This window comes from Campylobacter troglodytis (genome assembly GCF_006864425.1).
GTDB lineage: Bacteria > Campylobacterota > Campylobacteria > Campylobacterales > Campylobacteraceae > Campylobacter_D > Campylobacter_D troglodytis.
Genome location: NZ_QHLI01000023.1, coordinates 1 through 42612, shown reverse-complemented (window position 1 = coordinate 42612; position 42612 = coordinate 1). Strand labels below are relative to the sequence as shown.

The 42612-nt window shown below is 35.7% G+C and carries 33 protein-coding genes and 7 pseudogenes; 15 read left to right on the top strand and 25 right to left on the bottom strand.

Going from position 1 to position 42612, the window contains the following annotated elements; genetic code table 11:
* Window positions 1–121: 121 nt before the first annotated feature.
* From DMC01_RS06355 to DMC01_RS06325, 7 genes and pseudogenes are all read right to left on the bottom strand, one after another.
* Entirely contained in the window at window positions 122–853 is a 732-nt protein-coding gene (locus tag DMC01_RS06355) for a winged helix-turn-helix domain-containing protein (RefSeq protein WP_142693432.1), read from the bottom strand.
* Between the two features lie 40 nt (window positions 854–893).
* On the bottom strand, window positions 894–1196 hold the full coding sequence (locus DMC01_RS06350; protein WP_142693431.1) for a hypothetical protein: 303 nt from the start codon (window positions 1194–1196) through the stop codon (window positions 894–896).
* A 44-nt stretch (window positions 1197–1240) separates the two neighbouring features.
* Window positions 1241–1489, bottom strand: a pseudogene (locus tag DMC01_RS06345) (HpyAIV family type II restriction enzyme); the annotation flags it as partial.
* A 3-nt stretch (window positions 1490–1492) separates the two neighbouring features.
* Entirely contained in the window at window positions 1493–2911 is a 1419-nt protein-coding gene (gene gatB, locus DMC01_RS06340) for an Asp-tRNA(Asn)/Glu-tRNA(Gln) amidotransferase subunit GatB (protein WP_142693430.1), read from the bottom strand.
* Between the two features lie 677 nt (window positions 2912–3588).
* On the bottom strand, window positions 3589–4560 hold the full coding sequence (locus DMC01_RS06335) for an iron-sulfur cluster assembly scaffold protein (RefSeq protein ID WP_142693429.1): 972 nt from the start codon (window positions 4558–4560) through the stop codon (window positions 3589–3591).
* 12 nt (window positions 4561–4572) lie between these two features.
* Window positions 4573–5751 (bottom strand): NifS family cysteine desulfurase, encoded by a 1179-nt coding sequence (locus tag DMC01_RS06330; RefSeq protein ID WP_142693428.1) that lies wholly within the window; start codon window positions 5749–5751, stop codon window positions 4573–4575.
* Window positions 5752–6860: 1109 nt separating this feature from the next.
* Window positions 6861–8003, bottom strand: a complete 1143-nt coding sequence (locus tag DMC01_RS06325; protein WP_142693427.1) for a hypothetical protein — start codon at window positions 8001–8003, stop codon at window positions 6861–6863.
* Between the two features lie 286 nt (window positions 8004–8289).
* On the opposite strand from DMC01_RS06325, the gene DMC01_RS06320 reads away from it, so the two are divergent.
* From DMC01_RS06320 to DMC01_RS06290, 7 genes are all read left to right on the top strand, one after another.
* Complete coding sequence (locus DMC01_RS06320) at window positions 8290–9579, top strand: O-acetylhomoserine aminocarboxypropyltransferase/cysteine synthase family protein (RefSeq protein ID WP_142693426.1); 1290 nt, start codon at window positions 8290–8292, stop codon at window positions 9577–9579.
* 11 nt (window positions 9580–9590) lie between these two features.
* On the top strand, window positions 9591–10487 hold the full coding sequence (locus tag DMC01_RS06315) for a homoserine O-succinyltransferase (protein WP_142693425.1): 897 nt from the start codon (window positions 9591–9593) through the stop codon (window positions 10485–10487).
* Window positions 10488–11340: 853 nt separating this feature from the next.
* The gene (locus DMC01_RS06310) at window positions 11341–11532 is read left to right on the top strand and encodes a hypothetical protein (RefSeq protein WP_142693424.1); all 192 of its coding nucleotides are present in this window, start codon (window positions 11341–11343) and stop codon (window positions 11530–11532) included.
* Between the two features lie 327 nt (window positions 11533–11859).
* Window positions 11860–12936 carry an LptF/LptG family permease gene (locus tag DMC01_RS06305; RefSeq protein ID WP_142693423.1) on the top strand — a complete coding sequence of 359 codons (1077 nt, stop codon included), beginning with the start codon at window positions 11860–11862 and terminating at the stop codon, window positions 12934–12936.
* A gap of 182 nt (window positions 12937–13118) precedes the next feature.
* The gene (locus DMC01_RS06300; protein ID WP_142693422.1) at window positions 13119–14093 is read left to right on the top strand and encodes an extracellular solute-binding protein; all 975 of its coding nucleotides are present in this window, start codon (window positions 13119–13121) and stop codon (window positions 14091–14093) included.
* A gap of 588 nt (window positions 14094–14681) precedes the next feature.
* Window positions 14682–14954, top strand: a complete 273-nt coding sequence (locus tag DMC01_RS06295) for a hypothetical protein (protein ID WP_142693421.1) — start codon at window positions 14682–14684, stop codon at window positions 14952–14954.
* Entirely contained in the window at window positions 14896–15672 is a 777-nt protein-coding gene (locus DMC01_RS06290; RefSeq protein ID WP_142693420.1) for a hypothetical protein, read from the top strand. The genes DMC01_RS06295 and DMC01_RS06290 overlap by 59 nt, the downstream gene beginning before the upstream one ends.
* 417 nt (window positions 15673–16089) lie before the next feature.
* Here DMC01_RS06290 and DMC01_RS06285 read toward each other — a convergent pair whose 3' ends face one another.
* The 7 genes from DMC01_RS06285 to DMC01_RS06255 all read right to left on the bottom strand — a co-directional run bounded on the left by DMC01_RS06285 (window position 16090) and on the right by DMC01_RS06255 (window position 25107).
* Window positions 16090–19107 (bottom strand): efflux RND transporter permease subunit, encoded by a 3018-nt coding sequence (locus tag DMC01_RS06285; RefSeq protein WP_142693419.1) that lies wholly within the window; start codon window positions 19105–19107, stop codon window positions 16090–16092.
* Between the two features lie 234 nt (window positions 19108–19341).
* Entirely contained in the window at window positions 19342–19557 is a 216-nt protein-coding gene (locus tag DMC01_RS06280) for a hypothetical protein (RefSeq protein WP_142693418.1), read from the bottom strand.
* A gap of 346 nt (window positions 19558–19903) precedes the next feature.
* Window positions 19904–20527: a DNA methyltransferase gene (locus DMC01_RS06275; RefSeq protein WP_142693417.1), complete on the bottom strand. Its 624-nt coding sequence runs from the start codon at window positions 20525–20527 to the stop codon at window positions 19904–19906.
* Window positions 20524–21963 carry a restriction endonuclease gene (locus tag DMC01_RS06270; RefSeq protein WP_142693416.1) on the bottom strand — a complete coding sequence of 480 codons (1440 nt, stop codon included), beginning with the start codon at window positions 21961–21963 and terminating at the stop codon, window positions 20524–20526. Before DMC01_RS06270 ends, DMC01_RS06275 begins: the two co-directional genes overlap by 4 nt.
* Window positions 21963–23015, bottom strand: coding sequence for a DNA cytosine methyltransferase (locus DMC01_RS06265; protein WP_142693415.1), 1053 nt, complete (start codon window positions 23013–23015; stop codon window positions 21963–21965). Before DMC01_RS06265 ends, DMC01_RS06270 begins: the two co-directional genes overlap by 1 nt.
* An 89-nt stretch (window positions 23016–23104) precedes the next feature.
* Window positions 23105–23836, bottom strand: a complete 732-nt coding sequence (locus tag DMC01_RS06260; RefSeq protein ID WP_142693414.1) for an efflux RND transporter periplasmic adaptor subunit — start codon at window positions 23834–23836, stop codon at window positions 23105–23107.
* Window positions 23833–25107 (bottom strand): TolC family protein, encoded by a 1275-nt coding sequence (locus DMC01_RS06255; RefSeq protein ID WP_142693413.1) that lies wholly within the window; start codon window positions 25105–25107, stop codon window positions 23833–23835. Before DMC01_RS06255 ends, DMC01_RS06260 begins: the two co-directional genes overlap by 4 nt.
* 276 nt (window positions 25108–25383) lie before the next feature.
* Between DMC01_RS06255 and lepA the strand changes: the two genes are divergently transcribed.
* Complete coding sequence (lepA, locus tag DMC01_RS06250) at window positions 25384–27174, top strand: translation elongation factor 4 (RefSeq protein WP_142693412.1); 1791 nt, start codon at window positions 25384–25386, stop codon at window positions 27172–27174.
* 154 nt (window positions 27175–27328) lie between these two features.
* Here lepA and DMC01_RS16580 read toward each other — a convergent pair.
* Both DMC01_RS16580 and DMC01_RS06245 read right to left on the bottom strand, forming a co-directional pair.
* Window positions 27329–27477: pseudogene (locus DMC01_RS16580) on the bottom strand (IS1595 family transposase); the annotation flags it as partial.
* A 214-nt stretch (window positions 27478–27691) separates the two neighbouring features.
* Window positions 27692–27895: a hypothetical protein gene (locus DMC01_RS06245; protein WP_142693411.1), complete on the bottom strand. Its 204-nt coding sequence runs from the start codon at window positions 27893–27895 to the stop codon at window positions 27692–27694.
* A gap of 1144 nt (window positions 27896–29039) precedes the next feature.
* Between DMC01_RS06245 and DMC01_RS06240 the strand changes: the two genes are divergently transcribed.
* The 4 genes and pseudogenes from DMC01_RS06240 (at window position 29040) to DMC01_RS06230 (ending at window position 31070) form a co-directional block, all read left to right on the top strand.
* Window positions 29040–29636 carry a peroxiredoxin gene (locus DMC01_RS06240; RefSeq protein ID WP_142693410.1) on the top strand — a complete coding sequence of 199 codons (597 nt, stop codon included), beginning with the start codon at window positions 29040–29042 and terminating at the stop codon, window positions 29634–29636.
* Between the two features lie 409 nt (window positions 29637–30045).
* A pseudogene (locus DMC01_RS06235) lies at window positions 30046–30240 on the top strand (hypothetical protein); the annotation flags it as partial.
* A gap of 366 nt (window positions 30241–30606) precedes the next feature.
* Window positions 30607–30690: pseudogene (locus DMC01_RS16575) on the top strand (IS1595 family transposase); the annotation flags it as partial.
* A gap of 38 nt (window positions 30691–30728) precedes the next feature.
* Entirely contained in the window at window positions 30729–31070 is a 342-nt protein-coding gene (locus tag DMC01_RS06230; protein WP_142693409.1) for a transposase, read from the top strand.
* Between the two features lie 192 nt (window positions 31071–31262).
* On the opposite strand, the gene DMC01_RS06225 is transcribed toward DMC01_RS06230, so the two are convergent.
* Together DMC01_RS06225 and DMC01_RS06220 are read right to left on the bottom strand one after the other, a co-directional pair.
* Window positions 31263–32054, bottom strand: a complete 792-nt coding sequence (locus tag DMC01_RS06225; RefSeq protein ID WP_142693408.1) for an ATPase — start codon at window positions 32052–32054, stop codon at window positions 31263–31265.
* A 463-nt stretch (window positions 32055–32517) separates the two neighbouring features.
* The gene (locus DMC01_RS06220; protein ID WP_427846100.1) at window positions 32518–33300 is read right to left on the bottom strand and encodes a TSUP family transporter; all 783 of its coding nucleotides are present in this window, start codon (window positions 33298–33300) and stop codon (window positions 32518–32520) included.
* 634 nt (window positions 33301–33934) lie between these two features.
* Between DMC01_RS06220 and DMC01_RS06215 the strand changes: the two genes are divergently transcribed.
* The 3 genes and pseudogenes from DMC01_RS06215 (at window position 33935) to DMC01_RS16565 (ending at window position 36287) form a co-directional block, all read left to right on the top strand.
* A complete protein-coding gene (locus DMC01_RS06215; protein WP_142693407.1) occupies window positions 33935–34492 on the top strand; it encodes a PAS domain-containing protein in 558 nt (185 codons plus the stop codon).
* A 1105-nt stretch (window positions 34493–35597) separates the two neighbouring features.
* A pseudogene (locus tag DMC01_RS16570) lies at window positions 35598–35894 on the top strand (methyl-accepting chemotaxis protein); the annotation flags it as partial.
* Window positions 35892–36287, top strand: a complete 396-nt coding sequence (locus tag DMC01_RS16565; protein WP_427846101.1) for a CZB domain-containing protein — start codon at window positions 35892–35894, stop codon at window positions 36285–36287. The pseudogene DMC01_RS16570 and the gene DMC01_RS16565, both read left to right, overlap by 3 nt.
* A 593-nt stretch (window positions 36288–36880) precedes the next feature.
* Here the strand turns inward: DMC01_RS16565 and DMC01_RS06205 are convergent.
* The 7 genes and pseudogenes from DMC01_RS06205 to DMC01_RS06185 form a co-directional block, all read right to left on the bottom strand.
* Entirely contained in the window at window positions 36881–38191 is a 1311-nt protein-coding gene (locus tag DMC01_RS06205) for an MATE family efflux transporter (RefSeq protein WP_142693405.1), read from the bottom strand.
* An 819-nt stretch (window positions 38192–39010) separates the two neighbouring features.
* Window positions 39011–39844, bottom strand: coding sequence for a zinc transporter ZupT (gene zupT, locus DMC01_RS06200; RefSeq protein ID WP_142693404.1), 834 nt, complete (start codon window positions 39842–39844; stop codon window positions 39011–39013).
* A 383-nt stretch (window positions 39845–40227) separates the two neighbouring features.
* Window positions 40228–40387, bottom strand: a pseudogene (locus tag DMC01_RS16560) (IS1595 family transposase); the annotation flags it as partial.
* 6 nt (window positions 40388–40393) lie between these two features.
* Window positions 40394–40519: a hypothetical protein gene (locus tag DMC01_RS16555; protein ID WP_427846099.1), complete on the bottom strand. Its 126-nt coding sequence runs from the start codon at window positions 40517–40519 to the stop codon at window positions 40394–40396.
* Window positions 40509–40741: pseudogene (locus tag DMC01_RS16550) on the bottom strand (IS1595 family transposase); the annotation flags it as partial. The pseudogene DMC01_RS16550 and the gene DMC01_RS16555, both read right to left, overlap by 11 nt.
* Window positions 40742–40920: 179 nt before the next feature.
* Window positions 40921–42192: an MFS transporter gene (locus DMC01_RS06190; RefSeq protein ID WP_142693403.1), complete on the bottom strand. Its 1272-nt coding sequence runs from the start codon at window positions 42190–42192 to the stop codon at window positions 40921–40923.
* 64 nt (window positions 42193–42256) lie between these two features.
* Window positions 42257–42505: a DUF2726 domain-containing protein gene (locus DMC01_RS06185; RefSeq protein ID WP_142693402.1), complete on the bottom strand. Its 249-nt coding sequence runs from the start codon at window positions 42503–42505 to the stop codon at window positions 42257–42259.
* Window positions 42506–42612: the final 107 nt, after the last annotated feature.

Sequence of the window (42612 nt, the reverse complement as noted above, 5' to 3'; positions counted from 1 at the left end):
GCCATCAAGCCCTTTAAGCCTTTCATTTCCTATGCAAATGCCTATATTCCAAACACTTCGCTCTTGCTTGTCATTGTTTAAATGCTTCATTGTTTTGTAAGCTGTATTAAACTTTTGCAATTCACACCCCAAAAAGCCATTGATTATCTTTTAAACCGCTTGCAACAAAGTTTTCATAGCTTTTAAGCATTTCATCATAAGCTAGAAATTCAAAAAAATTCTTTTTATCCCTATAAATTTCAAGCTCCAAATTCTGCTCGAATTTTTTGTGATGAATTTGCGGGGCGACAATGTAAAATTTGGTCGCAAAGGCTTTAAGCTGCAAGCAGCGATTAAAGGCATTATTAAGCGTAGAAACACTATCGACAATCTCAAAAGCACACTGCGGAAAGGCACATTTTGCGTCATTAAACCACAAAACATCTATGTGTCTTGCCTCGCTAATGATTTCTTTGTAGGTAAAATTTGGCACAATTTTTAAATTTGCAAGATCTTTCAAATACACATTATCTCGGTAAAGTTTTGATGGGTCAGCTGTATATGTTAAATAATTTCTAGCATTGCCAAGTTCAAGGCAAATTCCTTGCATAAATGAGTGCATTTTAACCTTCTCACTCGCCTTTGGCAAGGGATTTTCTTTGTAATCTTTTAGGGCATAAATGCTAAGTCCTATCTTTTTAAAGCGTTTATTTTCTTTAATATCTCTATAAAGAACGCCACGAATGCCTGCTTCCCATTCTTTGCTGTCCTTTGCTTTTGGGTAAAATTTTTGAATTTTATCGTAAATTACGCTTAAATTCGCACTTCCGCCGTTTTCTTTTAGCGCATATTCAATCGCTTCAACCTTTGTCATTTTTACCCTTTAAACCTTGAATTTTCGCACACTTTTTTAATCAACCTTGCTTGTCATAAGGATTTTCACCCTCGCAAAAGGCATTGCACGCATAGTTTGCCTCAGCTACAATATCCTCTCTAAACGCCGAAATATCGTTGTTTTCATACAAAGCAAAAAGTCTTTCAATTACCTTGTCCTTTTGCGTTTGGCTTATATCATCATCTCGCACAAGATGATTATAAAGCATAGCCTTTATAGCAAATTTGCCGTCCTTTAAGTCGATTGCATTTAAAACTTCTGCAAGGATTTTATAGTCCTTAGTTTGCAAAAGTTCTTTTGTTGTTTTTACCATTTTACTCATTTTTATTTTTGCCTTTTTATTTTAAATCTCTTTTTTAAATTCTTTATATTTTTATCCAAATTTTCATAGTCCATTTGCGATATATAAGCCGTTAAAACCTCTTCTATAAAACCTTTAAATTTAATCTCACAGCTTTGAGTAAGATTTTGAATGAGCTTTGTTTTGGCATTTGTAATCCTAAAAAGTCCTATGTAAGGCTCGGGGTTTTTAAGCACGGTAAGCAAAATTTCATAGTTTAAATCCTGCCCGAAAATTCGAGCATTTAATCTGTGCTTAAATTCATCATAGCTCATTTACTATCCTAGCTTTGCTTTCAAAATCTCATTAACCTTTGCTGGATTAAAAGCACCCTTGCCCTCTTTCATTATTTGCCCCACAAAAAAGCCAAAGAGCTTGTCTTTTCCTGCTTTATACTCAGCTACCTTGTCAGCGTTTGCTTTTAAAACTTCCTCTGCGATTTTTTCAATTGCCCCGTCATCGCTAACTTGCTTTAAATTTAGCTTCTCAATGGCACTATCAATGCTAAAATCCACATTTTCAAAGACAAAGGCAAGCACTTCCTTTGCAGCCTTGCCAGAAATAGTGCCATCCTCAATGCGCGCGATTAAATCGCCTAGTTTTAAAGCACTCACAGGGGAGTTTTCAATGCTTAAATCCCCCTTTAAAAGCCCTGAAAGCTCTGTATTTAGCCAAGAGACGCAAAGTTTAGGATTTAAACCCCTTTCTACAAGGCTTTCAAAAAATCGGCTCATTTCAAGGCTTGATATAAGCACCTCTGCATCGCCTTGCTTAACGCCAAAGTCCTTAATGTAGCGAGCCTTTTTCTCATCAGGAAGCTCGGGGATTTGAATTTCAAGCATTTTTTCATCTAAAACCACAGGTAGTAAATCAGGCTCAGGAAAATAGCGATACTCGGCACTATCCTCTTTGTTTCGCATTGAGCGGGTGGTGAGATTTGTGGTGTTAAAAAGCCTCGTTTCTTGCACCACCTCGCTCTCGTAAGTGCCTTCCTCCCACGCTGTGCTTTGCCTTTGCACCTCGTAATCAATAGCCTTTTGTATGAAGCGAAATGAGTTAAGATTTTTAATCTCCACCCGCGTGTAAAGCCTGCTCTCACCCTTGGGACGAATGCTGACATTGGCATCGCAGCGAAAGCTACCCTCTTGCATATTTGCATCCGAAATGTCTAAAAAGCGGATGATGGAGTGAAGTTTTTTAAGGTAAGCTACCGCCTCATCGCTACTTCGCAGGTCTGGCTCGCTTACGATTTCAAGCAAAGGCGTTCCTGCGCGGTTTAAATCCACCTTTGAATGCGAGCTTTCGTGTATGTTTTTACCTGCATCCTCTTCTAAATGAGCCCTTGTTATGCCTATGCGTTTATCCTCGCCGCCTACATTTATAAAAAGTTCGCCGCCCTCAACTATGGGGACATCAAACTGCGAAATTTGATATGCCTTTGGTAAGTCTGGGTAAAAATAGTTTTTGCGGTTAAAGATGCTTGTTTTGTTTATGGTGGCGTTGATAGCCTTGCCAAAGGACACAGCTTTTCTCAGTGCGTTTTCATTGAGAACAGGTAAAGCACCTGGGAGTGCTAAACAAGTGGGGCAGACATTGACATTTGGTGCTTCGCCAAAAGAGGTGGCACAAGAGCAAAAAATCTTGCTTTTGGTGTTAAGCTGGGTATGAACCTCAAGTCCTATGATAACTTCAAACATTGTGTTTTCCTTTTTGCAAATTTAATTGTAGGGGCCGGCTACTTTCTAAGAAGGCTTTTTTGTCTTTGTTAACAAAAGCCTTCACTATAATCCTTAAATCTTCCTTAATATCTAGCTAGAATAATGCTCTAAGCCTTCAATAAGCTTACTTGATAAATCTTCTAAAAAATTTAGCAAAAATTCACAAAATATTGAATTTGCTTAGAGTTTTTGTACGGCTTATACTTTTGAATTTTAGCATATTTTATGAAACAAATGAAGTATGTGTCAAGTTTATAGCATTTAGCAATTAGGCTTTGATCTAAACTGTGAATTTAAAAATGGCTTAGTGTAAACTGTGAATTTTTAATAGATCTAAAATAATCTTTGCTAGTTTGTCTAAATTTAAAATCAAATAAAATTTAGCCCTTAAAACTAAGATAAATTCAGTCAAATATGAGATCTTTGTCAAACTGTGAAGCTAAGAGGAAAAAATTTTATCGACTGTGTTTTAAAAATTAGCTTAATTAGAAAAAGCTGTATTGAAGTAAATTTAGTTAAAAATTTACGGTCTTTTTTTGAAATTTTATCAAGCCTATAAAATAAACTTATGAATTTAAAGTTGGGATTTATGAATGTATGAATCTAAAAAATTTAGAAGTAAATTCAGGGCTCTAACCCTGAATTTAAATAAGCTTTCAAACAGGAAAGACTCTAATGCTTGGGCTAAGCTCTTCTTGCAATATAGTCTCTATAGCATAAAGGGTTGCCCCACTGCTTGTAGAACAACCACTACAAGCACCAAGATAGCGGATATACACATCTACAAAGCCGTTTTCGCCCTTTTGTATGTCTATGACCTCCAAGTCTCCACCATCGCTATGAAGCATAGCACGAATTTCTCTATCTAGCACACTTTCTACTACTTTAAGCTGTCCTACCATAGTCATTTCATCGAAGGGCACATCACTTCTTGAGGCATTGGCAAGTCTTTCTTTGTCCATTTCAGCCCTTGTTTGGGCTAAGATATCAACTAGATAATACTCCCTTTGCTCATGCCCTCCTGGCTTGACACAGGACTTACAAAAGGCACCTGCCTTGGTGTACTGAGTAATTTCCTCTATGGTATGCAGATCATTGAGCTTTATAACCTCTTTGATGGTTCCAAGAGATACCCTCGCACACTCACAAACTATGATCTGATCCTCAAAGCTTGAGGCATCTACTCCTTTGTACTGTGCTGCTGCTTGTTTGATAACATCATAAGCCATTACAGAACAGTGCATCTTTTGTGGGGGTACGGCTGGGGTTTGCGGATCATCACGCATTGCAAATTCCACATCCAAATTTGTGATTTTCACAGCTTCATCGACCTTTTTGCCTATGCAAAGTCCTGCCATCGTGTCGCTGCTTGCTATAGCCGTACCACAGCCAAAGCTTTTAAATTTAGCATCCTTGATGATGTCTGTTTTTTCATCAACAAGCCAATAAAGCCTCACTGCATCCCCACAGCTTTCAGCCCCATAATCAGCAACTATAAGCTTTGTGCCTGTTCTTTCGGCATCCTCTTCCTTTAACTCGCCCATATATTTTGGGTGATTCATCGCATTTTGAACCTTTTGTGAATACTCATCCCAAATAGAGCCACCTATTAGACTATTCTTACTCATAATTTCTCCTTTCTAAATTGCTTGAGGTGTGTAAGCATAGGTGCTTGAAATGCTCCTAAGCCTTTCTACCGCGTTTTGAATTTGAACTATGGTGTAATCTATCTCCTTTTCTGTATTAAAGCGAGATAGGGATAATCTTAAAGCAGTATGTGCTAGATCATCGCCAGCTCCTATAGCCTCCATAACAGGATTACTTTCTAAATCCTCACTTGCACAAGCTGAGCCTGTGCTTGCAGCTATGCCGTTTTGGTTAAGATCCCAAAGCATAGCCTCACCTTCTACGCCCTTTACACTTGCTAGGATGGTGTTTGGCACACGGTTTGCCCTACTAGCCACCACGCTTGTATCTGGCAAAGCTAAAATGGCATCTTCAAGCTTGTTGCGAAGTTGTCTGATGTGATTATCCTCGTAATCAAGCATTAAATTTGCTATCCTTAAAGCCTCTCCCATTCCAACTATGCCAGCCACATTGAGAGTGCCACTTCTTCGTCCGTTCATTTGAGCTCCTCCGTGTAAAAGGGGAGTAAGCTTGATGCCTTTTTTGATAAAAAGCCCACCAACTCCCTTTGCTCCGTGGAATTTATGTGCTGAAAAGCTAGCAAGATCTACATTTACCTTTTGCAAATCAACCTTGATCTTACCCACAGCCTGAGTGGCATCTGTGTGAAAAAGGGCTCCAAATTCGTGTGCTATATCTGCCATCTCAGCCACAGGAAAGATGGCACCTGTTTCGTTATTAGCCCACATTACACTTACAAGGGCTGTTTTGTCTGAAATGACCTTTCTTAAATCCTCAGCACTACAAAGCCCCTCGCCATTTATGGGTAAATCTATAACATTAACCCCGAGTTTCTTTAAAAAATAAGCCGCAGCACTAATTGCTGGGTGTTCTACACCTGAGATAATAACCTCGTTTCGATCATTATCCTTAATGTAGTCAAAATACACGCTTTTAAGCACCCAATTAATGCTCTCTGTGGCACAGGAGGTGATGATGATGTCATCGTTTTCATTTGCATGAAGTCCTGCATAAAGCTTATCCATAGCCTCTCTTAATGCTGGATGAGTAGCACTTCCCCACTGATGAAGGCTGTTTGGGTTACCGTAATGTTCTGTCAAAAAGGGCTTCATAAGCTCAAAAGCTCCTTCATCAAGCTTTGTTGTAGCGTTATTGTCTAGATATACTTTCATTTATCAAATCCTTAATCAATAAATTTAAGATAAAAATTCTTAGCTAAAAATTGATATTTATTTTTAAATAAGATTTTTTTTATCTTTATTTTCCTTGTAATGATAACAAAAAAATTTAAAAATAAACTTAAAAGTATCTTAAAAGTTTAAATTTTTGACATTTTAGGCACTTTTTTGATAGGGTCTTGAATTTTTTCTCCTTAGAGCTTGAAGCTGTAAGCTAGGCACTGTAAATTCTAAGCTAATTTAATGTAGCAAAAAAGCCAAAGTTAAACTCATTTAAAAAGATTAAACATGCAAGGCAAATTCACAAGAAAGGCTTTAAATGTTAGCTTAAAAGATACATAGCCCTTAAATATAGTTTCTTGCAAATTTATAAAAAACGCATTTCATAAAAGTTTTTAAGCTGTGAATTTTAGTTTTTTTCAAAAATGTTTAAATTTGAAAACACGCTCACAATAGCAAATAAAATTCAAACAAGGCTTGAATTTTCTTGCCAAAAAAGTACAAACCAAGCTGCAAAATTCACACAAGGATTTAAATTTTAAGAGCTTGAATTTCAAGGATTTGAATTTTTATCTTTTTATCTTTTTATCTTTTTATCTTTTTATCTTTTTATCTTTTTATCTTTTTATCTTTTTATCTTTTTATCTTTTTATCTTTTTATCTTTTTATCTTTTTATCTTTTTATCTTTTTATCTTTTTATCTTAAAAGCCAGATCGAAAAAGGATTAAAATCCAAGATCAAGGGCTTTTAAAAAAGATCTTTTTGTTTTAATAAACTGTGATTTTGCAAAAAGCAGATTTTAAAAAATATAGCTTTTAAATTCAAAGAGTTTAAAAAATACTTCACACAAGCGATAAAAACTGTGTGATGCTATTTTCTTAAAACTTTGTTAAATGCATTGAAAAGATAGGCTTAAAACACTTGAATTTGACACAAGATTATTTTGAGGTTTTTAAGTTAATGTCTATGGAAAACAAATACATAAGTCCGCTTCCAAATTTCTCAAAAGAAATTTAAAGAAATGTTGAAGTATTTTTGCTTAAAATATATTAAGCCAAAAACCAAACAAGCAAAAATATAATTTTTTAAGCTCTTTAAAGCCCTACGACATCACGCTTAGATAAGACTGCTTTATCCTATCTAAATTTGCTCTGATCTTTCTTTGACGATAAAAATTATCAAAAGCCTCCCTTCTTGTTTCATTTATCTTGCTTAAATCATCGTTTTCTAAGCTAAACTCGTTTTGAATGCTCTCAAATTCCTTTGTTAAATCTTGAGTATATAAGCGGTAGATCGAGCTTGAATTTGTAAATTCTTTTATGTCCATATCCTTTTGATAGCTTAGATACTGCTGATAAAAGAGCATTAATTTATCATCAGGGCTATTTTGTTTGCTTACTCCATTTATGTAAAGATAAAGATCAAAGCTCATTCTTTCTTCATTTTCCCTTCTTAAAAAATCCTCAAAGGAATCCTCATTTCTAAGCATATTATAAAAGCTTTGATGAGCTGAGCTTCCCCTTTGTATATAATCTACAAAAAAGCTTTTAGAGGCTTGATTTTTAGTATCCTCATAAATAAAGCTCATTAAAAGGCCTGATTTTGAAACAGATCCGTCTTTTGCAATATAAGGCTTTATAAAATCATTGCTTGCTGTGTTGATCATTGCCTTATCAAAGGAAAAATTTATAAGTTTGTTATCAAGTCCTAGGGTATTGAAATTTTTATTTTGAGAAAGTGTTTTGTTTAGCTGGGCACTGCCCTTGTAAATTCTTATGATCTCATCATCAAAGCTGCCATCATTAGTAGAAAAGGCTTGATTTAGACTAAGAAGCTCGTTTCTGCTTAAATACGCATTATCTTCTGTGCTAAACTCAGCTTCAATAGCACTTAAAGTGGAATAATATTTATTTAAAAGAGCTGGTAGATCTATGCTACTAGGATGTGAGTATTGATCCTGTCTTATTAGCTCCTTTGCTATATCTTGTACGCTTTTTATCTTAATATCATAAGAAAGTGGGATATTTGAAGCCCTATTTAGCTCCTTTTCAAAGCTTCCTTCTTCATTAAACCTAAATCCAAAATCACTGGCATAGCTTATAAGCTCACTTGAATTTGCAAGCTCATTACTTCTTAAACTCACTTCTTGTAAGGCTTCTTTGACAGTGATACTTCTTTGAGGGCTGTTTTGAGCTTGATTTAAGCCTAAATTCAAGGAGGCATTTGTTGAGGTGTTGATATTCATTTAACTTCTTTTCATTGATCTTGCCTAAATAAAGCAAAAAACATTCCAAAGCCCACTTGACATTTAAAGACAAAAGAAGTATAATGTGTGCTTAAATTCACAAAAAGGAGAGATTATGGCTTTAAAAATTAGCACTTTAACAGTTTCTATCCTTTTTCTTATGAAAATGCACACGCTTGTGTGCTAGTATCTATTTCCTCCTCGCATAAAGCGTTAAATTCACAAATCTTTAAGTTTTAAAAGTTTACTTTTATAAATCAAGCTATTTACATAAAAAGGAATCAAAATGGCAAATTTAACACATAATAATTTCACACCAAATACCCTGTCTTTGCATGCTGGCTATAATTATGACACACAAAGAACGGTCAGCGTGCCTATATATCAGAGCTCTGGCTTTAATTTTCAAAGCCTAGAACAAGCAGCAGCTAGGTTTTCTTTAAAAGAACTTGGCAATATATATTCAAGGCTTACAAATCCCACAGTAGATGTCCTTGCTGCAAGGCTTGCTGCGGTTGAGGGAGGTGTTTTTGGCACGGTTACTACAAGCGGAACGGCTGCTATTTTTTACGCTGTGCTTAATCTTGCAGAAAGTGGAGATAATATACTTTATGCAAATAAAATTTACGGAGGCACTCAAACCCTCTTCGTGCATACCCTAAAAAGATTAGGAATTCAAGCAAGAGTCTTTGATATAGATGATCTATCAAGCATAGAGCCTCTAATCGATGATAAAACGAAAGTAATCTTCTTTGAAAGCCTTTCAAATCCTCAAATTTCAATAGCCGACACAGAAGTAATTACAAGCATAGCCAAAAAACACGGCATTGTAAGTTTATGCGATAATACAGTTGGCACTGCTATCTTGCACCGTCCCTTTGACTTTGGAGTAGATCTAAGCACTCACAGCGTTACTAAGTATATAAACGGACATGGAAGTGCCTTAGGAGGTGCCTTGATAGAAAGAAAGGGATTAAATGAATTTATTAGAGGAAATAAAAGATACCCAGCCTTTAACACCCCTGATGCAAGTTATCACGGCTTAGTTTATGCTGAGCTTGATCTGCCCTTTTTTAGTATTCGCATCATCACAGAATGGCTAAGAAATGTAGGAGCAAGTCTAAGCCCTCAAAATGCTTGGCTACATTTGCAAGGGCTTGAAACCCTTGAACTTCGCATTCACAAGCACTCAGACACAGCCCTTGAAGTGGCTAGCTTCTTAGAAGAGCACCCTCTAATCAAAGAAGTAAGCTACCCAGGACTTAAATCTAATCCCTACCACAAGCTCTTGCAAAAATACTTCATCAAAGGCAGAGCAAGTGGGCTTTTAAGCTTTGAGGCAAAAAGCTATGAACATGCCAAGCAAATTTGCAACAACTTAGAGCTTTTTTCTTTAACTGCAAACATAGGAGATTCTAAGTCCTTAATCATACATCCTGTATCTACTACTCACTCTCAGCTAAGTGAAGATGAGCTTAAAGGCTCAGGCATCACCCCTAGCACAGTTAGACTAAGCATAGGGCTTGAAAGCTCTGCTGATTTAATAGCAGATCTTAAAAAAGCCATTGAGATTTAAAGGAGGATGCTATGCCTTTGATCTTACCAGAAAAAATACCAGCCTTTGAGCTTTTAAAAGACTTCGTCTTTGTTATGGGTGAAAAAAGAGCCACCCATCAAGACATTCGTCCCTTAAAGGTGCTAATTTTCAATCTAATGCCAACAAAGATAGAAACAGAAAATCAGCTTTTATCCTTGCTAGGCAACTCCCCCTTGCAAATTGAGGTAAGCTTTTTAAAGACAAAGAGCTATGAGAGTAAAAACACGCCCAAAAGCCATTTAGATAGCTTTTATCTAAGCTTTGATGATATTAAAAACACGGGCTTTGATGCAGCCATTATCACAGGAGCTCCTGTTGAGCATATGGACTTTGAAAAGGTTGATTACTGGGCTGAGCTTTGTGAGGTGATGAACTATCTTAAAAAGAATGCCACAAGCACTATGTATATTTGCTGGGGTGCTATGGCAGGGCTTTATCATTTTTACAGGATCAAAAAATTGCCCTTTAAAAACAAGCTTTTTGGGATCTTTAAGCATAAGATCATAAATAATGACCTACTTTTAAGTGGGCTTGATGAGCTTGTGAATTTACCCCACTCAAGACATACAGGGCTTGATGATAAAGCAATTTATAAAAATTCAAATTTAAAGGTTTTGCTTGAGGGAAAAAAAAGCGGAGTGTCTGTTTTAAAGGATGAGAAGGATCTTTTCATACTTGCTCATCCTGAGTACTCAAAGCTAACCCTTGATAGCGAGTATAAGAGGGATCTAAACAAGGGTTTAAAGATTAAAAGTCCAAAAAATTACTACAACAAAAGGGGCGAGGTTGTAGTGAGCTGGCGCTCATCTGCTTCTGTGATCTTTAGCAATTGGCTAAATTTCGTGTATCAAGAAACACCTTTTATCTTAGGCAAGACAGAGCGTTAATTTTACTGTTTTAAAGCCTTTAAGGCTTTAAAACCAAGAGTTTTAAGCTTGTAATAGAATTAAAAAGCATTAAATTTAGTTTGCTTTCATCTAGCCAAGTAGCTTTTTATCATTTTGAGCCTACGGACGAAGAGGCCATAAATTCAAGGCATTTTGCCATAAATTCGCACATTCTTATTACACGCTTAAAATAACAAGAATTTAATTTTGTGAATTTTCTTTTATATTATCATTTTGAGCCACATTGTTATATCGAGCTTTTGCAGAAATTGAAATATCTCTTTTTTGAGATTTTTTGGCTTCTAAGCATAGCGAAATATATCAAGCCTTTGTTGGAATTTTATTAAAAAAGTTTATAAATTAAAGGTAAGCTATAAATTCACTACTTTGTGTGAATTTTTAAGCTTCTTTGCTAGGCTCACACTTACAAGGTCATACCTTTTAGTTCTTAAATTCTAAGACACAGTTTAAGAGGATTTTTTTAAAAAGTGTTGAATTTTATGGATCAAGATGCTTGAATTTAATACAATATCATTTTAAACTGTGAAAATAAAATGAAAGGCTCAATTAAACTTAAACCAAAGGGTTTTTAAGTTATGATTGCACCTATGAAAAACAAATACATAGTCCATTTTGAATTTCTAAAAAAATTTTAAGGAATTTTAAAGTATTTTTTACTCCGTGCCACGCGTCTTATAATTTTGCGAGAAAGAATACTAAAACTCTAGGCTAATGATTATATCTAGGTTGTCAAACACTGCTTAATCAAAGAATTGCTACCTATAATAAAGGACTTTGCAGAGCTTAAAGAAGGTGAAATTTACATAAAAGCTTCAAATCCTACTGTGCCTTGGTGGATTTTTTGCTTCGCTTCACTCGCAGTTGCGTAATGGAAGGAGCAAAAGCACATTACAGGATAAAACACGCAAAATTCGAGTTTGCAAAGAAACACAAGCACATCAATGACATAGAAAATGTTTTTGCTTCGTACTCTTGCAACTGTGCAGTAAAAGGGGATATGCGAAATTCCGACTTGCTAAATTAGGGAGCTTAAAAGAAAAAATTTTGTCCTTCATTTAAAAGAAACAAAATTTAAATATAATGCCAAAACTTTAGGACAAAATTCTCATCAAAATTTATTAAAGTTGATAATAGAAAATCTTATTAGAGTATCTTGAGCCTAAAAATTTATTAAATATTGATAAGCCAAAATTCTATTAAGTTTAATTGAGACAAAAATATTATGCTAAAATCAACTCTTTTTAGAAAAGAATTTTTGAGGAAATAAAGTAAAATTTAAAACAAGAAAATTACTTATAAATTTAAAAGCTTGAATTTCTTGTGAATTTTATCAACAAAAAGGCTACAAAATATGGGCATTAATTCTGTTTTTTTTCGTTTTATCTCAGGTATTTATTTAAAGAGCTTTTTTATCATCTTTCTTTCTCTTGCTGGCTTTTTTGTGGTTGTTGATTTACTTGTAAATTACAAGGAGCTACCAAATTCAGCAAATTTAATCTTGCTTTATGTGCTTTTTGTCTTTTGCGTAGCTACTAGCTATGTTTTGCCCCTTTCTCTTGTCTTTGCCCTCATACTTTCTCTAAGCTCACTTGTTAGAAGTAACGAGCTAGTAAGCTTTTACGCACTTGGACTTAGCAAAAAGCAAGTTATAGCTTATCCTTTTTTTTGGGCCTTGTTTTTTTCTGCTGTGTTTGTGGGGCTTAATTTCACTCCCTTTGCTTATGCTGAGGATTATCAATATAGCATACTAAGAAATTCTAAAATCTCAGCACAAAGTGAGGATATCTTCTTAAAATATGATGATAAATTCATCTACATTCAAAGGCTTGAAAGCCTTGATGAGAGGGTGCAGATGATGAAAATTTTTAGCATTGAGGACTTTGCATTAAAAAGACTTAGCACTGTTAAAAGTGCTGTTTTTAAGGACAATGCTTGGCTCTTAGAAGAAGGAGAATTCATAGCAATGCCTAAGAATTTAGAGCTTTTTGGAGAAGGTTTAAGTGTGCAAAAGATTGAAAACATAGAGGCTTTAAGTGGCTTTAAGCCTAGGATCATTGAAAGCGTGGTAAATCAAAGCCAGTATTCTATCTTAGACGGCGCTTTAAGCTTTCTTGCCTTTTACAAACAAAATGTTAATACTAATTTAATAAGAACAGAGCTTTACAGGCTTCTTTTTACACCATTTTTTGCTCCATTTTTGCTTTTGATTTTGTATGTATTTTTCCCAAGCATAGCAAGGTTTTATAATCTAGCCTTTTTAGGCTTTATCTTTTTTCTTTGCACCCTCTTACTTTGGGGCTTACTTTATCTATTAAACAAATTCACGCAAAACGGTCTTTTTAGCCCTGAACTTGGCCTCATAGTGCCTATACTTGTCCTCATCTTAGCAAGTGGCTTTGTATTTTATAAAAAGACAAGGCAAATTTAATTCTTTTAAGATTACAAAACTACATTTTCAAACTCAACAAAAACTACATAAATTCTTTAATAACTCTATGTATCATTTGTGAATTTATATCAAAATTGCTTAATATAATTAAGCTTTAAGTGTATTTTAAAGAAAAATTAAATATGATTTTGTTTATTATAAATTTAGTGAAAGGAAGACAAATGAAGAAAATTTATTTCTTATTTTTCTTAGGAACATTTTTGTTGGCAAATGAGCTTCATATTCTAAGTCCAAGAGCCTTAAATGCTGAGCTTGTAGCCCTTTTTGAAAGCCAAAACAATGCTAAGATCATTCAAAGCAATGGCAAGCTTGACGAGCTTATAGAAAAGGCAAAGAAGGAAGGCGATGTTTTTATCATATCAGATCTTTCAAATGTAGCCAAGGTCAAAGAAGCCAAGGTTCTTAGCTCTATAAAATCAAAGAGCTTAGAGGAGCTTGTCCCAGCACATTTAAGGGACAAAGAGGTCTTTGCCTTTGGGAAAAGAGCAAGGATAGTTGCCTTTGATAAAAAGGCTAAGATAAATAAAAATTTAATCAAAAATTACGAGGATCTAGCAAAGCCTGAATTAAAGGGCAAGGTATTGATGAGAAGTGCTAGTGCAGGTTATAGCATCACCTTACTTGCCTCCATAATAGCAAATGAGGGCGAAGCAAAGGCAAAAGAATGGGCAAGTGGGCTTTTGAATAATCTAGCTATGGAGCCTCAAGGAGGAGATAGGGACCAAGCAAAGCAGCTTGTAGAAAAAAAGGGTCAATTTGTCGTGATGAATCACTATTACATAGCTCGTTTGATTAACTCAGACAAAAAGGATGAGAAAAAAGTGGGCGATTCCTTGCAAATCATCTTTCCAAATCAAGATTCAAGGGGAGCTCATATAAACATAGAGGCTGTGGCTATGAATAAAAAGAGCAAGAACAAAAAATTAGCCCAAAGCTTTATGGAATTTATGCTAAGCAAGGAAGCACAGCAAATTTTTATGAATTCAAGCTATTTTTATCCTGTTAGAAAGGATGTCGAGCTTAATCCTACCATAAAAAACTTTGGAGCCTTCAAAGAGGATGAGATCTCAATAAGCAAGATCATAGCAAATGTTTCAAAGGCAAAAGAAATTTACAAAGAAATAGGCTTTAAATAAGCTATTAGCCCTTGCTAGGGCCGTGTCATAATTTCAGCAAAACTTGATGCTTTTTAACTGTGATAAGTGCAGTTATCACAGTGTCTTTTAACAGTTGTTTAAACATTTTTTACAAAGTGTTTAAACCGTTAAAATTGCTCATTTATATTCTATTGCAGTAGCTTTGGCAATTTATAAACTAATGAAAAGTTTTGCTTTGAGAAGCAGAATTGATTCTTTTGAAAACTCATTGAAAACTCCCTACTGAGTGTAGCAAAAATCTCAAGCTTTGTTGTGTGTAGGGGTTTGCGTTTGAGCTAATCATTTTATGCAAATGTATCTTGCCGAATTTAAATCTTTTTGCCTAGTGGACAGCTTGTTTTAGCTTAGATCTTTTAATTATCATATGCAATGGCTTTTTAGAACGCAAGACTTACAAGCCTTTGAGTGCTGGGCGACATTGCGAAATGATAATTCCTAAATATAATCCATGCATAAATAAAATTCACAGCTTCAAGGCATTTTATCATACCCTTCATTATTCTCAGATACTCACAAGGTGCGTTCTTTGTTATAATTTCAGCATCTTTTCATAACAAAAGGACAAAAATGAGAAAAATCATATTTCACGGACACGGCTACATAGGTGGGCTTGGAGACGCCTTGGTGGATTTAAAGGTGCTTTATGCCCTAAAATCGCTTTACCCTCAAGATGAGATTTTGTATTATTACCCTCACACAGCCTTGAATTTTTTTAGCAAGATAGGCTTTATTGACACCATCATAAATTCTAACCAAACTTCGTTCGAGCAAGCTTCTGCTTATGAAACCCGACATACTCATAAGCACACGCAGAAAAGGCTCATTTTTTCGCTATCTTAAAAAACTTGGCTTTAAAAAGCTAATCGTTTTGCCTCATTTTATAAGCCTTAGTTCTAAAAATTTAAGCTGTCCCACCCCATTTTTTAGGGGCAAAAAGCATTTTAGCGATATACATTTAAAGCTAGTTCGTGCCATAGACGCTAAACACTATGACACAAATATCGCTAAAATCAACTCTGACAAGATAAAAGATTACTTACCAAAGGATAGGAGCTTGATGGATAAATTCTACAAAAGCGTGGATTTTCCATACAAAAAGATCATCGGCATAAATGCCTTTTCAACTCACAGCACATCAAAAGCAAATAATTTTTTTCTAAAAAGTTGGCTAGATCTCGCCTTTGAGCTTGGCAGGACTTACTCTGAATTCTTGTTTATTCTGTTAAATTTTAAGCAAAATCCCATACAATTTCAGCTCAATGAAAGCCAAAATGTCCGCACCTTTATAAATGATGATAGCATAGCCTCTTTGACGAGTATGAGTTTAAGCCTTGATTATTTCATCAGCGTAGATACAAGCAATGTGCATTTATGCAAGCTCTTGCAAGTTCCTAGCCTCATTTTTATAGACGCTTCTATTTGCTATCGTATGGGGGGGGGGGGTTGTGAGTTTATAGATAACTTTGTAGTTAAGGCTGGTTGGCAAAAAAATTACCAAAAAACCTTGCAAGATTTTACCCAAATGTCAAAAGAAAGGCTGGATAAGCTAAAAGGCTAAAATTTAGACTTTTTGCCTTAAAATATTTAGTGCGAGTTTTGAATTTAAGATCTATTGTGCTAGCAAAATTCACAAAATTAAATTTTTTAAATGATGAAATCAAAGTGAAAATTTAGAAAAAGCCTGAATTTAACTTAAAAAATTTGCAAAACTCAATCTTTAAATACTTAACATAAAGCGAAAATTCACGCTTGCGTGAATTTTCCGTGAATTTACAATTTAAGGCACAGGATTTGGAGTTAGAAAATGATTTTTGTGCGTGAAGGCTAGACTAAAAGCGATAGCGGTCTGCCGAACGCACAAAAATCATTTTATAGCCCAAAGCCGAGCCAGCCTTGTGAATTTTTTATGCAAAAAATGTTAAAATTCACAAGAAACCCCAAAAATTAAAAACACTTAAAAGCCAAGCCATAATCACTAAATCTTCTCCCTCTCATAAATTTTGCGTAATTTACTATCTACCATCCACGCGAAGCGAAACAAAGCTGGCACTACTAGCAAGGTTAAGGCTGTGGAGCTTATAAGCCCAAAAATCACGGCTATTGCCATAGGTGAGTTGCCCTCATAGCCTGCACCGTGGCTCACAGCCAAAGGAAGCATTGCAAAAATCATCGCAAAGGTAGTCATCAAAATGGCACGAAGTCTTGCCTTTCCAGCCTCCAAAAGTGCTGCGTCAGGTTCTAAGCCCTCGTGGCATTTGCGGTTGGCTACATCCACAAGCAAGATGGCGTTTTTGCCTACCATTCCAAAGAGTAAGATGATGGCAACTAGGACAAAAAGCGAGAAGTTATTGCCCGTGATAAATAGCCCAAAGCACGCCCCTGCAAAGGCTAGAGGCATTGTTATCATTATGACAAGGGGCAATATAAGGCTTTCATAAAGTGCGGCAAGGACTAAGTAAATCAGTACAAGCCCCAAGGCTATGGAGACTATGAAGCCATCGACCGTTTCTCCAAGCATCCTTATAAAGCCCGAAAATGCGTGGCTTAGCTTTGAGTTTTCGCCCAAAATCTCGTTTTTGTTGTCTTCTAAAAGACTTTTTACATCCCCAAGCGAGATACCATCAATGCTAGCGGTGATTTTAACGCTGCGGCTTTTGTTGTAGCGATTTATCACTCCCAAGTCCTCTTTGTAGGCAAAATCCACAACGGAAGAGAGCTCCAAAACCACGCCCTCATTGCTTTTTATTTGAATTCTTTTTAGTGCCTCAATGTCTTGCTTGAATTTGCTATCAAAGCTAAGCACTATGTCATCCTTGCTAGCCCCTATATCCATACTTCCCACACTAAGCTGCCCGAACGAGTAGCCCAAAACCCCAGCCACATACTCCATGCTGACATTTAGCTTTTTGGCAAGCTCTCTATTGATTTGCACGCTTACCTCGCCCTTTTTGGAATTGCCATTATCATCTAAATCGCTAATTTCTTTATGCTCTGCTAGCAGGGCTTTTGCTCTGTCACTTGCTGCTAAAATCGCCTCCATATCATCGCCAAGAACGAGAAACTGCACAGGGTAATCAACCCCAGCCCCGTCAAATTTGGGTATTTCAAGCACTTTTATTTTTAGCTTATCATTTTGCAAATTCGCACGAAACTGCGACACAATCTTTCTTTGACGGTATTTTCTCTCGCTCAAAGGCTTTAATTTCACATAAATCTTAGCCTTTTTGCTTTCCTTTGCGTCCGTGTAACCCACAAGCAAATACGCATAATCCACACTCTCATCAGCCTTAACCCTTTGCAAGATCTCATAAGAGATTTTTTGCATAGCCTCCAAGCTCACATCCTCTTTGTGCTCTAATTGCACCTGAAATTCGCTGTCATCCTCCATAGGCAAGAAATCAAGCCCAAGCCGGGTTCCCAAAAAGGCACAAAGTCCCACTACTACAAGGCTAGCCAGTATGAATTTAGCCTTGTTTGCAAGGATTTTGGCAAGTAATTTTTGATAAAGCTGCTCTCCCCTTTGATAAAAAGGCTCGCTTTTGTGCCAAAAAGCACCCTCTTTTGAATTTAAAAATCTAGCACTCACAGCAGGTATGAGAAAAACAGCTACTAAAAAGCTTACCACAACACCGCTTGCAACGCTTATGCCAAGGGCATTAAAGAAAAGCCCGGGAACGCTGTCCATATAAGAAATGGGGATAAACACGCAAAGCAAAACAACGCTAATGCTTAAAACGCTATAACCTATCTCTTGTATGCCCTCAAATGCGGCTTTTAGTGGCGGTAGGGTGTGTGCTTTTTTAGAGATATTTTCAATGACAACTATGGCATCATCAACGAAGATGCCTATGCTTAAGGTTAGTGCGATGAAGGTCAAGCGGTTTAGATCAAAGCCCATTATATCGATGAGAAAAAAGGTTGCTATAATGGAGGTGGGTATGGCTATGGAGGCTATGATGGTAGCTGATAGATTTCTTAAAAACAAAAAAACTATGATCACAGTTAAAACTATGCCTAAGATCATATCCTCAACAACTTGCATAAGATGCTTTGTGATGTTTTGGCTTTTGTCAAACACGACCCTTATCTCTATGTTTTCACCTGCTAGAATTTGAAGCTGATTTAAATTTTCCTTGACATTTTGGATCATTTTTAGCGCGTTGTAGCCGCTAACCTTGCCTATTTCAAGCAGCACGCCCTCATTTTCTAAAATCGCCACTTGCTTTTTATCCTCATATCCTTGCTTAATGCTTGCCACATCGCTTAAAAACACACCGGGCATTAGCCTTAAACTCTCTAATTCCTGCAAACTCACAGCCTCAAAATAGCCCTTGACTATGTAAATGCTTTCCGCGTTTTCAAGCTCGCCAAGTGCCTGTTTAAAGTTTTGGCTTTTTATGATATTTGCGACATCAAGGGCGTTTAAGTGGTATTTGCTAAGTTTCACAGGGTCAAGCTCAATGCGGATTTGTGGCTTTAAAAAGCCCACTTGCTCGATCTTTCCTACCCCATTTACGCGTTGCAAAAAGGGCTTTAATTTTTCGTCTATACTGCGCATAAGATTGAGGCTATCGTTATTTTTGCTTCTTATAAAAAGGCTTATGCTAGCACCGCTATCCGATGGCACTTTTTCGATTTTTGGCTTTACAGGAAGGCTTAATGCGCCGATTTTATCACGTACATCGTTTGCTGCAATTTCAAGGTTTTTACTCAACTCAAATTCAATAAAACTAACGCTAAAATTATCAAAGCTGCTTGAATTTATGGTCTTTATGCCATCTATCTCGCTTAAAGCGTTTTCGATTTCCTTTGTGATTTTGCTCTCAACAAAGCTCAAATCCCCATTCACAACCGCCGTTACCTTAACAAGCGGTATGCTAACGCTTGGAAACAAATTCACAGGCATAGTAAAGGCGGAGATAAAGCCAAAGACGATAAGGGCTAAGAAAAACATAAGGGTAGTGATGGGGCGGTTGATGGCTAGGCGATACATAGCTTTTCTTTCCTTTAAAATTTATGTTTTATTTTGTGAATTTTAGCGTTTTTTGCGTAAAAAATTCACAAGGCAGGCTCGTCTTTCGGCTATAAATCGATTTTGTGGGGCTTGATAGACGCTTCGCTTTCAGTCTTATCTACGCCCCACAAAATCGATTTCTAACTCGAAATACTGCACCTTTAATTTTAAATTCACGGAAAATTCAGGCTTTTTTACAAAAACCCTGAATTTTCACTTTGGTTTTGACAAATCCGTGAATTTTTTACGAAAATTCATAGAAAATTCACGTCGTGCCGTCATTGCGAGATTTTGCGTGGCAAAATCGTGGCAATTTACAACGCACGAAGTGCGTTTTAAACACCATTTGACAAGGCGAAGTATTGCTAGACGATTTTTTTTACTTCGTGCTACGCTTATTGCAACTGCAAACAAAAGAAAAAATCGCACAAGGGTAGATTTCACTACCTAGTCTCGTGCGTTTTTTTGGCACAACCCACGAAATTGGGCTCAAGATACAATGCCTTGTCATCTTTTGTTCAAAAATTTACAATTTCGCATTTTTTCATAGTAAAACGCACTTCGTTCGTTAAAATTCAGGCTTTTGCTTGAATTTTCACTTTGGTTTTGACAAATCCGTGAATTTTAAGCAAATTTACCAAAAAATTCACTGATTTTAGCACTAAAATTCACAAATTCACTCAAAATCACAACGAAAATTCGCATCATTTAAGCAAGACTGTGAATTTTTGCTTTAATCTTGACAAATCCATGAATTTTTTGCTAAAACCAAATTTTAATCATCGTCAAACAAACTTGCCCCACTTTCTTTAATCAATTTTAACGCCTTTTCATAATACTCTTTGCTAATCTCACAAGCGGTTAAATCAAAGCCCAAATTCTTACACGCCACAGCCAGGGTCCCACTTCCTAAATGCGTATCTAAAATTTTATCCCCAGATTTTGCAAACATCCTTAAAAGCCACTCGTAAAGCTCGATAGGCTTTTGTGTGGGGTGAATTTTGCCACGATTTTTACGCACTGAAAAATAAAAGATTTTTGAAGGCTTGTCAAAAGAAGTCCAAGCAAGCTCCGCCATTGAAAAGTTATTTAAACTTTCTGGCTGATTTTTATCCCAAATTACAAAGCCTTTATTGTAGGGGCTTCTTTGCCAAAGCTCGCCAAAATAATTCCCACCCCATATAATTTGATTTTTACTTACCCTAAATAGCTCGTCAAAATACTCACTTTTGGGCTTTATGTCCCATTTGCTGTATTCATTTTTATTGAATTTATAATCCCCACCTCGTGGCGTTTTATTTAAAATTCCATAAGGCGGATCCACTATGGCTAAATCAAAATGCTTGTCCTCATACCTTGACATTAAAGCCATATTGTCCTCGTTTGTAATGTTTATCATTGTGTAAGTCCAAATTTTGCAAGGCTTAAATTTGAAATGTCGCCACTTATGTCCTTGCCTAAATTCTGCGTGATAATCTCATCAAATTCTTTGTAATCAATCTGCCTTATATCATTACTCATACAATTATAAAGGTATTCGGCAAAGGTAGTTGCCAAAAGTAAAACATTTTGCGAGGCTATTATGTCTCTTTTTGCAGCTGGGACATATCGAGGCGTTATGATTATGGTGTAAGCACCGCCTATCTCGTCTCTATGTTCTTTAAGCCTTGCTGTGTTTATGCCTAAAAGTTTGTTTGTTGTGGATTTTGCCTCCACTGCAAATTTTTTCTTTTTTGTAAGATATAAACACTCAATGTCCGTTCGCCCTGCACCGCTTAATTTTTTTGCCTCGACATTGTAAAACATATTAAAGCCCTGCGTTAGCACAGTTTCAAACAAATCAGCCGTTTGGTTTTGTGGATTATTAGCATATTCCTCGATGAGTTTCGGCAGTTTTAAATACTGCTGTGCCTCATCGCTTTGTTCTAAAATTTCAAGCAAAATGCTTGGATAAAAGCTGTAAATTTCTTTGACAATGTCTATTTTTAATCTTTCTTTATCATCAAGTTTCAAAGGCTTTTGCAAGAATGAATTATCCCTTTCAAGTAAGTTTGCAAAGTCTTTTAAGCACTCAGGCATTAAGACAAAATTTCTTGTGATTTTTCTAAAGGTGTTTGTGTTTCCGTGTTGTAATTTGCAAATGATTTTGCCGCTTTTACACTCTAAAACCCCAGCACTTTGCAAAAATTTACTTACATAATAATCCCACTCATAAGCTGAATTCACATAAGTATGTCTATCTTGGGTAAAAAGTTTGGCTAATTCTATGTCGCTTTTTGTGCGTAAATTTAAAATGTTTTGCACCAAATTTTCATATACATTTTCATCAATGTCCCTTATGAAAACAAGCAAATAAGCCACCTCAAAGGCAAAAAGTTTAAATTCAAGTCGCTTGTCGCTTAAAAGTTTGAAAATCAACCTAAAAGGATAAAGCTCAAATTCCTTGTGTGTGCCTCCGTGTGGATGGGCAAATTGAATGCCCCAAAGCATAGTGAGAAAAATCTTTGCCCTTTTGTCTTTGTCATCTTTGAATTTCAAAAGCAAATTACCAAGTGGAGAAAACATAAAGCGATGCGAACCCTCAAATTTAGCCTTGTAGCCAAACATATAATAACAAAGTTGATTGATTTTGTGATTTATCGCATCTAAAACGAAGTTTGGATTTCTTTCATTATAAAGCCCTAATTCTTTAAGGTGTAAATTTAATTTTGCCTTTTCGTCTTTGCTTATATTTGTTTTTGAAAAACTTTTCAAGCACTCAGCCACGCTTAAAAGATACTCAAAACTACTTGTGTGGCGATATAAAATCCACTTATTTCTTTCAATTTTATACATTAAATGCCTATGCCTGAAACGATTTTTTTAACCAAAAGTGGCGGTATGCACTCGCCTAAACAACGGCGGATTAAAAGCTCGGGCGTGTTATCTGGTATATCCCATTCTCTTGGCAAGGAACTTAAAAGCATTAACTCAAGCGGAGTTAAAACCCTTGCATCGCTGTAAGTGCCGTCTTTTTGAAGTCTGCCCGGATGCACATTGTGCTGTGAGCTTATGGCGTCATTTCTTATGGTAATGGTAGGGGCTGGCTCGTCCCATTTTATGCGTTTGTAGCTAGTGTTGTAGGCTTTTACCTTTTTGCCCTTGTTTGTGGGATAAAAAATGGGATTATTTAAGGCACTTTCGCCTGTTTTGGTGTGCTTTAAGCATTCTATGTGATTTTGGCTGTGCTTTCTTGCAAAATGCCATTTAAGGCTTGATTTTTCTCCAGCCTCAAGGCTTGGCAAATCCCCTATAGCTTCCAAAACGCTTTTTTGTCGCTCTTTTGTGGGATTTTGCCATTTTAGCCCTCTTTGATACATTTTCACAATAGCCCTTTTTCTAATTTGAGCTACGCCAAAATCAGCCGCATTTAAAATCCTAGCCTCGACAACATAGTCTTTAAACTCGCTTTGTAAAATCTCGGCTATATTTAAATTTTTGCCTTTAAATTCAAATTTAAGTCTTAAAAAATTTGGCACATTTTCGATTAAAATGTATTTTGGTTTTTTAATGGCAATGAATTCTAAAACCCTAAAAATCAGCATATTTCTCTTATCAGCTTGCATTTGTTTTTGATTACGGTTTTTACCAGCCACGCTCATACCCTGACAAGGTGGCGATGCTAATAAAAAGTCCAAATTTGCGGGCGTTTCTTGGAGTATTTGAGTAAAGATTTTTTCGTTTAAAATATCCCCACAAATCATCTTTGCTTGGGGGTGCTGACTTTGATACAGCCTTGCTCTTTCTTGCAAAAGCTCATTTGCCACAAGTATATTTACCCCAACTTCCCTTAAATAGCACTCTGCCAAACCAGCACTTGCAAACAAAGAAACACCACTTAAATTCATACAAACTCCGTTTTTGGCTTACAAGGCATTTTAGCTAAAAATGCCTTGTAGAACCGTTTAATCAAATTTTAAAAATATCCAAATTCAACTTAATCAGCAATTATAACTCCCTCCCCAAAAAGCCCCGGTGTCAAATTCGTAGTATAAATTTCAGCAAAAATCTTTCTCGTTTTTATGTCTATACTAGGATACACTAACGCGATTTTGGCTTCTTTTTGCTCGCCGTTGATCTTGTAGCGATAAATTTGCCCCACTTTGACTTTGTCCTTGAATTTCTCATCAAAGCTTATAAGAAGCTTTACCTCAGGGTAGGAAAAGATCTCCATCACCACTTGTTGCACAGGGGCTACTCCTTGTGCTAGATCAATATACTTTGCAGAGATGATGCCATCATAAGGCGCACGCAGGATTTTCTTTTCAAGGGCGTCCTCGTAGCGCTCGACATTAATCTTAGCCTTTGCAAGATTGAGCTCAGCTTGCTTGTAATTTGTCTCAATGTCCTCAAAGCTTTGCTTGTCAATGACATTTTGCACCTGTTTAAATTTATCCATCTTGCTTTTGGCGTTGTTGTAGGCAATTTGTGCTAACTCCTCTTCATTTTTGGCATTTTTAAGTCCTATTTCCTCGCCGCTAGCATTAAGCTTGATTAAAATATCTCCCTTTTTTACTTGCTTTGACACAGTTGCTGTGATTTCTTTTACTATGCCACCAACCTCAAAGGCGAGTTTGCTTTGATTAATCGCAAATACATCAAAACTTGCGTAAATCTCCTCCGCTAAAAGTGCTTGTAAAAAAAGCACTAGCAAAAAAAGTTGTTTCATTTTATGATCCTTTCTTTTATATCAAGCCCACTTAGAAAATAATAACGAGCCTTTGCTATTTCAAACTCATTTTTAGCTAGTTCTAAATCGCTTTGTGCTTTAAATTTACTCTCCAAGGCTTGTAAATAATCATTATAAGAGTTAAGCCCAGCAGAGTATTTTCTATCCACACTCTCAAAGGCAAGGCTAGCAGCCTCATTTGCAAGGCTCAAAGCCCCTATTTGTTCTTTTAAAATTTCAAGTTCTTTACGTAAAAAATCAAGATCAAGCCTGGTTTTTCTTTCTACATAATTAAGATTTAGTCTTTGAATTTGAAGATCTAGCCTTTGAGCTTCTATTTTTGCATTTGTTGAAAAAAAGTCAAAAATCTTCCATTCAAAGCCTAGTATGAATTGATTATTACGTGAGTTTTTTTTGAAATATTTATCAATAAAATCCGCACTAACAGTTTCAAAAAGAGGTGGAACTGAGATCTCAAAATTATTCTTATACCAGCTAAGATTATTTTGTATGAAAAATCTTGGCAAATACTCAGCCCTTGCAGCATTTAGCCTGGCTTTGGCTAAATTTGCTTGTTCTTGTGCTATTAAAAGATCAAGATTATTAGCACTTTCAAAGCCTAGATCTTTAAGCCTTGCACCTGCTTGTGGGATGAAATTTTTTTGGCTTAATTCTTGCAAATTTTTTTCTATTTCTATCAATTTTAAACGGTTTTTGTGAAGTTCAAGGCTACTTAGATGAAATTTAGCCCTCACAGTTTCTAGGGCATCCTTGGAGGATAGACCTGCTTTATTAAAGCTTTCTAAACGGTTGAGGGTGTTTTTTAAGAACAGTTCTTTTTGCTCACTTGTTTTGATAAGTCCTTGCATACTTTGATGATTAAAATACAAGGTAGCAGCACTTAGAGCAAGATAGTTTTTGCTTTGTTCCTTTGCTAGATGTGCCAGTTTTTCTGCAAATTCTAAGGCTTTAAGATTTGCCTCCCTCTTTCCTCCATCATAAAGCAAAAAATTCAAGCTAAGCCTAGCAAATAGGCTATCCTTGGGATCGCTAAGAAAGGTATCAAGGCTATTTCCCATATAGCCTCCCTTTAAGCTAAGCTCTGGCAAATAAGCTCTAAAAGCACTCTTTCTCTCACTTTGAGCCCTTAAAAGAGCTAGTTCTTTGCTAAGATAGGCTTCATTATTTAAGCTTAAATTTATAAGTTCATCCAAATTTGAGCCAAAGACAAAGAGGGGCAAAAGCCCTAAAAAAAGCCATTTAAATCCCATTTTTAACCTTAAATTTTAAATAAAGACTGTTTTAAAAAGCATTGCTTTGTGAATTTAATCCTTTTTTGGCAACAAGCTTAAAAACTCACTTTTTTGAGTGAGCTTTTATAAATTTAGCTTGTGCTATTTTCTTGCTAAAATTACTAGCTTTCTTTGATTTGCAAAAGGATCAATGCTTTTTAAAAAAAGAGCCTAAAAAAATTATAGCATTTATAAATTAAATTTATTTAAAAGCCTTTTTTTGCTACAATAAGCCTTTTAAATTCAGGGCAAAGAATGAAAAATTTAAGAAATTTCTCCATCATAGCACACATAGACCACGGCAAAAGCACCTTGGCTGACTGTATCATCAGCGAGTGTAAGGCAGTTAGTGTAAGGCAAATGTCAGCTCAAATGCTTGATACTATGGACATTGAAAAAGAAAGGGGCATCACCATAAAGGCTCAAAGCGTGCGTTTGGAGTATGAATTAAGAGGCGAAAAATTCATCCTAAATCTCATCGATACCCCAGGACACGTAGATTTTAGCTATGAGGTAAGTAGGAGCTTAGCAAGCTGCGAGGGGGCTTTGCTCGTTGTAGATGCAAGTCAAGGCGTGCAAGCTCAAACCATAGCAAATGTCTATATAGCCCTTGAAAATAATCTTGAAATCATACCCGTCATCAACAAAATCGATTTGCCACAAGCTGACATCCCAAAAGTAAAGCACGAGATAGAACAAATCATAGGCATTGACTGCGAAAATGCCATCTGCGTGAGTGCAAAAACGAGGCAGGGCATAAAAGAGCTGATTGAAACTATCATCACGCAAATTCCTGCACCAAAGGGCGATGAGAACGCAGCCACAAAGGCACTCATTTATGATAGCTGGTTTGATAATTATCTTGGTGCGTTAGCACTTGTGCGTGTTTTTGAGGGGCAAATTGCCAAAAATGACGAGTTGCTTGTGATGAGTAGTGGCAAGAGGCATTTGGTGCTTGATTTGTTTTATCCTCATCCCATAAATCCTAGCAAGACAAGGATTTTAAGCACTGGCGAGATAGGCGTTGTGGTGCTTGGGCTTAAAACCTTGGGCGAGGTGCAAGTGGGAAACACCATCACTCAGACTAAAAGCCCAGCAAAAGAAGCCATTGAGGGCTTTGAAAAGGCAAAGGCTTTTGTCTTTGCTGGGCTTTACCCCATAGAAACGGATAAATTTGAGGATTTAAGGGACGCTTTGGATAAGCTAAAATTAAACGATAGCTCCATCACCTACGAGCCTGAAACCTCCCTAGCACTTGGCTTTGGCTTTAGGGTTGGCTTTTTGGGACTTTTGCATATGGAGGTTATAAAAGAAAGGCTCGAGCGTGAATTTAAGCTAGATTTAATAGCCACAGCACCTACGGTTACTTACGAGGTGTATCTTACAGATGACAGTATGCTTGAAATTCAAAATCCAAACGAGCTGCCCCCTGTGAATAAAATTCAAAAGATTAAAGAGCCCTTTGTCAAGGCTACCATCATCGCTCCAAGCGAGTTTTTAGGAAATGTGCTAAGCCTTTTAAATCGCAAAAGAGGGGTGCAAAAAAAGATGAGCTACATCACGCCTGAGAGGGTTTTGCTTGAATATGAGCTGCCCTTAAATGAGATAGTGATGGACTTTTATGATAGGCTAAAAAGTCTTACAAGGGGCTATGCGAGCTTTGATTATGAGCCAAGTGATTTTAAAGAGGGGGATTTGATTAAGCTTGATATCAAGGTAGCTGGCGAAAATGTAGATGCCCTCTCCATCATAGTGCCAAGGGAAAAGGCTGAGAGCAAGGGGCGAGAGCTAGTTAAGGCTATGAAAGAGATTGTGCCAAGGCAGCTTTTTGAAGTAGCCATACAAGCAAGCATAGGCAGTAAAATCATAGCAAGAGAAACAGTTAAATCAATGGGCAAAAATGTAACCGCAAAGTGCTACGGAGGCGACATCACACGCAAACGCAAACTGCTTGAAAAGCAAAAAGAGGGCAAAAAGAGAATGAAAGCCATAGGCAAGGTGCATTTGCCTCAAGAGGCGTTTTTGTCGGTTTTGAAAATAGATTAAAACTGAGTTTAGAGAAGCTTAAATTTAAGATCCTTGTCAAAAAGGCTCTTTAAAAAACAGTGTTGATTTATTACACAATTGCTTCATTTTTAACCCTTTGAAAAAAGGCGAAGATCTCTATTTTATAAAAAACTTCGCTTACCAAAGAAATGGCTTAATTAAACTTAATAGGATTTTCTCTTATCAATTTTAATAAATTTTGATGAAAATTTGTCCTAAAGTTTTTGTCTTAATTTCTTTTAAATGAAGGACAAAATTTGCTCTTTTAAGGACCCTAAATTTAGCTAAGCTAAATTTTACATAAGATTAGAAATTATCTATTTATGTAATTTCATCCCTTTGCAAACCCATTTGCACTATGCTTTACTCGCTAATGTGCCTTTGCTTCCTTTTCTAAGATGATATAAACTAGTCTGTTGATAGCTTTACTTTGCGTTGTTTTTGCTTATGTTTTAAATTTTAAAAAACTTTACAAAATCAAGCAAAAATTAAACGAGCTTGAAAAAAAGTTAAAACGCTAAAATTTTTTTTCAAAAAATTCTTTCATCTCGTCAAATTTTTGCGCTTTAAAATGCCATTCTAAAACTTGTTTAAGCCACGCTGGAGTTTTATTACCCCAAAAATTCACAGTAACCTCATTTAAGCTCATTATCTTTGCAAATTCGCTTTTATTTTTAAAACCTGCTTGCTTGATAAGCCTTGAAACTTCTTTTGTATCCATTTTTTAACCTTTTGCACCGAAAGCCCCGCTACTTTCGGTAAAGATAGTATTTAAGCAAGGCTTAAGCGGGGACTTGTTATAGCCTAAGTGGTTTTTTATGAAATGTCGCTAGTTAAAGAGCTTAAAAAGTTTTCGTTCTAGCTGTAAAATCAATATCGCTATTTTTAAAATAGTTTCTATCATCTACACACTCTTCGCTACGCTTAGTATGACAAGTAGTATTGTCATATTGAGTTTTCGTAGAAAACGAAATATCTCTTTTGGGGACTTGAGATTTTTCTCAACGCTCAATATGACAACCTTCTTTTGTCATATTGAGCTAAGGCTAAAAGATCTCTTTTTAGCACTTTTGCTTAAAAGAGCAAGTATCAACACCTTTTTAAATGATCAATTTAAGCTAAATTTAATATTTCACCTTTTAACTGCCAAAAACTTTACTGTCTTAAATTTAGACAAAGCTCTTTCAGCTAATTTCTTTGTGAATGCTTTAGCCTTTTAAATCAAGCCTTTCAAACCTACATTTTAAAAACTTCTTAAATTATCCTTGCTTAAAAGCCAACTTAAAGGCTGATCTAGCGTGATATAAAAAGCTTAAATTCAAGCCAAAAATTCCACATAAATTTAATATAAATTTTCAAAATAAAGCAGAAAAATAACTAGCTACGAGAGGATAGTTTTTATCAATTTTATAAAATTTTGATATAAAATGCCTCTTGCATAAGCCCTTTTTATGTGAATTTTTAGTTTCTTTTAAGTTTTAATGAATAGCTTTGTTTTTACGGGTTTAATTTTAAAGTAACTGTTGTTATTTTAAGGCTTTTTAGGGGCTTTTATCTTAAATTTAGCCCTTACTTAGCTATTTTATTGAGATCTGCTTGTAAGCTTAGTTACTTAAAATTACAAAAGAAAAACATATTAATTTTACTTTAAATTTAAGCCCTTCTTTTTGCAAAAAAGCTTGAATTTGATAAAATGAAAATTAAAAAAGTCCTTTGTGCTATGAAACACCTTAAAACAAGAAGTTCTTTTTTATTTTAAAATATTTTTTTCAAAATAAGCTAAATTTTTTATATCTCACTTATCGTTTATTTACTGTCTAAGTGATATAATTTCACTTGCAATAATTTTTACCTAAGGAGAAAAAATGCTAGTTACCAAAAAGGTTGCAGAGCTAAAAGCTACAGCCGTTTTAGGAGATAACAAGATAGTTGAGGATTTTAGCCTCTATAAAAACATAGGCAAAAAGGGCTTGGTTGTGTTCTTCTACCCAAAGGATTTTACCTTTGTTTGCCCAAGCGAGATCATTGCCTTTGACAAAAGATATAAGGATTTTAAAGATAGAGGCATAGAGGTCATAGGCGTTAGCTGCGATAATGAGTTTTCGCATTTTGCTTGGAAAAATACCCCCATTAATAATGGCGGCATAGGCAATGTGCAGTTTCCTTTGGTGGCTGATTTGAAAAAAGAGTGGGCTCGTGCCTTTGATGTGCTTTTTGATGAGGCTGTTTCCCTTCGTGGATCCTTTTTAATAGACAAAGACGGCACTGTGCGCCACGCTGTGATTAATGATATGCCCCTTGGCAGAAACATCGATGAAATGCTTAGAATGGTAGATACTATGCTCTTTACCAACGAGCACGGCGAGGTTTGCCCTGCTGGTTGGAACAAGGGCGATGCAGGTATGAAGGCTAATCCTAAGGGAGTGGCTGATTATCTATCCGCTCACGCTACCACTCTTTAAAACTAACTTAAATAAATACTTCTTTAATCAAGCTTAAAGGAGTAAAACACACTCAAAGGCTTGAATATAAATTCAAGCCTAGTTTCATTTTAAACTATACCCTCGCTACAATACTATCTTGATAAAAATTTTTGCTTGAATTTAAAAGGCTTTTTAAAGATCTTAAGCTTAACTTAAATTCAATCTTTTTATATTTTTTAGGCTCAAGATATCTTAATGTGATACAAGATTATTTTAAGGTATAAAGAGTTGAATGAAAAGGCTCAATTAAACTTAAACCAAACTGAAAGGTTTTTAAGTTAATGCCTATGAAAAACAAATATATGATACATTCCCTCATTGTCTCAAAAGAAATTTAAGGAATTTTGAAGTATTTTTTACTTCGCACTCTTGTAACTGCAAGCAAAAGTTTGCGAAATTGAAACTTGCCAAATTTCGTGGGATAAAAAAAGAAAATTTTGTTATTCATTTAAAAGAAATAGAATTCATATATAATACGAAACATTTAGGAGAAAATCTTTATCAAATTTTATTAAAGTTGATAAGGGAAAATCCTATTAGAGTATCTTGTGTCAAGTTTTTAAAGATCTTAAGCTTAACTTAAATTCAATCTTTTTATATCTTTAAATATGACAAAATCATTTTTATCCTTGCAAACTCTCATAGAATGTAGCCCTTTCATTCACATTTTTTGGTAGGTATAGAATTGTAGAAGGCGATTGATACTTTTAGCTAATATAATTACAGCCCAAAGCTTGGTAAAATCGATCTTAGTATATATTTTTGCCCTATATTTAAAAGCGAAAATTTAATCAATTGTAGAATGCTTTTGTGCTGATATTTGCGTAAGCAAAATCGCTGTTTTGTGCAAGGTTTCTCGCCCTTGCGTGAATGCAATTGTGCAGCAAGCTTTTAACCCTTAAAGAATGCGAAAAAATTAGCAAAACGAAGTTTCTTTAGAAAATGAGTGGTTGAAGTCGATGAGAGCTACTTCGGTGGTGTGCGTGGAAAGCGTGGGCGTGGAGCTAAAAACGCCTGTGTTTTTACTTCGTGCTACTCGTCTTGCAACTGCTAGCAGAAGGGGTTCGCAGAGTGCGTGGAAAAAGGGGGCGTGGGGCTGGAAAAAAGACACCTGTGTTTTTACTTCGTGCTACTCGTCTTGTAACTGCAAGCAAAAGGCTTGTTAAAACGCAATCGCACGAGTTTATACGCTCAAGCACTTGCTCTGCCAAAGAGCTACTGCCTATAATAAAGGACGTTTCAGAGCTTGAAGAAAGTGAAATTTACAGCGATAAGCTTAAAGCCTACGGTGCCTTGGTGGATTTTTTACTTCGTTTCGTCTTGCAACTGTGTAGTAGAAGGAGCAAAGTTACAGGGTCAAACACGTTAAATTCGAGTTTGCAAACGGACGAAATCATATCAACAAAATTGTGAATTTCTGAGGACCTTACAAAGGCTAGATTAAGTTAGTTTCACGGCAAGGGAATTTTTCTACCTTCATTTGAAAGAGAGTGAATTTAGATACAATGTCAAAGTTAAGAATGAAAATTTGTATAAAATTTTGTTAACATTGATTAGGAAAAATCCTAGCTCATTTTAGCTAAAAGTATCAATCGCCTTGTAGAATTATCTAGTTTTAGACTGTGCTTTTTTAATAGCCTCGATGATTTTAAGGCTTTTTTTATCGATTTTCAAGCCTTGTTTTATCAAATTTTCATAATCTTTAAGAATTTCATTTTGAAGTCTTTGCTTTGATGCTAAGAGCAAAAGGCTTTCTTTGTCTTGATAGTAAGAAATTTTTTTGTTTAAATCATTGATAAAAGCATAGTTTTCACACACTAAAAGAATTTTCTCATTAATCCACTTGACATTTGGGTTTATAAAATTTTCTAAGAAATGCCTTGTTTTATCGTATTTGAAAATCTTTTTACATTCTTGTGTATTGTCAAATAATATGATTTTGTCGCAAAATTCAAACACCTTTAAAAGATTGTGCAAAGACTCATCAAAACGTTTATCAATGATGCACTCATCAACACCGTGTCCGCCTTTTGCTACTCTTGCTTTCACTCTTTCTTTGGCGATTTGTGGGGTATTTACACCCACATAATAAAGCTCAATTTTATAGCCCTTGCTTTTTAGTTCTTTGAAAAGGCTAAGTATGCTTTTACCGCAAAGTGTTGTTTCTTGGTTAAAATTTGTTTTCATTTTGATACAGTTTTGACGCACTTTTAAGGCTATTTTAGCTGCTTTAAATTGATCCTTTGGATCTTTCCAGCTTCCAAAACTACTGACAAATTCATCAGTATTTATGCGTGTGCCAAAGTATTTATTTCTTAAAAGCTCATCATAATAAAGCGTGCTTTTGCCTACTCCGTTAATGTCTGCAAAGATAAAGGCTGTCGGTTTTAAACTCATCACTTATCCTTAAATCTACTTTCTTATGATTAATCTTTTTTTAGCGCTATTTTATCATATCTTTTACATTGTGCTATTTTTGAAAAAGGCAAAATGTTTATTCTCTAAACTTCATATCTTTCAAAAAATTCGCCCTTTTACATTCTTTGCCTTTGCATAAAGCTTTTAAATTCTTAAGATCAAGCTTTTTAAATTCAAAGATAGCTTCATTTTAAAGCCATAAATTCAAGCTCATTTAAGCTTAAATTCAAGCTAAAATTTTATCAAAAATCCTTGTTCTATGTCATACTGAGGCTTTGAAGCTATCAAAGAGTAGTTTTTAAAAAACTATTTTTTGTAAAATGTAGCCTCTTTGACAAAGGATATTTTTTGCTAAAATGACAAGTTTGACTAAGAAATCAATACTTTAAAAAAGCTTATGAAAAATAGTTTTTTAAAAATAGGGCATTACATTTTTCTTAAATTAATAAAACTGCCTAAAATAATCCCAGCCCACCTTGCAAATGGTAGCAAAGACCACAGCCAAAAACAAGGCTTTTATAAATTTGCCCTCAGTTTTTAAAACAAGCTTTGAGCCCAAAAAGGCACCTATCATTTGCCCTATCCCCATTAAGATGCCCACAAGCCAAAGCACCTTATAAAAGTACAAAAAAACAGCCAAGGCTACTGCATTGCTAGTAAAATTTAGGATCTTTGTGTTTATGCTTGCTTCTTTGAGATTGTAGCCAAGTAGCATCACGCAAGCAAAGATCAAAAAGCTTCCAGTTCCAGGTCCTAAAAAGCCATCATAAAAGCCTATGCTAAAGCCTATGAAGATGTGAAAGATTTTGATATTTTTGATTCTTGGCTTTGTTTTTTCCTTGCCTAAATTTGGCTTTAAGGCCATATACAAAAAGGTAAAAACCAAGAAGATTAAGATGATTAGCTTTAAATGCTCATCGTTTATAAAAAGCACTGTGATTGATCCTGCTCCTGCTCCAAATGCCGTAAAAATGACCCCCCAAGCCAAATGCTTCATAGTCCTTGCCTTAAAATAGCTAAGAGTAGCAGTTAGCGAGCCAAAGGTACTTTGTAGCTTGTTTGTGGCTAAACTTAGATGAGAAGGAATCCCTGCTGCCATGAGTGCTGGCAGAGTAATTAAGCCTCCTCCTCCTACTATTGAGTCGATAAAGCCAGCACCAAGGGCAACTGCAAAAAGGATAAAATAATAAATCCCCTCCAAGTCATAGTCAATAAGCTCAGCCATAAATCATCCTTAAATCATCCTTAATAATCTTCAATTACACTATTTAATAAGTTGCCTTGAATTTAAAGTTTTTAAATTCAAGCCACTTAAAAGCCCTTGTTTTGAAATTCAAGGCTTTGCTAGATCTTTAAATTTAAATCTTTAACAAATCCAGCCTAAATTCAAGGTTTTGTCTTTTAAGAATTTTTAAATTCAAGCCCTTCCAAAGCCTTTTAAATTTAAAGCATGCTTTCACAAACACCTTTAAAATTCAAGGACTAAGTTTTATCATTTCATCAAAAAGAAATATTTTAACACATTTTTAATTTTTAAAGTTAAAAAATTCAACAATGCTTTAAAATTTCGCTTAAAATAAACTTAAATTCAAAGGGCTTTTTTAAAAAGCAAGAAAAAATTTACTCAAAATTTTTGTAAATGAGCTTGAATTTAAAACAAACCAAGATTAAATGATGCCCCCTTTAAAGGCAAGAAAATTCAAGCTTCAAGCTAAAATATTAAAATAAACTTAAAAAGTTGCTACTGTGTAAGATCTAAGCACAAAGACTAAGATAGCTCAAAACTAAGCTAAAAGAAAAAAAAAAAAAAACCGATATAGTATATAATATAGGTATAAAATAATTTGAAAGGAGGCCCTATGCCAATACCTACTAATATAGAAAGAAAGGTTGGAGATTTTTTAGTCTCTAAGACAGATACAAGAGGCATCATTAGCTATTGTAATGATGAATTTATAGCCATCTCAGGCTATTCAGAAGCAGAGCTTCTTGGTAAGCCTCATTCAATAGTTCGTCATCCTGATATGCCAAAGACCATCTTTAAATACCTTTGGGATAGACTAAGAGAAGGAAATGAAGTAAATGCCTTTGTTAAAAATATGGCAAAGGATGGGTCTTTTTACTGGGTCTTTGCAAATGTGGTGCCAAGCTACTCAGGTGAGGGAAAGCTTTTAGCTTATACCTCAGTTAGAAGAAGACCAAGCGAAGATGGAGTTTATTTTGCAAAGCAGTTTTACCCAGAGCTTTTAAAGGCAGAGGCAAATGGAGGAGTAGAGGCTGGCTTTAAATTTATTAAAGCCTATATGGCTGATTATCAAAACGCCTCTATGACAGATGCAGCCTTTTGCTTACAAGTACCAGAGGTAGAGTGCATTTGTGGGATCAGAGATGTGGTTAGATCAGCCAAGACAGGCTAAATTAGCCAAAGTGCTTTTTGTGATGGTTTTTAAAGGGTTTTTAAATTTAAGAACTGTTAAACATTTTAAGCTAAAATTAAAATTTTGAATTTAAGCTTTAAGGGAGTAAAGTTAGTCAAGTTGAATTTAGCTTTTTTAAGCTTATTTGGCTTTTGACAGTTTAGAGCTAAGTTAAAAGCCCAGCTTTTAAAACAACAAGTTTTTTAAGCCTTTAATTTTAAGGCTTTGCTTTAAGTTTTATCTTAGCAATCTTTGTCATATGAAGCTTGTGCTACCTTTTGCAAACCTATAAAATCATATGGTAGCTCAGCACATTTGAAGGCAAAAGCTAAAAGAGCTTTTAAAGCTGAGTTCTTTAGTGCAAGTTTATAAGACAAGATCTAAGGCACTTAGCACAAGCTAAGACAAATAGCCATAAATGCTTTTAAAAAAAGCTAAGCCCTTGCTTAAATTCAAACTAAGATCCTAAGGATCAAAAGGAGTTTTTATGCTTACCATTATCTTTGCTGTGCTTTTTGTTTTAAGTGCGATTTTAGCCTTCATCTTTTATACTAAATTCGCAAGGCTTAACAAAAGAGTAGATGAGGTCTTAGATCTAATTCGCCAAGTAAATAAGGGCATCTTTAATTTAAGGGCCACAAATTTAGGGCAAGCAAACATAGATCATATAGCACGTGGCATTAACAAGCTAGTTGATCATTATCAAAGCTTTGCCATTGAGTGTAGGGTGGTTTTCACAGCTGCTGCTTCTGATAGTTTGGTTAGAAGAAGGATACTAACAGAGGGCTTTTACCCAAATGTGATCTTTGTTGCTAATAAAGTAAACGAAGCAGTGGATCAGATCTATGAAGCCAAAGAAATGCGTATAAAAGAGCACCTCACGACAACCTTGGATGAGATAGATGATAACAAAAAGCAGCTAGTTCATCTACAAGGAAGCTTTAATAAATCAACCGAAGTACTTAACGACATAGCAGATAAGGGAAAAACAGTAGCACAAAATATATCAAAACAAGCCGATCAAACCCAGTCTGTCTTGCACTCCTTTGAGGAGCTAAATGTGCTTATAGAATCAAACCGCTCAGCTTGTGATAACCTAGCAAGGCAAAGTGGGGATATAAACTCCATAATTGATCTTATCAAAGACATAAGCGAGCAAACAAATCTTTTGGCACTAAATGCAGCCATAGAAGCAGCAAGGGCTGGTGAGCACGGACGCGGCTTTGCTGTGGTAGCTGATGAGGTTAGAAAGCTAGCTGAAAGAACTCAAAAGGCTACAAATGACATAAGAACAAATATCTCTGTCTTGCAAGAAAATAGTGGCTCGATCTTGCAAAACTCAGAAAATATGAGCTCCTCAATGAGCGAGGCAAATACCCACATAAACCAGCTAAATGAGATGCTAAAAGAGTTGTCTATAAGGTCTAATGAAAGGGCTAAGATCCTATCTAGAGTAGCAAGGCAGATCAATGGAAACTTGTTTATGGTTGATCATATCATCTTTAAAGATGATGCTTATAATCTAGCACAAAGCAAGAAAAAAAGCACCCAGCTTACAACAGACTGTAACTTCTCCTCTTGGATGGAAGATGAGGGCAAGGCTAGGTATGAGAAGGATCCTTTGTATGCTGAGCTTAAAGCTGTGCATGGCACAGTGCATGAGCTAGCAGCTCAGGGCATAGAAAGGATAAGAAGCAAGAAGGATCTTGAAGAAGTATGCGAGAGCTTTAAGGCTATGGAAGAGCAAAGCGTTAAATTCTTTAAGCTAATGGAGGATATGCTGGATAAGGATTAGGCTAGGAATTTTTAGCAAAATTGTGTCCTTGTAGTGTTTGTTTTATTAAATTTTTAGTGCCTTTGTGAATTTTAGTTTTTGTAGGCTTTTTTCGCTTCGCAATTTACACAAAGACACTATGCAAGGCTTTAAAGTCTTGTTAGTTTCATTTAGTTAGCTTTGTGCGGATGAGCTATATTTAGCAAAGCTTTGAGCTTTGTTTGAATTTAACCTTGCTTGTGAATTTGATATGGTGTGAGTTTGTAATGCCTTTGTGAATTCTAACTTTGATTGAATTCGTTGGTGTCTAGCTTACTAAAAACAGAGGACGAATTTTGCTTGAGTTTGCTTTGCTAAAAGCTTGTATGCTCTTTGTAGTAGCTTGTATTTCTTATCTGCCTTGAATTTTTTAAGCTAAAATCAAACAAAGGCTTGAATTTTAGCTTTGAGTGCCTTTTGTGAATTTTCATATTAAAAACTGTTAATTTCCTCTTTAAACTTCACAAATTTTAACTTTTTTAAAAAGATAACACAAAATCCCACCTTAGATAAATTCAAAAATATCTCATAGCTCAAAAAGCCATAAATTCAGCCTTTCAAAGTCCAAAAAATGCCTAAAAATTCAAGCTCTTTTTAAGCAAAGACGCACTTAAAAATAAAATTACAAGCTCGGCACAAAAGGGGGCTAAAAATACGCCCTTTGTGCCAAGATACGAACTCATTAAAAACAAAAAGAAAAGCGGAATGATAAGGCTATTTGCTAGGCTTAAAATCATAGAGCTTGTGGGCTTGTTAAATGCCGTTAAAATGGCACTTACAAGCACATTAAACCAAGCTACTAGATAATTAAAATTATAAAGTAATAATGCAAAGCTCACAAAGGCAATGAATTCAATGTCCTTGCCAAAAAAGCCTGAAATTTGCTCTCTAAAAAGTGCCAAAATCACAAAAACAAACAGTGAGAAAACGGCGTTTATGTAAAGTAAATAACGCAAAATTAGCTTGATTTTGGTGCGATTTTTTTGAGCGAAAAAATAGCTCAAAATGGGCTGCAAGGACGAATTAAAGGACATTATAGCCGAAATGATAAAGCCATCAATGTATAAAATCGCAGAAAAAGCCGCCACACCGAGCGAACCACTAAGCTTTAAAAGCACGGAGTTTGCAAAAATTAAAAAAAGCGAGCCTGAGATAGAGCTTAAAAATTCAGAGCTACCATTATATAAAATGTTTCCTAGCCTTGACAGCGTGAGCTTTGGCGGGCAAAATTTCAGCACCAAATTTTCTCTAAAAAAGGGCAAAAGGCTTAAAATCGTGCCTGTGCTAAGCCCCAAGCAAAGAGCGAGTGCTGCCCCGAAAAGATTAAATTCAAGCAGTGCGACAAAAAGATACATTAGGCAAACATTGCTTACAACGGTAATAATGCCTACAAACATATTATAAACGCCCTTTTCACAAATACGCAAGTAATTATCAAGGGCGTAAGATAGCGTTATGATTGGCATAAACAAAGCCAAAACCCTTGAATACTCCACGCACAAGGTTTCCACAGCAGTCGGAGCCTCCATAAAACCCAAGAAAAGCTCCACTCCAAAATAAGCCAAAAGCCCTAAAACGCACGAAACCCCCACTATTAAACAAACGCAAGCTGAAAAAAGCTCTCTTGCCTCTTTTAACCTGCCCTCGCCCAAACGCAGTGAGATTTGCACGGATGAGCCTATGGCTATCATATCCGCTAGGGCAAAGCTCATCATCACAAATGGCATCACAAGCCCCATTGCTGCCAGAGCCTCGCTACCTAGAAATCTCCCAACTATGATGCCGTCTATCACCATATAAGCTGAGAAAAACGCCGCTGAAATGGCGTTTGGAAAGATGTATTTCTTACAAAGATGCCAAAAATTTGTGTTTTGATAAAGTGTCATTTTTAATCCTTATTTTTATTTAAACTTGTTTAAAATCTTACTTTTAAGCCAATTTTTAAGCAAACATAAGGGCTAAAGCTCTTTTGAAAAAGAATTAAAGGCTTAAAAGGAAGTTAGACCTTGAATTTGTATTGATAAAATTCAAAGCAGGTTTTAAGTAAGATCTAAGCTTAGCAATAAGCATTTGTCTTATAAAGAATTTTTGCAAGGCTGTCATTTAGCTTGAATTTAAATAGCTTTGAATTTATGCTTTTAATTGCACTTTGCTGAATTTTTCTGACATAAACCTAGACAAAGACAAAAGTATATAAGATAGATCTAAAACCGCTTTTTAAGGGCTAAGAGGACTTAGTAGCACTTGTAAGAAACTTTGTTAAAGGCTTCTATGCGAAGATTAAGGTTTAAAATGAAAAGGCATTTAAACATTTTGTACTCCTTTTAGAAACTTAATTTTGAGTGTATCTGTTTTAAAACAATAAGTCAAGTTAAAATTCAAGGCAAAATAAGCTCTAAATAAGCTTGTTTAAAGAAGCTGTGTTTTAGCGAAGAATTTCGTTTTGCAGGAGAAACTAGGTTTTTACAGAAGAAATTTTGTTTTAGCGAAGAGATTGCGTTTTTTAAAAGCTAGGCTTTGAGATAGCCCAGTCTAAAATATGCAAAATTTAATGCTTGTTTGCAAAAAAGATCCTTTTGAAAACTCTTGCAAATTTTTAAGAGTAAGATCGGCAAAGTAATGTTTATACTTCGCTTTGATGAATTTAAAAAACTCAATGCTTTTTATATCAAAGAATTCAAAAAACTCTCTTGCAAGGATAAGCTCTAAAAATGATGAAGCATAGCAAGGCTTAAAGCCATCACGCCCATACCAGAAAGTAAGCCATACAAGCAATGATGCGCCTCTCCATAAACCCTAGCAGCAGGTAAAAGCTCATCAAAGGATATATACACCATTATTCCAGCTATGACAGCAAAAACAGTTGCTAACACAAACTCATTTATAAAGGGCAAAAGAAAAAGAGCTCCTAGCAAGGCACCCAAAGGCTCGGTAAGCCCTGAAAGTGCAGAGTATACAAAGGCCTTTTTTTTGTTGCCTGTTGCGTGATAAATGGGCAAGGACACAGCCATACCCTCTGGGATATTGTGAATTGCTATGGCTATGGCTATGGCTACTCCAAAGGAAAGATTATCAAGGGCTGAAACAAAGGTGGCAAAGCCCTCTGGGAAATTATGAATGGCTATGACAACAGCGGTTAAAATTCCTGCTCTTTTTAGCATACTTTGATTTTGAAGATTAGGCTCTTCATCTAGGTTTTTAAGCTCCTCATATTCAGTCTGCCTTTGCTTGTCTAAGTCTTCTGGCACAAACTTATCAACCAAGGCACAAAGAACAATGCCAACAAAAAAGCAAAATATACCCAACAACTCTCCCCAAAAATTATCATACATTTTTGAAAAATTCTCAAAGGCATCAGGCAAAATCTCCATAAAAGAGATATAAATCATCACCCCAGCCGAAAAGCCAAGCCCTATGGAAAGGATTTTGAAATTATCACTCTTAGAAAAAAATGCGATTATAGCACCAAAGCTAGTGCTAAGTCCTGCAAAGCTAGCAAGTAAAAAGGCTATGAGAACTTGATTAAAAGCTAGATCCATATCTTAATTCCTTAAATTTTAGGCAAATTCTAGCATAATAAAGTTAAAAGCATAGATCTTGCTTTATTGGGCTTATAAATTAAGGTTTTTAGCTTGAATTTAAGGGATTTTTAAAGGCTAGTTCTAAAATTAAAGCCTTTTATGTAAGCTAACTTAAATCAAAATAACAACAAATTCCTTTGTTCGCAAAACTTAGATGCTTTAAGCATTGAGTTTTTATAAGCTAAATGTAGCTTTGCAAATTTAGTTTTAGTAAGCAAGTTTTGAAAATAAACTGTCAAGTTCTTTGCTTAAAGTATGCAAGGGAAAAAGGCTTTGAAGGCTTAAATTCAGGCTTTTTAAATTCAAGTTAGGGGGCTTAGTATTTTCAAAAAAAAGTAGGCTCAAGACAACTTAAGCAGATTTTCTCTTATCATTTTTAATAAGATTTTATACAAATCTTGACCTTGAATTTTCGTATTATAGATAAATTCTGTTTCTTTTAAATGAAGGATAAAATTTTCTTTTTTAGCCCTTAAATTTAGCAAGTCTAAATTTCGCAAACTTCTACTACTCAGTTACAAGAGGCTTAACGAAGTAAAAACTTTTGCGACCAGCTCCCACGCCTTCCACGCACCCTTTTTTGCCTATTCTGCTCGCAGTTACGAGCCTAGCATTGTAAAAAATAACTCTCATCAACTTCAATCTCGCCACTCATTTTAGAAAGTTTCTCACACTCTTTAAGGGTTAAAATGCGAATTTCTTTGAAAATTTTACACAAACTTTGATGAGGCATTTGACAAAGTAGAGCGTTTTTTCGCCTCTAAATCAAGGGCGAAATACTTCAAAATTTCCCTAAATTATATCTGCAAAATTTGGGAATGAATTATGTATTTGTTTTTTCATAGGCACAAGCATAACTTAAGAACCTTTCAATTTGGTTTAGGTTTAATTGAGCCAAAAGCATTATGAGTTCTTTAAATTCAAGCACGGTTAAAAATTAAGGCTCGAGACATTTTAAACTGTTAAAAATTAATTTAAAAATTCATAAACCAAGCCTAAACACTTAGTCTTTACTGAGTTAAACTCACTAAGCCCTAGTCAAGCTCCCTTTGCTTTGGTATCAAAGCAGTGCAAATTAAAGAAATGACAGCCACCACAGCAAAATACACAAAAAATCCCCACTCAACACCCCAAGCCTTAAACTGCAAGGCTACATAATTCACACTTCCTCCAAAAAGCCCAACGCTTATCATACACCCAAGCCCAGCGCCAAGGGCACGAATTTGAGGCGGAAAGAGCGAGGTCTTAGAGATGGCAGCCACAGCCGTGTAAAAGCCAAGCATAAAGCACATCAAGGCACAAATGCCAAACAAAGCCCACACACTCTCAGCATTTGCAAGCACCCTAAAAAGCGGATAAGCACAAAGCACACAAAAGCCAAGATAGATGAAAAGGGAGATTTTAAAGCCTATCTTGTCGCTTAAAGCACCTATGAAGGGTATGGCAAGGCAGAGTATAAATAAGGACCCTAGCATTATGTTGTTTGCTACCACTGTATCAACCCCGTTATTTATCATAAAGACCTTTGGATACACAGTGAAGGTGTAAAAGCCTATGGTACAACCCGCCGTTACACCGGTGACGATTAAAAGGGCTTTGTAGGACTTAAACAAGGCTTTAAAGCTGCCCCTGTCTGCGTAGTTTTTCAAAACCTCGCTTGAATCATCGCTCATAAACACTCGCACAAGCAAGCTTAAAAGTGCCAAAACCCCACCTGTGAAAAATAAAATCCTCCAGCCATACTCTTGCATCTGCGTTTCATCGATGAATAAAAACAAAAGGCTTATGCTAGCCACGGCAAGAAGTTGTCCTCCTATGATGGTAGCGTATTGAAAGCTTGATACAAAGCCTCTTTTTCCTTGTGGGGCTATCTCGCTAAGATAGGTTGCTACTATGCCAAATTCGCCTCCAACGGCTATGCCTTGTAAGATTCTAGCAAGTAATAAAAGCACTATGGCTGTATCGCCTATGGAGTGCTTATCTGGCAAAAAGGCTATGATGAAAGAGCCAAGTGCCATAAAGACAATAGAGCTTACCATAGCCTGCTTGCGGCTTTTCATATCGGCTATGCGTCCAAAGATAATGCTGCCAATGGGTAGCATCAAAAAGCCTGCCGCAAAGACGGCAAAGACCTCGATTTGCTGGATGAGTGTCGAGGTGGCGTTTGAGAAATTTGAGGCAAAATACACAGCCGCAAAGCCGTAAATATAAAAGTCAAACCACTCTACTAAATTCCCACTACTTGCAGCAATTACCGAGGATACCCTCTTTTGTCTGCTTAAATTTGCGTTGATTGCTTCTTGCATTTGTGTTTGTCCTTTTTGTTTTAAATTTAAAAAGCTTTGAAATTATAGCATTTATTATGCTTTATTATGAAAGTATTTGTCTTAGAGCTTGTATTATGCGTTTTTCTTCCCCACTTTGCGTGGTATTAAGCCTTAAAAGCGGGAAGTTGAATTTTGCTAAAATTTTGTTTTTTAGCTCGTCTCGTTTTGTTTGCGTAGTGCTTTCGTTGTGAAAGGCAAAGCCGTCAATTTCTATGGCTAAAAGTGGCTTTTTATCCATTTTATGATAAATGACAAAATCAATATGTGTGTGTGGATTTTGTGCGTATTTCAAACGCTTTGCATTTTATTCTGCATTATCAGTTATAAATTTTTCATAAGAATTCAAAGGCATTATGTCAATGCTAAATTCATTTTGGCTAATTTTTTCGATTATAACGC

Excerpts from the sequence above, each read along its gene's own strand:
- DMC01_RS06355 (WP_142693432.1), bottom strand. The coding sequence starts at position 853 with ATGACAAAGGTTGAAGCGATTGAATATGCGCTAAAAGAAAACGGCGGA.
- DMC01_RS06350 (WP_142693431.1), bottom strand. The coding sequence starts at position 1,196 with ATGAGTAAAATGGTAAAAACAACAAAAGAACTTTTGCAAACTAAGGAC.
- gatB (WP_142693430.1), bottom strand. The coding sequence starts at position 2,911 with ATGTTTGAAGTTATCATAGGACTTGAGGTTCATACCCAGCTTAACACC.
- DMC01_RS06335 (WP_142693429.1), bottom strand. The coding sequence starts at position 4,560 with ATGAGTAAGAATAGTCTAATAGGTGGCTCTATTTGGGATGAGTATTCA.
- DMC01_RS06330 (WP_142693428.1), bottom strand. The coding sequence starts at position 5,751 with ATGAAAGTATATCTAGACAATAACGCTACAACAAAGCTTGATGAAGGA.
- DMC01_RS06325 (WP_142693427.1), bottom strand. The coding sequence starts at position 8,003 with ATGAATATCAACACCTCAACAAATGCCTCCTTGAATTTAGGCTTAAAT.
- DMC01_RS06320 (WP_142693426.1), top strand. The coding sequence starts at position 8,290 with ATGGCAAATTTAACACATAATAATTTCACACCAAATACCCTGTCTTTG.
- DMC01_RS06315 (WP_142693425.1), top strand. The coding sequence starts at position 9,591 with ATGCCTTTGATCTTACCAGAAAAAATACCAGCCTTTGAGCTTTTAAAA.
- DMC01_RS06305 (WP_142693423.1), top strand. The coding sequence starts at position 11,860 with ATGGGCATTAATTCTGTTTTTTTTCGTTTTATCTCAGGTATTTATTTA.
- DMC01_RS06300 (WP_142693422.1), top strand. The coding sequence starts at position 13,119 with ATGAAGAAAATTTATTTCTTATTTTTCTTAGGAACATTTTTGTTGGCA.
- DMC01_RS06295 (WP_142693421.1), top strand. The coding sequence starts at position 14,682 with ATGAGAAAAATCATATTTCACGGACACGGCTACATAGGTGGGCTTGGA.
- DMC01_RS06290 (WP_142693420.1), top strand. The coding sequence starts at position 14,896 with ATGAAACCCGACATACTCATAAGCACACGCAGAAAAGGCTCATTTTTT.
- DMC01_RS06285 (WP_142693419.1), bottom strand. The coding sequence starts at position 19,107 with ATGTATCGCCTAGCCATCAACCGCCCCATCACTACCCTTATGTTTTTC.
- DMC01_RS06275 (WP_142693417.1), bottom strand. The coding sequence starts at position 20,527 with ATGATAAACATTACAAACGAGGACAATATGGCTTTAATGTCAAGGTAT.
- DMC01_RS06270 (WP_142693416.1), bottom strand. The coding sequence starts at position 21,963 with ATGTATAAAATTGAAAGAAATAAGTGGATTTTATATCGCCACACAAGT.
- DMC01_RS06265 (WP_142693415.1), bottom strand. The coding sequence starts at position 23,015 with ATGAATTTAAGTGGTGTTTCTTTGTTTGCAAGTGCTGGTTTGGCAGAG.
- DMC01_RS06260 (WP_142693414.1), bottom strand. The coding sequence starts at position 23,836 with ATGAAACAACTTTTTTTGCTAGTGCTTTTTTTACAAGCACTTTTAGCG.
- DMC01_RS06255 (WP_142693413.1), bottom strand. The coding sequence starts at position 25,107 with ATGGGATTTAAATGGCTTTTTTTAGGGCTTTTGCCCCTCTTTGTCTTT.
- lepA (WP_142693412.1), top strand. The coding sequence starts at position 25,384 with ATGAAAAATTTAAGAAATTTCTCCATCATAGCACACATAGACCACGGC.
- DMC01_RS06245 (WP_142693411.1), bottom strand. The coding sequence starts at position 27,895 with ATGGATACAAAAGAAGTTTCAAGGCTTATCAAGCAAGCAGGTTTTAAA.
- DMC01_RS06240 (WP_142693410.1), top strand. The coding sequence starts at position 29,040 with ATGCTAGTTACCAAAAAGGTTGCAGAGCTAAAAGCTACAGCCGTTTTA.
- DMC01_RS06225 (WP_142693408.1), bottom strand. The coding sequence starts at position 32,054 with ATGAGTTTAAAACCGACAGCCTTTATCTTTGCAGACATTAACGGAGTA.
- DMC01_RS06220 (WP_427846100.1), bottom strand. The coding sequence starts at position 33,300 with ATGGCTGAGCTTATTGACTATGACTTGGAGGGGATTTATTATTTTATC.
- DMC01_RS06215 (WP_142693407.1), top strand. The coding sequence starts at position 33,935 with ATGCCAATACCTACTAATATAGAAAGAAAGGTTGGAGATTTTTTAGTC.
- DMC01_RS16565 (WP_427846101.1), top strand. The coding sequence starts at position 35,892 with ATGCTAAAAGAGTTGTCTATAAGGTCTAATGAAAGGGCTAAGATCCTA.
- DMC01_RS06205 (WP_142693405.1), bottom strand. The coding sequence starts at position 38,191 with ATGACACTTTATCAAAACACAAATTTTTGGCATCTTTGTAAGAAATAC.
- zupT (WP_142693404.1), bottom strand. The coding sequence starts at position 39,844 with ATGGATCTAGCTTTTAATCAAGTTCTCATAGCCTTTTTACTTGCTAGC.
- DMC01_RS16555 (WP_427846099.1), bottom strand. The coding sequence starts at position 40,519 with ATGAGAGTTATTTTTTACAATGCTAGGCTCGTAACTGCGAGCAGAATA.
- DMC01_RS06190 (WP_142693403.1), bottom strand. The coding sequence starts at position 42,192 with ATGCAAGAAGCAATCAACGCAAATTTAAGCAGACAAAAGAGGGTATCC.